We start from the raw sequence: 42,520 nt of genomic DNA, 5'->3' as shown, positions 1-42,520 counted from the left end.
CATCTGTTCCTGCCGCTCCGGCTGCACCTTCTGCTCCGGTTGGGCCTGTTGGACCTGTTGGGCCTGTCGGACCTGTTGCCCCATCTGTTCCTGCCGCTCCGGCTGCACCTTCTGCTCCGGTTGGGCCTGTTGGACCCGTCGGACCTGTTGCTCCATCTGTTCCTGCCGCTCCGGCTGCACCTTCTGCTCCGGTTGGACCTGTTGGACCCGTCGGACCTGTTGCCCCATCTGTTCCTGCAGGGCCTGTAGCTCCGGTTGGGCCTGTTGGACCCGTTGCTCCTGTTGTTCCTGTCGCTGTAACAGTTACCAGATCAAAATCAGGAGATGTTCCCGGTGTTCCCACTGGATCATCAACAGCTGCCTGATAAAGAGCACCGTTATAAAACAACATAGCACCTCTTGGATAAGGTGTTCCCTGCACAAACTCAGCTACAGTATCAATTCCGGCTCCTGCAGGACCTGTTGGGCCCGTAGCTCCGGTTGGGCCTGTTGGACCCGTCGGACCTGTTGGACCTGCTAAACCTGCCAGCCCCTGGGCTCCCGTCGGACCTGTCGCTCCGGTTACTCCAGTTGCCCCGGTTGGACCCTGTGGACCCGGGAATCCGGCAGGGCCTTGCGGACCTGTTGGACCTATTGGCCCTATATCACCGTTCAATCCGGCAGGGCCCTGCGGCCCCATTGGACCGGTTGGACCCGGAAATCCTATAGGGCCTTCCGGGCCCATTGGCCCCTGGGCTCCTCTTGGACCTCTCGGACCGGGACATCCTCTCGGACCTGTCGGTCCTGTCGGTCCTCTGTCACAGCAAGTATTATTAAAATTGTTGCAGCAACAATCATTATTATTTGGATTATTAAAAAGCATACACTTTCCTCCTTATTAGCATTTCTTATGCCTGACAAATATGAATATACTATTATTCATACGTCATCAGCGTCTATTCTAACGCCTATACTCTACCATATGCTTTTTTTCAGATCCGGTTACATTTTTTTCATGATTCTGAGAACAGGCGCTCAAAATATTTTTGATTTTTTAAAACTGCATCTGCTTTAGGTTTTAAAGATGTTGTGCGCAAATGATACTGCCATGCTTTATAATGATCTCCCAGACGGTCATAACATACACACAGTTGAATAAGCGGAATATAGTCATGATATTCTTTTTGTTCAAATCCTCCTTCTTGACTTTTATCAGGAACTGTAAGAGCCTGTTCATACCAATAAACAGCAATCTCAAAAGTCTTCTGTTCCATAAAAAATCTTCCAATTTCGCAGCAAACCTCAGCCCTTGGCGTATCGTATTTAAAACTATTAAGCAAACTGTTGAGACGATGCTCAGAATCACCTATTTTTTCATAACACAACGCTGTTTGCATACACGCATCTATTTTATTTTCTCTCCATCCTTCAGATGATTTCAAAAACTCCTCAAATACCGATAACGCTTCATCATATTTTCCATGATAATAAAGTTCTCTGCCGTAATAAAACTGATGTCGCGGTTCCAGACTCTGCCCTTCCGCTATTATAGACTGATATATCCTGAGATTTCTGTCTGCATCTGCCGAAACCATCTTCCTGTGTTCTATTTCTATATCTGAATGAATTATCTTACCCCTCGGTGTTACTGCTTCATGTACTCTACCCTCCCATAAAAAACCTTTTTTGTTTTTTATCAGCCTTTCTCTGTAATAAGAAAAATTAGCAGCGCCATCTTCTCCAAATCCAGCAAGATATTTCATCATCACCACGTCAATACTTGGGTCCAAAGTCTCCTTAAGCTCTTTTATCTTTTTCTGGTTTTCCGAAGTAACAACGTCATCGGCATCAAGCCACATCCAATAGTCCATAGACGCTTTACTGCAGGCAAAATTTCGCGCCGCTGCGAAATCATCGTGCCACTCATAATCAAAAACTCTTGAAGTATATTTTTGTGCGATATCTTTGGTAGAATCCGATGAACCTGTATCCACAATTATGATCTCATCTGCGATATCTTTCATCTGCTCAAGTATACGTTCCAGAACAGCCTCTTCGTCCTTTACGATCATGCATAAACTAATTCGAATCATATATGCCCTCCTTTGTTTTTAACGTATGATACATACTATTCGAAATGGGCTTACAAGTTTCATATCGGTACTTCCATTATCTAAAAAGTAGATTTATATTTTATCACCTGTTATAATAGTGTAGAATTTTATTTGATACTATCGACGTTACAGAGGAGAGCAATGAAAAAAAAGAAAGAAAAATTCCCCATCAGATTATATGAGGCAATGAAACATGAACTTAGAGAACATAAAAGCTCCTTCATCATATACAATATATTGCGCTTTTTAGTCATATGTATGATGATCTTTGAAATATTAAACAGAAGTTATGAAAGTGCCTTTTTATGTGTACTTACTTTGATTCTTCTCATAATTCCAAGCTTCTTTCAAGTAGCACTTCGTATAGAGGTTCCCACTGTGTTGGAAATCACCATACTTTTTTTCATATTCGCTGCTGAAATTTTAGGGGAAATATGTAATTTTTATAGTATTTTTCCTTTTTGGGATACCGTTCTTCACACTCTTAATGGCTTTCTTACCGCTGCCATAGGACTTTCTCTTGTACAATTATTAAACAAAAGCGATAAATTGCTGTTTCAGCTTTCACCGCTTTTTACTTCTATCGTAGCTTTCTGTTTTTCAATGACAATAGGGGTTATCTGGGAATTTTTTGAATTTGGAATGGATCAGATATTCAACCTGGATATGCAAAAAGATACTGTTATACATACTATATCATCTGTATCTTTAAACTCCTCAGGAGAAAACATTCCTATAATAATCAAGGATATTCAAGACGTTACTGTCTCCGGAAAAGATCTGGCACTTGGCGGATATCTCGATATCGGCCTCATTGATACCATGCAGGATCTTCTTGTAAATTTCATAGGCGCGCTTGTCTTTTCCATATTAGGATTCTTTTATGTAAAAAATAAAGATAAAGACTCGGTCATAGTCAAATTGATTCTTCATAGAAAAGATAAAGACAAAGACTACCTGTCATACTGAATTCTCTTTTCAAGGCATACGAGATTTACTCCTTTAATACCATTAAAAGAACAAGGTACTATGCCAACTTCATTGTATCCGTTCCTTTTATACATGCTGCGCGCCACTGTATTCTTCTCATTAGTGTCAATACGAAGATATCCGCACCCGTTCTTTACGGCATATTCTTCATAAAAATCCAAAAAAGATTTTCCGTAACCCTTTTTTGAACATTGAGGATCCACTACAAGAGTATGCATCACCATTATCTCATTATCAGGAGCATCAAATTCCCAATGACAGTCTGCATATTCACAGACCTGCTCCTGGTCTATCTTAGCTGCCGCTACTATTTCACCGTTTTCCTCATATACAAATAAGGTTCCTTTACGCAAAGCTTCTTCGGCTGTCTGTTCTGTAGGATAAATTCCCCTTACCCATCCTATAAGTTTTTCTTCAGCTTCTTCTTCTCTATCCAATATAGCATCATATATACGTACTATAGAACTTACATCATCTTTAACTGCTTTTCTTATCATCTGTGACATTCCTTTCTGCCGGAACTTTTCTCTGTGAAATATAAATCATCACAAGAACCGCCGCTACCAATATTAAACTTATCCATTGAGATACAGAAAACATCAGAACACTCCCTCTTGCTGCGTCGCCTCTAAAAAACTCCAGGCAAAACCTCATAGGCGCATACATCAATATATAAATATATAAAACCGTTATCCTGTGACGAATACGTCTCGAAATATATACAAGAATAAAAAAAATAATCATTTCACCGACGAACTCAATTCCCTGAACAGGAAATAAACTGACATTATTAGGCGCAATCTGTGAGGAATTATATATGATACTCAAAGGACAGGATATCTCTATGCCATAACAGCAGCCAACCATAAGACATCCAAGTCTGGCTATGCCATGAGCAAGCGCAAATCCAGGCACCAGCACCGGCAAAAAATCAATTATATTTTTTTTATATCTGCCCGCTGTATACCAGCCGGCTGCCAGCGCTCCTAAAAGCCCTCCGTAAAACACCATCCCTCCACTGGCATATTTTATAAAAATCAATGTCAGCGGCATATCTCCCGACGATATATCCTTATATATCTCTCCCGATGAAACCATAAGGTACAAGATTTTCGCTCCTATAACAGCTCCTATCGCTGCGAAAATAAAAATATATACAGTATCATCTCTATCAAGAGCAAATTTTTTGCAAGAAAATAAGGCATATGCCAGTGCTAAGCATACGCCCAATATTCCAATCAAACCATATACAGGGATTTCCCTGCCTAATATCACTATTTCCGATATCACATTCCGGCTCCTATACCCGCGATTCCTAACATGCCTACACATGCAACGCATGCAATAAAGAAAAAGGCTCCGCCTATGGTTCCTATTATGGATAACACAAACCCTGCGGTTCTTAATCCTCCGTCAAATCCCGCTTCCTTGGATTTAGATGCAAGAACCAGCCCTATAACTCCCAATATTACAGAAATTATAGCCGAATAGCCAAAAAACCAGAGAACAACTGATATTATACCTAATACAAGTGATGCCACCGCCTGGTTCTTTCCCGGAATCTCCCCGTTGGGGCCCTGATTGTCATACATGTTCTGATTATTATTCTGTTGCTGCATTTTTACTTCTCCTCCTGTTAAGATATTACTTTTTATTTAGTATACCTTACAATACTTTGAAAGTAAAGATACTGTCTTATTTCATCTGTCTTTGTTCTGAAAACCGTTTGGTTTTCTGACAGACCATGGAAATAAACGGCCGCACCTCGTACAAGAATCCGGCCTCTTAACGCTTTCTGCTTTTGGCCCTCTGGGAACTGATCCATAATAATACCATTTTTTTATCAACTGCCCGCAAGCCGGACAAGAATCCAATAATGAAGAGCCGCATTCACTGCACACTTGCCCCGCTTTTACCCTTCTGAAATCCGTCTTTACATGTCCTTTCTCACATATATGGACATAAAAACTCGTCATATATTGATTTTCCTTTCCTCGCCATTCCTATATGATAAAATGATAGACCACTGAATATCAGCGGTCTATCGTCATTACTTTGCTTTTTAAAATCAATTCTGCATATTAATCCCAGCTTAATGGATTTGCCTTAAGTTTTTCCAGCTCTTCATACATATCGGAACCGAGGAAATACTTGCCAGGCTTAGAAGGTTCTTCTCCTCTGGCGATAGCGTCTATTCCTGCCTTTACTTTCTCAGGAGACGCCGGCAGATCATAAATTCTTACTCCACATGCATTATTAATAGCATTTATTACAGCTACATGATCTGATGACTGGAATGCCTCTGAAGCCCCGGATGAACCGAAAGGTCCTCTTTCATCGTATCCGTCAAGATGTATAGCCGTCATATCATCAGGAATATCCTTGATATAAGGCACTCCTGCTCTCAGCATATTAGTATCTTTTCTGACATCCTCATAGTTTTCGGAAAGAGCAAATCCTATAGAATGAGACATACCGCCGAACGCCTGACCGTTTACAGACTGAATGTTACCTACTTTACCTACCCAGTCAACGCAAGTCATCTTATCAACTGTAGTCTTTCCTGTAGCTGTCTCCACAGAAACTTCTGCCAGATACAGAGCATAAGTATAAGCATAAGTAGGTTCGCCGCTTCCATCATTAGGATCCAGAAAATCGAAGTAATCCCATTCATCTGCCGCTACCCAGTGTCCGTCATATCGTGTAGGAATGCCTTCCGCTATCATTTCATCATAAGTTCTGTAAGTTCCATCTTCCTTACGCATAGCATCTGCCAGGTTTTTAGCCGCTACGATAGATGCTTTACCGTTTGCAAAGTGAGATCTTGAACCTGCTGATTCACCTGTATTAGGGCAATATTTACTGTCTGTCTGTATTACTTTTACATCATCAGGTGTAACTTCCGGGAAGTAAGGTCTGAGCGCTTCCAACGTACATACCAGTGAACCTGCGTCTCCACCCTGTCCCTGATCCTGCCATGTATCATACTTTCTGAATTTGCCGTCTCCTACAAGTTCGATAGCTACAGTAGCTTCATCAACTCCGCCAAGACCTACGTTGTATCCGCCCCATGCGATACCTACACCCTTTCTGATTTCAGGTGTGTCTTCTTCCTTGGCTCTCTTTACAGCTTCATCATAAATAGGTTTGAGAGTATCCATCATTTCTTCCATTGGATACTGTAGGAAGTTTCTCTGGTTGAGGTTTGTATCTCCCGGTCTTGCTATATTCTTATATCTGAATTCAAATGGATCCATTCCCATCTTTTCAGCCATCATATCTATCAAAGCTTCGCCGCATGTATAAGCCTGAGGTGCACCGTATCCTCTGTAAGGAACGCCGAAGTTGTGATTAGTAACGGCACTTCTTGCCAGTCCGACAACATTAGGAACATAGTAAGGGAAGAACATGAATCTCAGAATCTTAGTAAGCTTATCATCACCCATTTCAGGATATGCACCATTGTCAAGTCCTGAATCAAATTCGCCTGCCAGAATCTTACCGTTTTCATCACATGCAAGTCTTGCATTAAAGAATGCAGGAGAACGCTTACCGGAGAATGCCATGAATTCAGCATAAGTCATTGATAATGCCACAGGCATACCCGTAACCTTTGTTGCTGCTCCTGCCAACGCATATGAAGCTGCGTTCATTGCCCATCCGAATGAACCGCCTGTAGGATTCTCTATTACACGAAGATCTTCCACAGGTATTCCGATAGCTTCTGCCATATCATCTCTGTCAAAATACAGAGTCATTGTCTTACAATGTACACAAAGCTTACCATCTTCATCATAGTATGCCTGAACTGTATCTCCTTCTATGGACATATGAGGCTCTCTTGATGAATAGAAGCTTCCTTCAACTGTATACTCAGCATTATCTATCATATTGGCTACATTGTCATAATCGCCTTTGAGTACAGGCTGAGTACTGTATATATTGTCAAATGACGCGTGAATCCTCTGCGCATCCGGTTTAACTGCTTCAAGATAACTCATGTATTCAGGAAGCTGTTCCAGCTCTACCTTTACTTTTCCTGCAGCTTCTCTTGCATGATCTTTAGTATCAGCAACCACCATTGCGACAGGATCTCCCCATCTTACGATCTTTTCGTCCTGGAGAAGTTTATGAGTCTGCTCGAATTCAACTGTTCTCGGCGAGAACTGATATGCCATAAGTTTATTTGCGCCTTCCAGATCCTTCGCCGTGATGACTTTAACAACTCCAGGCATTTTTTCGGCTTCGGAGAAATCAATGTTCAGTATTTTGGCATGGTTAGTCTTCATTGGCATTACCAGAACCGCATGAAGAGTTTCAGCCGGCATCTTAAGCTCTATATCATCACCATAATCACATACTCCGCATGCTTTTGCCATAGCATTAGGTCTTACGAGAGGCTTTCCATAGAAACCTTCTTCGATATCTTTTGACCAATCATATGTAATATCTTCAAAAGTTTTCTCTCCGCGCATGATAGCAGCAGCTTCCATGACAGCATCCACTATCTGCTTGTAACCTGTACATCTGCACACATTCCTGTGCTTCTGGAACCAGTCACGAACTTCTTCTCTCGTAGGATCAGGATTTTCCTGCAGAAGCTGATAAGCTGAAACAATAAATCCCGGAACACAGAAACCACACTGAACCGCACCTAAATTTACCCATGCATACTGAAGCGGATGAGGGTGAAGAGCGGTACCAATACCTTCAATCGTCATAACAGAACTGTATTCTTCTATCCTGCTTATCTTTCTTGTACATGAGCGGACAACTTTTCCGTCTAATATCACAGAACATGCGCCGCACACGCCTGTGCCGCATCCTACCTTTGTTCCCGTCAGTCCCAGACGACGAAGTACGGATGCCAGTGTATCCTTTTCAGGATCACAGATGAACATACGGTCAGCGCCGTTGATGTTCAAGGTCATTTTCTTTAAATTCATAATAATTGCCTCCGATTTCACAACATTACTTTAACTACGCAACAACAAAATACCTGAGCGATACTTCTCGCATAATAAAAACCCTTTTCCGCACAGCGAAAAGGGCCTTTAAAATGCTAAAGACAGATGTCATCGAGCTTATGCTCTGTTAAAAACTATTGCTTCAGGGCATCGAATATGCACTTGTTCAGGTTTTATACAGAGCCGGCACTTTATCCTTTCCAAATGCGGGAGGAATGCGTGTTTCCACGCAGACCCTAACGTTCCTGATTCCATGCTTTGCCAAAGCGAAGGAAATAAGGACTCGGATCTTTATTCATTTATTACGTTGATAATATTTTATCAGTAAATACTGAAAAAAGTCAACTATATATAGTGACTTTTTAATATCCACTTGCTGTATTTGTATAATATATTTGCAATATTAAAATAATGCCGGATATCCTTCTGAATTTATGTTGTTCTGAAAACACTTTTACTGTTATCCGACAAATACTCCATATTTATCAGTAATCACTTTTTCTTTCATACCGTACTGGAGTCGATCCTTCTCTTCTATCTGTATTTTCCCCGAGATTATACTTTTTTCTTGTTTCTGCTGCAATCCTATATGTTCTGTGAATAAGATTCATACATTTTCCAACTGCCCCTATTATCAATATATCATAACAAAAATACAATATTTTATTATAGTATAAGGAAAGTACAGGTCTTGACAAAACATATACAGACAGAACCACAGCAGCCGCCAATATTCCATGATACAAAACATTTCCCTCACCGGCTACCCCTGTGCTTTCTATTATATACCTTATAGGGATATGCAGCAAATACACCGTCATGGTATTCCTCCCTATACAGGAAAGCCAACTTTCTTTTTTTCCCGCAAGATTAATCAATACCATAATCCATCCCAAAGCTGTCACTGCTAAAACCAACCTGGCAAATATACCCTCAAAATTACTCATCCCAAATGCCAAATAGCATTCTTTCATCTGCCATACCTCGGTGTCCCAGACTTCACCATATGCCATAAATAAAGAAAATGCAACCAGAAATATCAGAACAATGATCATGATACCCTTCGGTATATCTCTTATTTTCTCAATGTGTTTTTCTTCGCATTTATACCCTAAAATAAAGAAAAAGAAAAAAGAACATATCCTTCCTAATGCTAATTCTTCACCTAAAAACGGAATACATCCAGAGATCAGCATTAAAAATACACTTATGTGTACAATATATGGAATCTTATAAATCGACTTAAGAAAAAACCTATACACAAACATTACCAGCATAAACCACAAAGCAAAAGATGGTTTAAAAAAATTAAGCTCCGCATTGCCTGAAAGTATATACCTGCTTATAAACATCAATGGCATCATAATTATATACGGTAAAAGAAAATTTTTCACAGCTCCGTCTCTGCATTTCTGCAGATTTTTGGAAAAATATCCGGAAAAGAATAAAAAGCCCTGCATTATGAAAGAGAACGCTGTGATATATACTGTCCCGTCAAAAGACGACAGCTGAAAGCTCCCTCCTACTCTCAAATAATGAGCCGTTATCACGGAAATCATCAATATTCCTTTGATATTATCCATCAGATGATTTCTTGTTTTTGTCTCTTCTGACGATATAACCTGCAAAGATACCTCCTATTAACATTTTTTACACAACAAAAAATCTACTATGTTATTATTCACAAAATAACATAGTAGTCAACATATCTCACATAATTTCCAAGAAACTTTCATAATATCTTAATTTAACAGAATATATTTATTCTTCCCACAGACATTTCTTTATATCTACATGGTTCAGATCCTTCATAGGAACACCTTCCTTCATCAAAAGCCCCCTTTGATCCTCCCATCCGGGAACAAGTCGACCTGCATGATTAACCACCCTATGGCACGGATATTCCCCATATAACTCAGACATTGAAAGAACCCTTCCTACAAGGCGAGCATTTTTTTCACGTCCTATAAGTCTCGCAATCTGTCCGTAAGTCGCAACACAGCCCTCCGGAATCTCCTCAACTACAGATAATATTTCATAAAGGAGATCTTTGTCTAAAAGCATCTTCATTACGATATCTTCCTATTTTCACGGATCTGAGAATAAACAAAATCAAAGAGTTTTACAACATTATCATTTAGAATACTCTCACCTTCTTTATATGTTTCATTTTCGCGGGCGTCCACAATATCCTTAGCTCTTTCTGAAGCTCCTGTCTGTGCCATATCAAGAACAAATGAATCTTGATCCCTTATAGCCGTTACCGCAATAACACAGCATCCTGCCAACTTGAGCTTGAGACCGTACTGGTCTTTCACATCTCCATCTATCTTCTGATATCTCCTCTGTAAATCGTCACACACCGCTATCCATTTATCTGCTACTTCTTCAAAAGTTCTTTCTGCTATACTCTCTCTGTACTCTGCTCGGCATGTTTCATGATCGTGATTAGAAAGGGTTTTCCATGTAAAATACTCAAGAATAGAAAATACACACACCTCATGAACTCCATACTCTATATTATCGAGCCCCTCGAACGGAGGAATCTGAAAAAAGTCTCCAATATCATCATATAATCTTTTGAAGGCATCATCAGCTTTATGATTCTTCATAAAGCTGTCAAAATCAGCTTTTATCGATTCAGTCTCCTCCATAAGCATATCCACATCGTAAAGCTTACGTTCTCCACTGCCTATCATGTTCTCATAATATTCTTCACATTTTTTTACAGTTTCGGGTTTCAGACCCTTTGTCAGGCTTTTAAGATCTATTATTTCACCTGCGATTTGTCCCCTTGTCAATTCTCGTTTTTCACCCGTACATATTCTCTGCATTTCCATAGCAATTTCATAATCCATAGCTTTTCTTTAAGCCTCCTGTTTTTAATATATAACACGTCTATATTATATCCAGTTTGCCAAGTAAAATCAATTATATTACATTCATAAAACCTATGTGCTTACCATGGATAAAATTAAAGGTGCAAAAAAACTAAACTCTGTTAATATGCCTAAACTTTAATTTTACTCCTCCAGTTCAAAAGTATAGCTGAGTTTACAATGACAATAATAGATCCGGCATTATGTACGAGTGCTCCTATCACAGGAGTAAGTATACCTGTAATAGCAAGTATGACAGCAATAAAATTCAATATCATAGAAAAGCTCATATTACACTTTATGGTTGCCATCATTCTTTTTGACAGAGCAAGAAGATGTGGAAGTTCTTTGATTTCATCATCTATAAGTACAATATCTGCCGCATCCACTGCTATATCGCTTCCAACTTCTCCCATTGCAATTCCCACATCGGCTTTCTTCAGGGCTGGAGCATCATTTATACCATCACCTATCATGCAGATCTTTTTTCCTTGTTCTTGATATTGCTCTATCATGCCAAGCTTATCTTCCGGAAAACATTCTGCGTATACTTCTTTGATATTTAAACGTTCCGCTATAGAAACTGCTGCACTTTTATGATCTCCTGTCAAAAGTACAGGTCTGATTTTAAGTGAAATCAGAGATTTTATCATATCAGGACTTTCCGATCTTACGGTGTCAGACAAAGCCAAATAGCCTGCAGGTTCTCCATCTGAAGCTACATATATACTCGTACATCCCCGATTTGAAAACATATTCACAGCAGCTTTCTGTACCTTTGAAAACAGAATATTGTTATCCTTCATCATAGCTTCATTTCCGGCCAACAGTTTTTTCCCTTTAATAACACAGGAAACGCCTCTTCCGGGGATCATTCTGAATTCATCCGGCTGTTCGGGAACCTTTCCCATCTCGTTAATATAGCACCTAACTACAGCTTTGCCCAGAGGATGTTCTGACAGCTTTTCCGCTGAAGCACAAAAACCATATATATCCTCATAGCTATATTGACTCAAAAAACTTCTTACTGCAGTTACTTCAGGTGTTCCATATGTCAAAGTTCCGGTCTTGTCAAAAGTTACTTCAGAAACAGATGCCAATCGCTCCAAAGCATCTCCTTCACGTACAAGAAATCCGTGTTTCGTAGCGTTCCCTATAGCTGCCATAATCGCAGTAGGAGTTGCCAGTACGAGAGCACATGGGCAAAAAACCACGAGAATAGTTACTGCTCTGATAAGCTCTTCTGATACAAGCCATGTAAATCCTGCTGCTGCCAAAGCCACAACAACTATCCACGTAGCCCATCGATCTGCTATGCCAACGATCTCTGCTTTCCCCGCATCCGCTGACTGTACAAGTCTTATCATTCTCTGAATAGAACTGTCTTCTCCTACTTTTACAGCCTTCATCTCAAAAGGGCCAAACTGATTTACAGTACCCGAAGAAACCTCATCACCTTCCGATTTGTCTACTGGTAAAGATTCTCCTGTCATAACAGCCTCATTCACCGACGTCTTCCCTGATAGAACAATCCCATCAACAGGAATAGTCTCTCCGGGCAATACTCTGAGAATATCATCGACAGCTACCTGCTGCGCAGATATAATCTTTTCTGAACCATTTTTTATAACTCTTGCAGTCTGAGGAGTAAGATGAACAAGTTTTTCTATCCCGGCTCTTGCCCGTTCAACGGTAATATCCTCCAAAAGCGCTCCCAGCTGCATAATAAATGCCACTTCTCCTGCAGCAAAATCTTCTCCTATAAACACCGCTGCAATAAGCGCCATTGAAACCAGTACATCTGCTTTTATATCAAATTCAGTGACAAGGCCTATGACAGCTTCAAGAATTATAGGAATTCCGCACAGGATTATAGCTATCCACGCTAAATCAAAAGAAAGGTCAAAAATATGAAAGATACTTAACAAAAGAGATATACCGGAAATTGCAAGCAATATTATCTCTTTTACAGTTCCTCCAACATTTAAAAAAGTTTCCACCTTTTTCATAAAAATCTTCATAATAACTCCTCTCATTATACCTATGCTGGTATAAGTATTATAAGCAAATTATACCTATAGGGGTATTAGTTGTCAAGATGAATTTGTTTTATTATCCTCATACAATTTTCCCCCCAAAAAAAATATGCTTACTAAGAGCACTGTGTGTTGATTACCCTTATAAGCATACTTAAAAGCTTAAATTATCTGCTGACTAAACTCTATTACATATTGGCAAACCGCTCTACAGCTTTAGTAAAGTTTTCAATAGTCTGATCCGCGTCACCATGTTCTATGCCATCACGGACACAATGTTTAATATGTCCCTCAAGAACTACCTGCCCGGCTCTGTGAAGAGCTGATTTCGCAGCATTTATCTGCGCAAGTACATCCTCACAGGGAACATCTTCGTCCACCATTCTATCTATAGCCTGCACTTGGCCTATTATTTTTTTTAATCTTCTGTGCAGATTGTCTGCATCCATACACTGTCTCATATCATTCCTCCATATTATTCCCATCACTATACCTATATAGGTATATGTATTTATTATATGATAAACAAGCAATAAATGTCAATAAAATGCATTTTATTTAAAATCTGATATTACCCATTACAGATAATTCCCCTGTAAATATCATAATCTTCCTCTTTAAAAACATTAAATATAACTTTTTTTATTTCTGTACTTTTCTTTAAAAAATCAGTAACTGTCTTTATGGCTATTTCAGCTGCTTTTGCACGCGGAAATAAAAATTCACCTGTAGAAATACAGCAAAAAGCTACTGATTTCAGCTGATTTTTCGCAGCCAATTCAAGGCAGGAACTATAGCAGGATGAAAGCTGATGGCATTGTTTTTTCGTAAGTTCTCCCGATACGACAGGTCCAACTGTATGCAGTACATATTTACTTGGAAGATTAAAAGCAGAAGTTAATCTCGCACTTCCGACCGGCTCTTTATGTCCCTTCATCATTTCGTTACATGCAAGCCTCAGCTGTACTCCGCTTATGCTGTGAATGATATTGTCCACACACCCGTGACATGGAATAAAACATCCCAGCATGGTAGTATTGGCAGCATTCACGATAGCATCAGCATCAAGTCTTGTGATATCTCCTTTCCACAAACTGATACGATCTGCAGAAGGCAGTATTGACTCAAACTCATCTCTCACAGATAGAATTTTTTCAGCCGAAACAACTCCTTTTAATCTTACCTTTTCAGATAAATACTGATCCTGAATTTTAATAAATTCTGTACTTACAGGTTTTGGCAGGCGCACATTCATCAGTCCTCTTAAAAGCTTGTCCTGAAAATATGCCTCATCAGAAACTTCCATATCAGGATATTTCATTGATTCTGCTAAAAGTGCTTTTATCAGAAATAATCTTTTTTCATCGTGTGTCATATCGTGTTCCTCTCTCAACAACCACAGCCATCATGCTATCTTTTTAAGGATCTTACCTATATCATCATTTATACATGTGGCTCTCTGTACTATGTTTTCCGGGCATACTGCTTCACCTTGGTTAATACAAGCATATGATGCTCTGTGATTTTTTGCTGCCATCTGCCAGAATGGATATTTTATTATACCGGGAGTGTTCATTCCCACTCCAAGCTCTAAAAACAATATTTTGCTTTTCCTGTGATTTCTCAGAAATGTCATATACCTTTCGTAAGCTTCGTGCCAGCTGTTATTTTCCACAAACGTACTGTCTGATCTCAAATTCATAGACATAGGACGGCCGCAAATAGGACATTTCGGTATAAGACGTGAAGGAATCCTCATCTTCAGGCTCTGTTTTTCAGTTATATACAACATGCCTTTTGCATCAAAAGAAAACCCCTGAGCCCTGAGCATGGCTCTTACTTTGTGTTCATTATCATATGTCTCATTATGACAAGGTTTTGAACACTGCCAAAGACCATAATCTCCTTGAGTATAAAAAAGTCTCTTCTTAGCAAATCCTGCCTTTTGAAAGCAATGATCCACATTAGTTGTTATTACAAAATAATCTTTATTCTTAACAGCACTGTACAAATCGTCATATACACTTTTAGGGATTCTCTGATATCTATTGATATAAATATTCCTGCTCCAAAATGCCCATTGCTCTTCAAAAGTTTCAAACGGATAAAATCCCCCCGAATACATATCATGAAATCCGTATTTTTTCTCAAAATCAAAGAAATATCTACCGAAGGTTTCTCCGTCATATTCAAATCCTGCTGATGCAGAAAGACCGGCTCCCGCCCCAATTACAACGGCTTGCGTACTTTCCATGATTTTCTTAAAATGCTTTATAACTTCTGAGGTATTCTTTTCACTCTCATTAAAAACTTTAAAAAACATATTGTTAGCTCCTTCCATATCATGATAAATACCATATGTCAATGCCTGTATCAATATCAGTCATTCTTCTGATTTTTTCATCTGCCGTCTTGATTATAATTTCCCCTGTATAATTTATCCTAGCATCCTGCAAATGTCCTGCCACCACAATTATATTACCTTTTTCACTGAATGACGAAAATACTGCATGGCCATGAAGGAACGGTTCTCCTGAATCTCCTTCAGATATATTCCCCATAAGAGAAACCATTTCCAGCATTCCTTCAATATAAGACACATTAAAATCATTTTTTTCCGGCTCCCACGAAGAAATCTCAGCTTTATCACATGCACCGATTCCCTGAAAATAGCCTGTTAAAATATTTTCTTTTCTGCAGATATCATATATAGATTTTGTTACCGACTCGCCTTTATCTACACGAAGGTAGATTGTATTTTCTATCCTCTTATAATCCATAACTATTCTCCAAAATTATCATTCTACTGATCTGAATAAAAGTTTTTCCACAAATTCGTCAGCCGGATTTTTTCTTACCGCATCAGGACTGTCGTATTGCTTTACGCATCCTCTGTCCATAACAAGAACTTTAGTCCCCAGCCTCATTGCTTCATTAATATCATGAGTAACGAATAAAATTGTTATACCGGTCTGCTCATGTATACGTATTATCTCATCCTGCAGCATCCCTCTTGTTATCTCATCTACCGACCCAAAAGGTTCATCCATAAGAAGAATCTCAGGAGATGCTGCCAGAGAGCGGGCTATACCTACCCTTTGCTGCTGACCTCCCGAAAGCTGATAAGGATATCTTTCTTTCATGGAAAATTCCAGTCCTACTATATTCATCCATTTATCGACTGCCGCATCTATTTTCTTTCTATCTCGTTTATTGAGAAGGTTCGGTACATAGGCAATATTCTTCGCTACCGTCATATGAGGAAACAGTACGCTTCCCTGAACGCAATAACCTATGCTGCGTCTCAAACTTGTAAGATCAGTCTGCCTTGTATTCTTACCATTCACTATCACATTTCCTGATGTGGGAATAATCAGCCCGTTTGCCATTTTCAGGAGAGTAGTCTTGCCACACCCGGATGATCCTATGACAGTAACAAACTCTCCTTTTTTCACTTCAAAATTAATATCACTTATCACCTGACTATCACTATATACCATAGAAATATTTTCATATCTTATTATTTTACTATCTGTCATTTTAAAAGCCCCTTTTCCTGCAAAAAATCTTTTGCCACATCTTCCGGAGACTGTCCATCTATTTCTACTTTATAGTTAAGCCCTGCCATTTCGTCATCAGTTATAAGGTTGTCCATCTTATCAAAGACACTCTGAAGCTCCGGATATTCTCTGATCAAATCATTCCTTACTACAAAACCGCATACATATGACGGGTATAGACCTCTGTCATCTTCTAAAACCACAGCATCTGCGGCTGAAAGCTGACCATCTGTTGTAAAGATATTCATAACATCTATTTTCTTCTGTCTGAGAGCATCATATTTAAGACCTATATCTAAATCCATAGTATCAGCGAACTTCATTCCATACGTTTCATACAGAGCCCTGTATCCATCTTCACGCTCAAAGAAATCATATTCTGCTCCGAATATCAAATCTCCTGATATAGCTGCCAGATCAGAATAAGTCTTAATATTATACTTTTCAACAACTTCCTTTGTCACCGCAATTCCATATGTATTATTAAAACCCGTCATACCACACCATGTCATCCCCAGTTTATCGTAGCCTTTCTGAAGTTCGCTGAACATACTTTCATCATATATGCTTTCCTCTTTCAACACAGCATTCCAGCCGGAACCCGTGTACTCAGGATAAAAATCAAATTCGCCTCTTTCCATAGCAGGCTGTATATTAGATGTACCGCCTCCCACTCCTTCCGTTATATTTACCGTAAGGTCTGTATCCTGCTCAATCAGTATTTTTATCATACTTCCCAAAATATACTGTTCCGTCATAGGTTTAGTAGCCATATTTATAACACCTGTTTTACTACTGCATCCTGTAAAACCTACAATAACCAATAAAATCCCAACTATCAAAACAACTGTCCTCTTCTTCATTTTATCCTCCCTGTTACTCTTTAAATTGCTTTATGCTTATAAGTATATTTCTCTATCTTTCCTATCACAAGGTCTGCCAAGACAGCCAGTAAAGCTATTAAAAAGCTCCCTAAAACAGTCATAGCTTTATTATTTGTAGTTATCCCTCTGTATATAGCAACGCCCAAACCTCCGGCCCCTATAAAAGATGCTATTCCTGCAAGAGCAATAGTCATTACTGCCATATTACGTATCCCCGCTGTTATCACAGGCATCGCCAAAGGTAACTTTACTTTAAAAAGAACCTGAACTTTAGTGCCTCCCATCCCTGAAGCTGCTTCAACTATCAGAGGACTGACATTCGCAATACCTATATAAGTATTGCGCACCATAGGCAAAAGCGCGTACACACTGAGAGCTATAACTGCAGTCGTATCTCCTATCCCTGAAAAAGGGATTAAAAATCCGAGAAGGGATATTGATGGTATAGTATAAATAAAATTGACTATTCCCATAACTATCTTTGAACTTTTTTTAAATTCACTGATCAATATGCCTATTCCCAGACCCGCTGCTATAGATATAAAAATAGATATAAAAGATATTTGTAAATGTTCTGTCAAAAGTCCTGCAAAAAAATCCCATCTTTCCATTAATAAGACTACTGTTTCTTCAATCATGATTTCTCCTTTCTACATACTGCTGCGGACACTTTTCAAAACAAAATCCGCAAAGTAAACAATGCGCCTGCTTCATATAAAAATCCCTTAATATCTTCTTTAAACATCTCCCAATGTGAAACTCTTTCTGTATATCGGCCAAACACCTAAATCAAAGAATCCTTCCTTGTCTGAGGGTATATACAAAACACTTCTAATACTGATGGTCAAACATCATTTCAGAAATATTTCAGAAAAAGGTCTTTTTGTCCTTTTCTTCTCAAGTTTTTTTTGAACACCTCTCTTATAAGTTATCTGTGGATACCCAAATCCGATTATCATCGGCACATAATGATCATGAGGTATTTGCAGAATATCCCTGATATCAGGCATCAGCTCCAGATAATCAAGAGAAAACGTCATCATCACTGCTCCTATCCCTTTCGAAACACATAAAAGTTCAAAATATGTTCCGGCAATCACTGCATCCTGCTGCGGAGTTCCGTTTCCCAAAGGTACATGAGGTATAAGCAAATGAGGAGCTCCGCAAAACAACATATCAGGTCTTACAGTCTTTTCCCACTTTTTCATCTGCTGATAAGATTGTCTGTCGAATCCTTTCGGATATATCCCATCTGCTGCAAGCTTCTCCATCTCTCTATATGCAAGCCTGCGAAAATATTCCATTTTATCTTTATCATCTATAAGAATAAATTCCACTTGTTGCTTATTGCCTCCATTAGGTATATTTGCCAGCAAATCAATCATATGATTGACTATACTTTTATCTACATTACAATTCTTATATCTTCGGCACGAATGTCTGTTTACAACTAAAGAGTCCATAATCTGCCCCGCTTTAGTTATATCAGGAATCATGATACTCTCCTCGGGTTTTAGCCCAAACACTGATATTGCCGCTGTCGGACATACAGCTAAACAATGCTGGCATTTCCAGCAGCCATTCCATCCAAACTCAGCGACTGATTCTATTTCAGGTCTATTGTTCTTATTCATATAAAGTATCCCGCCGGGACAAACCTTTACACATTTTCCGCAACCTATACACTTTTTTACATCTACCTTAAATTCTGCAATATTCATTTTTTCCCTCCCTTGTTTCAGGAGTTATTTTATAAAAAGCCTGTCTTTGCAACAAGTACGCACTTTTTTATAAGAATACGCACCTTTTTGTTACTTTTTCATGATTTCAGACTTTATAGTATAAAGTTTTTTAACAGCATGATATATACGTCAATCTGCCATACAGTCATCATTGCTCCAAACTTTGCCTTATGTTAAAATAAAAACAATATTTTGAAATTCATCACGTTAAATAAAAAAAGAGGGTAATGATATCATGAAAAAGAAAGACGAACTTCCCGCATGTCCTGTTGCAACAACAGTACAACTCATAGGCAGCAAGTGGAAACTTCTCATTATACGGAATCTCCTTGTAAGGCCATGGCGTTTCAACGAACTTCAAAAAGATCTCGAAGGTATAAGCCATAAAGTTCTGACTGACAGTCTCAGATCTATGGAATCTGATGGAATCATTAACCGTACGGTATACCCGGAAGTTCCTCCGCGAGTAGAATATTCTCTCAGCCATCTCGGAGAATCTATGCGTCCTATATTGGACGCCATGGAAAACTGGGGCAACGGATATAAAAAAACTTACAAAAATGAAAAATGATTTTCAGTCTCTTCGGCTTTTATAAAAGCCTTGTTGTACCCATAAGAATAATGCTATACTGTAACCCGTTGAAATTAAAATTCTATATTTATTTGTCGTATTGGAGAAACTCTATGTTTAAAAAAAAGCCACAAAAAAGGTCAATATCAAATATGCGGAGATTCTGGATCATCTCGACGGTGTTCGTCCTTGTGGCAGCCACTGCAGTCTTCGGAATTCTGAGAAACTATCTTGAAAAAATCAATCAAGACTCGGTAAGTAAAATCAATCAGGTTCATATGAAGGAGAGCAGCAGTGAAATACAACATCATTTTGACACTATTATCAATCTGCGTATCTCGCAAGCTCAGTCACTTTTATCAGAAGCTCAAAACGAAGATAATTATGATACCATCATGTACAATCTTTCAGTGGGAGCTGATGCATTTGGTTTTACTTTCATAGGTATGTATCAGGAGGACGGAAATCTTCTCACGATTTATCAAGACAAAGATGAAACCATCAACATCATAAACGAACAGCCGTTCCGCACATCGATAAAAAACGACATCGATAAAGTAGCTCTAGGAGAAACTCAATCAGGCGATTTATTGTTCTTACAGGGAGTACCTGCTGATTTTTCCATTGGAGAAAATAACGGAATAGCATTGGTTACCGGCGGTCCCATGGATTTTTTGAATGAGGAACTGTCCCTGCAGGACAATGGCGATGGATGTCTTTCTCACATCATCAGAAACGACGGCTCTTTTATCATCAAAAACGATGATAATGCAACAGAAAACAATTATTTGGACAGGGTATCAAAACTGGCTGAAGCCAGCGGCATGGACAGTGACAAAACGTTATCTGATATAAAGCAAAAAATGGCAGACAGGGAAAAATTTTCTCTGTATTTTTCTGACGGTACACTAAATCATCACTGTTTCTATTCTCCGCTCACAAATTCAGAATGGTATCTGGTAACCCTTATGCCTGAAGGCGCTACTGACAGTATCATACAATCCAACAGTGACCTGCGTCTCAAAGCTGTAATGATATCCGGTTCTATCATTTTGTGCATTCTTTTGGGAAGTTTTATACTTTATTATCTTTCGGAGAAGCATCAGAGGAGTATCGTTGAAAAAGCCAAAGCCGATGCTGAGGCTGCCAAAGCTGAAGCAGATCATGCCAATAAAGCAAAAAGTGAATTCCTCTCAAATATGAGCCACGACATCCGAACGCCTATTAATGCAATATTGGGCCTTGCTACACTTGCCCAATCCCGAACAGACAATGAAAACGATATGAAAAACTATCTTGAAAAAATAATACTTTCAGGAAAACATCTTTTAGGGCTTATCAATGATATATTGGATATGTCAAAAATCGAAAACGGTAAACTAACACTCAATATCACTCCTACTTCTCTTCGCGAAACAGTTAATACTGCCGCAGAGATAATAAAACCTCAGGCAAACGCAAAAAATCAATTATTTGATTTGTTTATTCATGATATTACTGAAGATATGGTCTTCTGTGACAATGTACGCCTTAATCAGGTCCTCTTGAATCTACTGTCCAATGCAGTTAAATTTACTAAAAAGAACGGAACTGTAAGGTTGACTGTATGGCAGGAAACACCTGAGGAAAACAGCGAATATATACGTACACACGTCATAGTACAAGATAACGGAATAGGAATGTCAGAAGAATTCCAAAAAATAATCTTCGACTCATTCTCACGCGAAAACAAAGAAAATATCATGCGCACAGAAGGTACAGGTCTGGGTATGGCAATTACAAAAAATATTATTGATGCTTTTGGCGGAACCATTACAGTGAAGAGCCACATTGATCAAGGTTCCGAATTTCATATAACACTGGACCTGAAACCATGTGTTCCGAAAAGAGAAGAACACAATCTGCCCGATGAAAACAACACTTTAAAGGAAGAAAAACACGGCCTTCAAGGGAAACATATTTTAGTAGCCGAAGATAATGAACTTAACTGGGAAATAGCATACGAACTTCTGACTGATTTTGGGCTTAAACTATATCATGCAGAAAACGGAAAACGTTGCCTCGAAATGTTCGAGGAATCAGAACTCAATTACTACAGCGCCATTCTGATGGACGTCAGAATGCCGGTAATGGATGGTTATGAAACTACAAGAGCAATCCGATCATTGCTCCGCCCGGATGCTGATCTTCCTATCATCGCCATGACAGCAGATGTTTTTTCAGAGGATATAAAACGTTGTCTGGACAGCGGTATGAACGATCACATTGCAAAGCCAATAGATATACAGCAGGTAATGGCAACTCTGGAGAACACTATAATAAAAAAACAATAAAACCATGATCTCCCATCATCTCCAGATATATGAAGATGATGGGATTCTATTTGCTTTCGTTATTTCGGTATTTACATAATCATCGACATCAGATTTACTGAGAGAAACTATTCCGCAAGACTTAGCACTGATAACAAAACATTTCATTTTCCTCCGAGTTTGTTTTTTGCTTTGAATTTATATCATAATATATAAACCCACTATCTTTAATAAGGTGATTATAACAGCAAAAATAAAAATAAATCAGCCCGGATGTTTAACAAAAACTCTTATTCCATACATTATCAATAGAAGTATCCATGCAAAAGCTTCAGCGTATGCTATAACCATATTCCCAAAAAAAGAAACAAGCCCATAAGACAATATAATACGAACTGCCAGAGAAACTATTCCTGCAACACTGGAGTATACCACATCCCCCAGCCCTTCAATATAGCCCCTCATAGCTGTAGCTATGCCAAACACAAGATAAAAGCTTGCCAAACGGTAAAAGAAATTCCGTCCGATATCTATAGCAGCCTCACTTGCACCAAATAGACTTATCAAAGAACCTCCGGCCAATACGATCAGTGCTGTCAACATAACTGAAACTATCACCATCAAAGCAGTTCCCACAAAAAAAATTTTTCTGGTCTGCCTTATTTTCCCCGCCCCGTAATTCTGAGCCACTATAGTAGAAATTCCGGAACCGAGATTGATAATAGGCAAAAGCGCCATAGTATCTATGCGATAAGCCGTAGTAATAGCCGCAACTGTCTGAGTCCCGAATCCATTCATAAAATTCTGCAATATTATACTTCCAAAAGCTGTTATACTGGACTGTATCATGGGAGGCAGCCCAAAATTAAATCCCTGAACCAAACACCCCTTGTCCACCAACTTTTCCCTGAATGAAAAACGAAGAGACGTATATTTGCTTGACGCATAAATTATTATGAACACAGCCATCGATATTTGTGAAAGAACAGTTGCAGCTGCCGCTCCTCTGACACCCCATCCCCATAAAGCAACAAATATAATATCAAGTACAATATTTACTATAGAAGATACGAGGATCGCGAGAAACGGAGCTTTGCTGTCTCCTGTTCCTCTCATAGCTGCAGAATATACATTATATACTGCCATAAAAGGGATCCCGGCAAATATGATCTGTAAATAATCCGCAGCCATATGTATCGTATCACCGGTAGTATGCAGAAGCTCAAGCAAAGGAACTGTAGTGAGTGCTCCCAGCAGAGACAATATAATAAAACTTGCCCCAAGAATTACTGTAAAAGTAGACAATACCTTCGGAATATAATCCAGCTCACCGCTTCCGAATTTTTGTCCAAAAAGAATAGCCAACCCCAGAGTAAATCCGGTAATGGCCATAATATAAAAATTGATAACTGTTCCTGTTGCACCTACTGCCGCCAGTGCCAGCTCTCCTTCTACATTTCCTACTATAAAAGCATCCACCCAATTATAAAGCTGCTGCAAAATACCACTTAAAATAAGCGGCAGGCTGAACCTTACCAGCGTATTAACTATATTCTTGAAATCATCGCCAAATATATGTTCAATCATAAAAGCTCCTTTCTCTCTCAAAAATAAAACCGTATGCAACAGCCTTGCATACGGTAGGTGCTCACCCGTTTCAACTCTTAATTTTTAATAAGTCTGAGATAGTTTTTATACTCATTTTCCGTAAAACTGCACAGATACACATTCATTACAACATCAGGATGTGCCTCAAACCATTCTACTACTGTTATCAGTGCAGTCAACGCTGATTTGCCTATAGGATATCCCTGCGCTCCTGCAGATATACATGGAAAAGCCACGCTGTCACAGCCCTTTTCTGACGCCAGATCAAGCGCTTTGTTATAGCATGATGCCAATAGTCTGCGGCTCTCTTCTTCAGTTTCATCACCCATATATATAGGTCCGACAGCGTGGATTATATATTCTGCATTGGATAATCCGTAGGCTCCCGTCATCTTCGCATCTCCCACGTTACATCCGCCCAAGGATCTGCATTCGTCAAAAAGAGCGCGCCCTGCAGCTTCATGCACCGCACCGTTGAGCCCTCCTCCGCACAGGAATGCTTCATGAATATTTTCATCCTCTGCAAGCAATATCTCATCTACTGCCTTACCTCCCAGAAGCGTTTTATTCGCTGAATTCACAACAGCCGATACATTTAGATCAAGAACACTTCCCTTCACGAAAGCCACATGGGATTTAGGTGAAAAAGTTATTATTTTTTCCCTGATATTGCGATCTATAAGAATTTTATTTGAATAAGGATTTACCACAAGACCTATGCAATCCGGCCACTGATCCAATGATTCCATCAAAATATTTATCGGCTGATTCATAGCCGGACTTTCCTCTCCCATTTTAAGCTGCTCTTCACTTGTAAAGACCGGTATAAGATAATGACCGTCTTCATCTACAGGAATATGTCCGAAACGTATCGGCAACTCTTCATTTATGGAAAAAGTCGTCCCCTCTTGCAAGCTTTCGGCATTCATCAGCTGCTGTAAAAGAGCTTCAGGTATTTCAATGGGAACAAGAAGCTGCATTCCATTTTTGCTACCCTCACTGAGAGCATTAAAAACAGGCTCTGACGGAGCATTATCTCCTGTATAATACCAATTAAATAAAGCCCGCTCAAGAGCTTTAGCATATCTATCATTCATCTTAACTTCTCCTTTAATCATGCTTATTTATTATATCACAGCAAATATAACTCTTCAATTAACCCAAAAAAATCTCTCTCATCCAAATCATCCATAACAAAATATGACTTAGCTCCATCATAAGGAGGCGCCGTTTTAAGCTCAGCTTTAAAACACTTTCCAAAACTCGTGATTTTTACAAAAAACTGATTATCACATACCAAAGCAAATATTTTCCCATCGCAGTACAGTCCGTATTCTCCGAACATTTTCCTATACGTAATATTTCCTACTTTAGAACACTGCTCCGATACATGCCAAACAAAATCCTCACTGCTGGCCATCTCAATACACCCTCATCAAATACAGCAATTATTATTTACTGTTAAAAGTATACTATAGACAAAACAAAGACACAAGTTCACCTTGACTCCTGCTTTATTTGCCAAAAATCTTTTTGGCTTTCTTCATATTTTCTATTATGTTCACTTCAAAAGGACACCTTTTTTCGCAGGCTCCGCATTCTATACACTCCCCTGCATAATGCCCCAGCAATTCATAATGTTCTCTTACCGTCTCAGGAATTCTTCCCTGCGCTACAGTGAGATTTAAAAATTTAGTAATGGAAGCCACATCAAGTTTTTTTGGACATGGAGCACAATGACTGCAGTACATACAATGGCCCTTCCAGCTTATATTCGGAAACGATGCCAGAGCAGAAGCATAATCCTTGTCCTCGTCTGAGGCCTCCTCATATGATGCACTTCGCCTCAGTTCACCGGCAGAACGAGCCCCCGCCAAAACTGTCGACACAGCCGGCCTTGTCATAGCATAATGAATACATTGATTAACGGTAAGAGCCCTGCCTGCCGGGGAAAGTTTCTCATCCAGCAAATCACCGCCTCCAAATGCTTTCATCACAGTAATTCCTACTCCAAGTCTCTGACATGTCTCATAAAGTTCTTGTCTCTGTGGATCCATATTTATAAGCGGCTTCTCATAATTTCTTTCATTCCACAGCTCCTCCACGTCTTCATCGGCAGGCATAAGATCATAGCAAGGATTTATACTGAACATCAGCACTTCTATATTTCCTTCTCTGACAGCCTTTAAAGCTACCTGTGGATTATGGCTGCTGAGACCTATATGATGTATAGTTCCGGCTTTCTTTAACTCCCTGGCAAAATCCATAACAGGCCCATTTGATATGTTGTCCCAATCTTTCATAGAATCACAATAGTGGATCATCCCCACATCAAGGTAGTCAGTCTCTATAAGCCTCATAAGCTCCATGAAACTTGATTTTACTTCTTCTATATCTCTGGATCTCTCATACTGCCCGTTTTTCCAGACAGAGCATATATGTCCCTGGATGATGAATTTTTTTCTTCTGCCTTTTATAGCTTTTCCTACGCTTTCACGCAGCTTCGGGTCAGATGAATAAAGATCAAAATAATTTATCCCCAGCTCTTCCGCCGCATCAAAAATTCTTCCGGCTTCTCTGTACTCATCTCCTGCAAAACCTTCGCATCCCATTCCGATCTCGCTGACATTAAGCCCTGTATTTCCCAAATTTCTGTATCTCATATTATTCTCCTTTTACTATTTATATTTTCATTGCCTGCTTATTCTTCAAGGCGAAAAAGTCTGAATCTGTTTTTTCTGAATTCCAGTATCCCTTCATCTCTCATTTTTCCCAGTTCTTTTGATAATGCACTGCGTTCAAGATTAAGATAATCAGCCATCTGCTGTCTATTGAAGGGAATAACAATATCCATACTGCCGCTCTTGACAGCCTCAGAAGAAAGATATGTCATCACCCGGCTTCTGATATTTTTAGAAGAAGTGCAGAAAATCCGATTTGACAGCCCCAGATTTTTATTTGTAGACATCAACAGCATATTATGGAGAAATTTCGGATACCACGATTTATCGAGATTACTCCAATCAAGAAGTTTATCCATATTGAGAAAAAGAACGCTGCAGTCTTCTCCTGCCACCGCATCTACCATCATAGGCATTTTACATATAGCATAGGTTTCAGCGAAAACCTGCCCCTGTGGAATATGATTCAGTATATTTCTGTTTCCCCACAGATCTATATTCTCAATATTTATACTCCCTGACGTTATTATACCGAATTCATTTACCACTTCTCCTGTATGAAATATTACAGCATCTTTATCATATTCCATCCTCCGTATACATCCAATATTTGTTATCTCGTTCATTTCTGATTCACTTATCCCTCTGAAAATAGGAAATTTATTTTTTTTCACTTTTGCCTCTTTTCCGTGGTTATAACCACCGAATTCTTTTAACTATTGTACTATACTCACATCATAAAAACAAGAAATGAGGTATTGACTATGATAAGAAAGATAATTAATATAGATGAAGAAAAGTGCAACGGTTGCGGAGCATGTGCAGAGGCCTGTCATGAGGGCGCCATCGGTATGGTAAACGGAAAAGCAAAACTTTTGAGAGATGACTATTGTGACGGTCTGGGCGACTGCCTGCCTTCATGCCCTACCAATGCTATCACTTTTATCGAAAGAGAAGCTGCCCCGTATGATGAAGCTGCTGTTTTGGAAAATCAAAGAAAAAAAACAAGCAAAGATGCCTTCCGCGGATGTCCGGGAAGTCAAGCACATAGATTAGACACAAAAAATGAAACCGCAGACCATTCTCCTGCCGAACCTTCTGTTTCACAGCTGGGACAATGGCCGTGTCAGATAAAGCTAGTTCCTGTCAATGCACCATATTTTGACGGAGCTAAACTTCTTATCGCTGCTGACTGTACCGCCTATGCATATGCTAATATGCATCAGGAATTCATGAAAGGCAAAATCACACTTATAGGATGTCCTAAACTTGATTCTGTAGAATATAGTGAAAAACTTACGGAAATAATAAAAAACAACGATATAAAGAGCGTTACCATAGTACGAATGGAAGTCCCATGCTGCGGCGGGCTGGAATTTGCCGCCAAGCAAGCTCTGCAGGCCAGTGGTAAATTTATTCCATGGCAGATCGTTACAATATCCAGATGGTAAATAAAAGAATAACGGAGAATCCGCCAAAGAAATCATGAAAAACATCAAAAATCAGAAGTCCTTACACTGAAAGATCTCGTATCTTATCAGGAAGGCCAAGTAGTCAGCAAAACGCTGGCCCAAAACGATGCCGTCAGTGTGACCCTCTTTGCTTTTGCAGAAAAAGAAGAAATAAGTACTCATCAGTCAAATGGAGATGCCTTTGTAACATGCCTTGACGGAGTAGGAAAAATTACGATCGATGATGTGGATTATTCTCTTCACGAAGGGGAATCTATAGTTATGCCGGCAGGACATCCTCATGCAGTATCAGGCGAAGAAAACTTTAAAATGCTGCTTGTAGTTATATTTTAAGTAAGTTATGAAATAATAAAAATAGTTTAAAAATAAGATTGTACGGGCTTAAGGCTTTGAGCTGCAGCCGGACAGGAGGAAAGTTATGAAAAAATATGTTTGTAAAGTTTGCGGTTATGTATACGACGAATCAGTAGGCGAACCGGATAACGGAATCACCGCAGGTACAAAATTTGAAAATCTGCCTGATGATTATGAATGCCCTTTATGCGGTGTGGGAAAAGACGAATTCGAAGAACAGAAATAAAAACACTCATGAAACCATAAGCTGCCGATATTTACGGCAGCTTATTCATTGTTCGGATTTATATTATGTATACGGAACATTTTAAACTACTCAGATGAGATACTATAATAATCGCAGCCAAAGAACATACATGATTCTTCGGTTATTTACTTAAATACTATCTGCCCAGTCCAATAATTCTTTCTGAGAAAGCTTGCCGCTGAACATTCTTCCATTTTGTATATAAGCCCCCGGGCATATTGCCTGCAGTTCTTTATCTGTTTTTCCCAGTCCGCTTCCTCCCGACGTAGCAAATAAAATGATTTTTTTGCCGCTTAAATCATAACTTTCAAGAAATGTTTTTATTATTGCCGGAGCAGTATACCACCATATCGGAAAACCCAAAAATATAACAGAATATTCATTTATCTTATCATATTTTTCTAAAATTTTAGGTCTCGAATCCGGATCTCTCATTTCCAAAGTACTTCTGCTCTTTCTGTCATTCCAGTTAAGATCTGCTGCTGTGTATGGAATTTCCGGCTTTATTTCATACAGATCTGCTCCTGCAGCTTCAGCGAGCGCTTCTGCAACTCCTCTTGTCACTCCGCTTGCTGAAAAATAGGCAACTAATTTCTTATCCATAATTTCACCTCCGAAATATATTTACTATAATCTTTGATTCTATTATACTTTTCAAGCAAATTAATAGCAAATAGTTATATTGAATAGTTTATTATAATTATTAGGAATATCATAAAGGATAAAATATTGATAATGCGTGTTTTTTACATAATCATAACAACAATAAAAAATCCAGGAACCAAAACTGCTGCTCAAACAGTCCAAACTCCCGGAAATTTTTTGTTTCCTGCATTTTTTCAAGCTCTCATTTATCTTCTCGCAGCATCAATGCCACCGCCTCAATATTCCCTGTCCACGGAAACATGTCTACAGGTGTGACTTCTTTAAACTCATATCCAAGCTCCAAAAGAAACTTTATATCTCTTGCCAATGTAGCCGGATCGCAAGATACGTAGACAATCCGCTCTACGCCTGCCGCAGCTACCGCCTCGAGCAGCTGTGGCTTGCATCCCGCCCTCGGAGGGTCAAGAATTGCGATATCAGCTTTCCTTACGGTTTCTGCTATTTCAGAATCATATGTTCCTTCTTCTTCTTTTCCACCAATATATGCCGGCAATACTTCTTCTGCCTTGCCGCATATGTATCTCGCATTCACTATGCCATTTATAACAGCATTCCTGTTGGCATCCACGACTGCCTCCTTTACAGCTTCTATGCCTATAATCATTTCTGCGCTATCAGCACAGTAAAGACCTATGGATCCTACGCCGCAGTAAAGGTCTAATATAACATGCCTTTCTGCCGGTCCTTCTGAACAGACATCAAAATTTTCATGTTTTTTCAGACCGCAATACTCCCTTACTTTATCATAAAGTCGTTTTGTCTGTACCGGATTCACCTGATAAAAACTTGCAGGAGAGATTTCAAACTCAAGAGGTCCTAAAATATCTTTTATAACCGGCCGGCCGGCCACTATTATATTCTTATCTCCCATTATATCGTTAACGGCCTGTAATTGTCTGCCTGATTTATCGGCTTTTTTTACACTTATAACAAAACTTTCCATGTAATACCCTGCATCGTAGACAGCCTCATCCATCATTGAGACAAGTTTTTGTACATTAGGTATTCCGTTTCCGTTTATAATGACTATAGCCATCACCTCTTTGGTAGCAAATCCGGTCTTTACAACGAGATCGCGGATAAGCCCCTTCTCCCATTTAGGATCCCATGCTGTTATATTATCTTCCTCCATGAACCTGCGAAGAGCATTTGCAGCAGCCATTGCAGCAGGAGACTGAAGACAACATTCCTCGCAGTCTACTACATGATGGCTTTTAAATCTAAAAAATCCTACTGTCGGCTCCCCCAGGTTTTCCACAACCCCACCTTTTCGTGTTATCACACCGCCTGTACTTACATGAAACTGCGCTTTATTTCTATATCTAAAAGTCCCGTTTCCTTCGTTGTCACTTTCTTTCATGCCTATGATATCTTTTACCTGCGGATCTTGTATATAAGCTATGCGCTGCAGCTTTTCTCTCACCTGTTTTTCTCTAAGCCTGAGCTGGGCATCATAACTTAATCTCCCATACTGACATCCACCGCAGCCTTTACTTAAATATTCACAGTCAAAATCATAAAACCTGTAAGGTGACGGCTTTATTATCTCCACCAATCTTGAAAAACCGTAACTTTTCTTTACTTTCGTCATTTCCGCTCTGACCAAATCCCCCACAACAGCTCCAGGCACGAAAACCACAAAGCCGTCGGCTTTGCCGATTCCCTGTCCTTGGCTGCTCATATCTTCAATTCTTATTTCAACGATCATACCTTTTTTCATTAAGATACTCCTCTAAAACCATTTTTTTCTTTTAAAAAATATTATTTCTATTATTACAGTAACAGCCGCCAATATCCCTACCGCCAGATATCCATAAGGGAGTTTAAGCTCAGGCATATTCCTAAAATTCATTCCATACCATCCCGCTATGAGTGTCAGAGGCATAAATATCGTCGTAACGATAGTAAGAAGCTGCATTACTTTATTCTGCTGAGAACTTATTCTGGACTGATGTATATCTCTTATCTGAAGCACATACTCAGACATAGCCATCGAGTCATGATACAGCCTGTCCGCTTTGTTTCCGAGAAAAGAAAAAAACTGCCGCGTTCTTTCATCATTTTCCTTTGCCAAAAATGCTTCCAATACATCTGTCACATCAGCAAGCAGCTTATAATAACTGATAAGCGTTCTGAGATTCTTTCTGTGCCGAGACATAAATCCGCTGAAATCTTCGGGTATCTCCGCCCCTTCATCTGTGACAAGATCCTCTATAATATCAAGCTTCTTTTCATATTCTTCAAGATAAAGAAGATCATCTCGCAAAAGATATTCGATGAATCCAAAAAGCATAAACGGGGGATTGCCGATTTCAAAGCTTTCCTCTTTGGCCATTTCTTCAAAAACTTTACTGCTCCTGCCTTCATCATCTATTATAATAAGCCTGTCCGCATTCATATAAAACCCGCATTTCAGTCTTTGCTTTTCCAGATCATTCTTATCCGGCACCAGGAGAGTTCCCATTACACATTTTCCAAACATATTGGCGCTGCAATGTTTTACTGAAGCCATATGTCTGGTGAGAAGCTCATGTCCCGGCAGCTGTCTGTATTTCTCAAAAAAATCATCAGCTGATATCAATTCGAGATTTTTCATAAAACTACAACTCCTTTGCAATCTCTTCTATACGTCGCAGCCTGTTGTTGACTCCTGACTTGGAAAGGGGAGGAGACATCATTCTCCCCAGTTCTTCGATACCTGCATCGGGATTTTCAAGTCTGATACGTGCGGTTTCTTTAAGCTTCGCTGAAAGAAAATCCAAGCCTTTTTTTTCTATTATAGTATTTATACATTTTATTTGCTTTTCAGCTGCCTTTATAGACTTATCTATATTGGCGTTATCCAGATTATTCAACCTATACGTCTGTGATTTAAGGCCCTTCATCATCATAATCTCATCAAATTTAAAAAACTGATTTGATGCGCCCATGATTCCTATAACATCTCTTACCTGTTCTCCCGCTTTAAGATAAACGCCATAGCCCTTTTTTCTTTTAGTGATCTTGGCATGTATATCAACAAAGCTATTTAAAAGCTTTCTTATATCCTTTGCCAGCACCTCCCTTTCGGCACCTATTTCAAAATGATATTCTTTTTCCGGGTTGTTCACCTTGCCGGTACCCAAAAATACTCCTCTCAAATATGACTTTCTGCAACATTTTGTTCTTACAAGACCGTCGTATATGCCGTCACTGATAGCATTCAGCCCTTCTTTTACCATAAGTATGCCAGTCTCTCTCAATATCTCTTCACTCCGGTTCTCGGGCCCTATATAAAGTATGTAAGAATTTCCTCCTTTTATGGAATTGTCCTGCCCCATTCCCACAGCAGTATCTATGGAAAAATAATTCTTTATCATCGTCTTATAATGTCTAGCAACTGCCGGGTTTGAGGTTGTCATAACTATTTTGAACTTTCCCCCTCCTGCAAGCTGAACGCTTCCGGCAGTACGCATAAACCCTGCGATTTCGGCCAGCATGCAACATTTCTTTTCCGGTACTATATGTGCCAGTTCATTTTTTGTATCAGATGCAAACGACATTTTATTCCTCCGACTGTATATTATCTATTATGAAAAACCTCCCCGATAATTCAGGGAGGCTTAATTTCCCGGCTTTTAAAATCTGCCTACAGATCTCTGTGTTCAAGAGTTGTTCTCTTACCACTGTCCTGAAGACGTCTGTGAAGTTCATTGGCTACAGCTACAGATCTATGATGTCCTCCCGTACAGCCTATACAAACATTGAGACTGTATTTCCCCTCTTTTATATAAAAAGGTATCAGCATTTCTATCATATCCATGGCTTTCTGCAGAAATTCATCGGTTATCTTATGTTTCAGCACATATTTACTGACTTTAGCATTATTGCCCGTAAGAGGTCTTAGAGATTTTACATAATATGGATTAGGTATGAACCTCATATCAAAAACCATATCTGCCGCCATCGGCGTTCCTCTCTTATATCCGAAAGACATAATATTTATTATAAAAGATTTGTTATTCTCACCTGATGTCAGCAAATGCTTTATCTCTGACCAGAGCTGAGCAGACTTCATATTAGATGTATCAATGACATAATCCGCTTCTTTTCTGAGGACTTCCAGCCTCTCACGTTCTCTGGCAAGACCTGCAGCCACAGGGCCTCCTTCAGAAAGCGGATGATTTCTTCTCGTTTCATTATATCGTCTCAGCAATGTCCTGTCTGAGGCTTCAAGGAACAATATCTTGTAATCTACAGCTTCTCTTTTGAGCTCCTCCAGAGAATCCTTAAGATCATCAAAAAGCCTTCCCCCTCTCACATCTATAACAAAAGCGGCCTTGTCTATCCCCTTTCCTTTTCCTGTAAGATCTATAAAGCTTTTTATAAGCGCCGGAGGCATATTATCTATACAGTAATAGCCCATATCTTCAAGGCAGTCTATTGCCTGAGTCTTTCCGGCTCCCGATAATCCTGTTACTATTATAGCTTTCATTTTACTTCCTCTGTTTTTTCTATGTTAACTATCCTGGAAAGATCAAGCCCCGCTTCCTCGGCTCTTTCAATACCCGCTTTAAAATCACCCACCCGGTCAGGAGTATGCGCATCACTGCTTATTATAAAATTAACACCTTCTATCTGCGCAGCAGTCTTTATCTCTTCCACCGTCATATGTCCATGCCATGTATTTATCTCCATTAAGGTATCAGTCTCAGCACATACTTCGGCTATGGCCTTTATATCAAAAGGCCCTTTATCTCCCGGATGAGTCAATATGGAGATATCGTTTTCCCGAAGAGCCTTTATTACCATCTCAGTATTGATTTTTCTGAGCTTTTCCTCGCCTTTCCTGAATCCCTTACTCCAGAGCCAGTTTCTTATACAGTAACAGCCAAACAAGCCATAATGATATCCTGCAATGACAAAATCAAATTCATCAAATTCATCAGGAGTTATGTCAAGGCCATTTCCGCCATTTATGATATTGGCTTCAACGCTCATTTTGACACTGAGCTTAGGATACTTAACATTCATCCGCTCTATATCATTTCTCATATTCACCAGTTCATTTCTGTTTATACCGTAAAACAAATGCCCCGGACCGTGATCTGAAATAGCTATAAATTCCAGTTTCTTGTTGAATGCTTCTCTTACATTGTCCTCTACTGATCCTTTACCGTGAGAATACGTCGTATGAGTATGTAAATCGTAGACAAGTCTGTACTTGTCTGCTGTTTTTTCTTTGTTATCCAATTATCCTTACCTCCGTCTCCAGTTTTACCCCAAACTCATCAAATACCCTGGCCTGTATGATCTCCATAAGTTGGAGGATATCAGACGCAGTGGCACCTCCCCTATTTATTATGAACCCACTATGAAGTTCTGATACCTGTGCTCCGCCTACTGTAAGACCTTTCAGACCGGCATCCTGTATCAGCTTACCTGCAAAATATCCCTCAGGCCTCTTGAAAAAACTTCCTGCGCTTGGAAAATTGACAGGCTGTTTAGAATTTCTCCTGTCCATCAGCTCCGCTATTTGACTTTTTATCTTCTGTTGTTCTCCTTTTTTCAAAGCCAGCTCAACTTCAACTACAACATCCCCTGTTTCATGAAGGACTGTATGCCTGTATCCCATCTGAAGTTCATCTGAAGTCATCTGATATTCATTTCTGCCGTCCTTCGAAATGATATGCGCCTTCTTAAGTATGTCCTTTATCTCGCCGCCATATGCTCCGGCATTCATAAACACAGCCCCTCCTATGGAACCGGGAATTCCGGAAGCAAATTCAAAACCGGCTAATGAAGCTGAAACAGCCGCTTTTGCCACTACAGACATCAGCGAACCGCTTCCGCAGACAAGACAGTCTTCTTCCTGTCTCACATAATCAAATCCACTGCCAATCTTTACTATAATACCGTCATATCCACTGTCACGAACAAGTACATTGGAGCCATTTCCAAGTACCATATGCCGGCATGATTCACTGCCGAGCACACTGAGAACTGTTTTCAGATCATCGATACTTTGAGGCATCACCATCATTCGGGCACTCCCTCCTGCCCGAAAAGACGTATACTTTGACATAGGAACATTTTCTTCTATAATTATATTATCTATCTCATTTTTCAGGATCTTCTTTATCCCATCAAAACTCATTATTATTTACCGCCTTTTTTCATTTTACGAACATCCCTGTTCTTCACACTGTAGCTGTCTACCCTATATTCATCCAACGCTGTAGAAAGCCCGCGTTTCCTCAGCTTTCCATTTACAGCTCTTGATACATAAGCATATATAACCGCAAATATAGGTATCCCGACCACCATACCGATAAAGCCGAACAAACCTCCCCCGATCAGAACCGCAAACAGCACCCAGAAACTGGCAAGACCTGTACTGTCTCCCAATATCTTAGGTCCCAGGATATTACCGTCAAACTGCTGCAATATGAATATAAAAATTACAAAGTATACGCATTGTCTGTAATCCACCATTAGCAGCAGAAGTGCTGAAGGTATAGCGCCGATAAACGGTCCAAAGAAAGGAATTATATTAGTTATACCTATTATACAACTTATAAGCAGAGTATATTCCCAGCCGAATATACTCATAACTATAAAGCATATTATTCCTATAATGAGAGAATCTATCAGTTTGCCGTTTATAAATCCTCCAAAAGTCTTATTGGTAAAAGCTGCCCCCTGCAGGATCTCATCTGCCGTATTTTTTTTAAATACAGACAGGATTATTTTCTTTATCTGAGCTGCAAAAGTATCCTTACTGTTAAGAAAATATACGCATATTATTATAGCTATGAAAAAATTCTTGATGACGTTCAGTACTCCGATAACTCCTTCGGATATCTTCGTAGCTATGGAACTGTATTCCGGCAAAACCGTCTGTGTCACAAAATCTATAGCGTTTTTTGTAAAATTATTTATCCATCCGTCCAGTACATTCTTTACTTCCGGCATATTGGTAAGTTTGACATCCAGCCATGCTTTCAGCTCTTCCATACTCGAAGGAAGAATCTTTATTATCTTCGTTATACTTTCCACAAGGCCGGGTATTATCATCCATAAAATTCCGGTAATAATCACCAGCATCACAGTTATCGATACAAAAGTACCTACAGCTTTTGAAAAAGACAGAGACCTTGAAAACACCCGTTTTCTTCTGTTCAGCAAAGAGTAAACACCTCTTACTGTAAAGTTGTATACAGGACACAACAGATATGCCATAACCAGTCCGTATATAAAAGGAGTAAGAATTGAAACACATATTCCGAGAACTTTATTTACGCTGTCTATTCTGTATATTGCAAAAAATACAATAATACTGCATAAAACCACCAGGAATGCCGTAAGTCCCCATTTAATGTGTTTTTCGTCGAAACTCACTTTCATTTTACCACCTCTACAGCTCTATTCTACAATAATTTATATACAAAGTCTCCATATTTTTTATTTATATTATAATTTTTATATTTTTTTCATTATTAGGGTTGAATTTACCAATTTCTAATGTATAATAATAACAAGTTGTAAATTTTTATTCATAATTAGAGTGATAATATACAAATAGAATAAAATCGTTTAGGAGGAATAAAAAATGGCTAAGGAAAAAGTGATACTTGCCTATTCAGGTGGTCTTGATACATCTGTACTGGCTTGTTGGCTTAAAGAAACTTATGATTACGATGTTATAGCAGTATGCTGCAACGCCGGACAGCAGGAGGATTTCGATGCAATCGAAGAAAAAGCTATCGCAACAGGCGCAGTGAAAGCGATAACATTGGATATAAGAGAAGAATTCATTACTGATTACATATACCCTACTCTCAAGGCCGGGGCTATCTACGAAAACGAATACATGCTGGGAACTTCAATGGCAAGGCCGCTCATGGCAAAAAAACTTGTAGAAGTAGCAGAAGAAGAAGGTGCTTACATAATTGCTCACGGATGTACAGGAAAGGGCAATGATCAGGTTCGTTTCGAAACTACGATAAAAGCTCTGAATCCCGCCATCAAAATCATCGCCCCATGGAGATTCTGGGACTTCGAATCACGTGAAGATCTTATTGAATATGCTGCCGCTCACAATATCCCCATCAGCCAGACTACGAAAAAAATTTATTCCAGAGATGAAAACATATGGCATATAAGTCATGAAGGCGGAGAACTGGAGAATCCGTGGAACGAACACTTTGACACTATTCATGTACTGAGCGTGCCTCCCGAAAAGGCTCCGGATGAACCGACATATATAGATATAGATTTTGAAAAAGGTATACCTGTGGGACTCAACGGAAAAAAAATGGACCCCATCAACATCCTTACAAAACTCAATGAACTGGGAAGCAAAAACGGAGTAGGCACTATCGATATTATAGAAAATCGTCTCGTTGGCATGAAGTCAAGAGGAGTATATGAAACACCGGGAGGAACCATATTATTTACGGCACATTCGGGGCTTGAACAGCTCATTCTTGACAGAGACACAACACAGTACAAGGCTATAGTGGCTCAGAAATTCGCCCAGCTGGTATATGACGGACTGTGGTTCACACCTCTGCGCGAAGCAATCAGCGCTTTCGTGGACGTAACTCAGTCACAGGTTACCGGTACCGTAAAAATGAAGCTCTACAAAGGATGTGCAAGAGTAGCAGCCAAAAAATCACCTTACTCTCTTTACAACGAAGAGTTCGCTACATTCAGTAAAGACGAAGTATATAATCAGCAAGATGCGGAAGGATTCATAAACCTGTTCTCACTTCCGCTCAAAATACGTGCTATTCAGAAAGAAACAGTTGAAGGAGGATCCAAGAAACATGAAACTTTGGAAAGGAAGGTTCTCAAAGGCGGCGACTTCATCCGCTGATGAATTCAATGCTTCCATAGAGTTTGACCAGCGTCTTTACAAAGAAGATATAGCCGGCAGCATAGCTCATGCAAAAATGTTAGGCAAACAGGGTATAATCACTCAAGATGAATCTGAACTCATAATAAAAACATTAGGAGAGATACTCTCAGATATCGAAACAGGCAATGTGGAATTCACCATTGAATCAGAAGATATCCATATGAATATAGAATCTATTCTCACCGACAGGATCGGAGCCATAGGAAAAAAACTTCATACGGCCAGAAGCAGAAATGATCAGATCGCTGTGGATATAAGACTCTATCTGAAAAAAGAAACAGATGCCATAACTACTGCCATAAAAATTCTTCTTGATGCTCTGGAAAAGTTGGCGCGTCAGCACACCGATACGGTAATGCCCGGCTATACTCACCTGCAGAGAGCCCAGCCTGTAACACTATCCTATCATCTTCTTGCCTATTATCAAATGTTTTCAAGAGATCAGGAAAGATTCAGCGACTGTCTGGGAAGAATAGACAGACTTCCTCTGGGGAGCGGAGCGCTTGCCGGAACTACATATGACACGGACAGAGATTTCCTTGCTAAAGAACTGGGCTTTGCCTCAGTTCTTCCCAACGGCATGGATGCAGTAGCCGACAGAGACTTTGCCATAGAATTTATAAACTGCTGTGCAGTTACCATGATGCATCTGTCAAGATTCTGCGAAGAACTTATATTATGGAGTTCCGTTGAATTCAGCTTCGTGGAAATAGATGACTCCTTTTCTACAGGCAGCAGCATAATGCCTCAGAAAAAGAATCCTGATATGGCAGAGCTGATAAGAGGCAAGACAGGTCGCGTATACGGAGACCTTATGAGCCTTCTCACCATGTGTAAAGGACTCCCTCTGGCATACAATAAGGATCTTCAGGAAGACAAGATCCCTGTATTTGATGCAGCAGATACTTTAAAATCTTCCATCGGCATATTCACTGAAATGATCCTTACAATGAAGGTCAGAGAAGACAAAATGGAAAACGCCGCTAAATATGGATATATGAACGCTACTGATGCAGCTGATTATCTTGTTTCAAAAGGTATTCCATTCAGGGACTGCCACGAGATAATAGGTAAAATAGTTCTTTACTGCATCAATAAAGGCATCGCAATTGAAGAAATGACAATGGATGAATTCAAATCATTTTCTGATAAATTCGAAGATGATATATATGATAAAATAGCAATCCGAAGCTGTATAAAAGCAAAACTTTCAAAGGGTTCCACTTCATTTGAAAGTGTTGACGAACAGCTGGCGGATATAGCAAATAAGAAACAGGCTCGCTAAAATGAAAACAATTGCTATAATAGATGATGACATTCACATAGGAAATATGCTTGAAGAAGTTCTTAGGCGTGAAGGTTACAACTGCCTTCGTGCCTACTCCGGAACGGAGGCTTTATACCTTCTTTCTGAAAATAAACCTGATCTTATTCTTCTTGATTTAATGCTGCCGGGGCTTGCCGGTGAAGAGGTTCTTCCTCAAATCACCGGCATCCCGGTGATTGTTGTGAGCGCCAAAGTAGGAATCGACGATAAAGTTCATCTTCTCATGAACGGCGCCTGCGACTATATAACAAAGCCTTTTGACATAAAAGAGCTGCTAGCCAGAATAGCTGTTCAGCTTCGTATGAGCTCCGGCGCATCTTTATCCTCTAAGGCAAAAAATTCGGATTCAGCACAAAACATCATATCTTTTAATGATCTTACGCTTAACACTTCTTTGCGGTCGGTCTCTGTATCGGAAGATGAAGTTAAACTTACCCAAACTGAATATGCCATTTTAAAATTACTTATGCAAAACCCATCTCAAATTATAACGAAATCCTTTATACTTGATCAGATAAGCACAGATACTCCGGACTGCACAGAAAACTCTCTAAAGGTGCATATCAGTAACCTGCGCCGAAAACTTAAAAATATAGGAGGCAAAGATTATATAGAAGCCGTGTGGGGCATAGGTTTCAAAATGAGAGAAAACAAATCTTAACTCTTTTTTTACTATTTTCTTTACTGCCCTCTTAACCTTTTCCTGATAGAATAACGTCCGTAACAGAAAAAATACCGGTATCAAACCGGCTATACAGGAGGTTTCATATGGACTATATTCTTACAGCTGAATCACTCAGCAAACATTACAAACATTTTAAAGCTCTGGATGGATTCTCCATCCATGTTCCGAGAGGCGCCATCTACGGTTTCGTAGGGAAAAACGGCGCCGGCAAAACCACTCTTATACGTCTTATCTGCGGCCTTCAGGAGCCAACATCAGGAAACTATACATTATACGGAACAAAAAATACACAACCCGAGATCACAAAATGCCGCCGCAAAATGGGAGCCGTAGTAGAAACACCATCTATTTATCTTAATATGACGGCAGAGGACAACTTGAAAGAGCAATACCGCATTATTGGTCTGCCTTCATTTGATGATATCCCTAATCTGCTTCAACTCGTAGGCTTAGAAAATACAGGAAGGAAAAAAGTAAAGCACTTCTCTTTAGGTATGAAGCAGCGCCTTGGTATTGCCATCGCTCTGGCAGGAAATCCTGACCTTCTGATACTTGACGAGCCTGTGAATGGTCTCGACCCTCAAGGAATCATCGAAATGAGAGAGCTTATTCTCAAACTCAACCAAAAACGACAGATCACATTCCTAATCTCCAGCCACATTTTGGATGAACTGTCCCGTCTGGCTACCCATTATGGCTTTATTGACAGCGGCCATATGGTAAAAGAAATAAGTGCAGAGGAGTTGGAAGCGGCATGCCGCAAATGCTTACGCATACAAGTCTCCGATACTAACATACTGAGTCTGGTTTTGGATGAAATGGATATACAATACAATATATTATCCGAAAATACAGCCGATATTTTTGCTAAAATAAATATATCCAATCTAACTCTTACTCTGATGAATAAAGGCTGTGAAATCATATCTCTTACTGAACGTGGAGAAAGTCTGGAAAGCTTTTATCTCAACTTAATCGGAGGAGGAAAAACAAATGAATAAATTATTATCAGCAGATTTTGCTAAACTCAAAATGAATAAATTTTTCTGGCTCTGTACAATAGGAATGTTTCTGTTTGGTATTTTCATGATGACAACACATTATATTGCAATGAATCAATACCATGAAAACGCCTATATCACAAATGTACTGTTCATCTACGCTACAGCGATAGCCATAATCATTCCTGCTTTTGTAAGTCTTTTCACAGGAACAGAATACAGTGACGGAACAATGAGAAACAAGCTTGTGATAGGTCACACGCGAAATCATATTTATACGTCAAACCTGATCTGCTGCTGCGCGGCAGGCTTAATTTTCTGTTTTTCCTATATAGTCGGAACTCTTATTATCGGCATCCCTCTATGCGGCATTCAAGACGGAACGCTCCAAGGAATAGTCATATTGATCCTATGCAGTTTTGCCATGTCTATAGCATTTACAGCATTCCACACCATAATATCAATGACATGCCAAAACAAAGCCCTCGCTGCAGTTGTTAATATCCTGATATCAGTTTTCATGTTAGTCATATCAATATATATTCTCAACAAATTAGCGCAGCCGGAAACTTATGAAAGTTTAAATCATGATCCTGACACAGGCCAAATAATGTCATCCGGAATAGTATCAAATCCCGATTATCTTGAAGGAACGATACGAAGCATCTATCAATTTTTCAACGACTTTCTGCCTACCGGACAGGCGGTTAATATAACTCAAAACGGAGGTCTTATTCAGGAGCCTTATCTATTGACTATATACTCAGGTATAATTATTCTTGCCTCTATAGTAATCGGCATGTTAATATTCCGAAAGAGAGATATAAAATAAAAAACAATTTACCAATAATCAAAGGAGCGTATCACAGTGTTTTGGTTATCCTGCCTCATAAGTATTTTCATCATCATAATAGTATGCCTGTTATTAAAAATCCATCTTCTGAGAAAAACAGCAGATGAAATCAGAGAAGCTTTTGCAGACCGGATATCTTCAGATACCAATACACTGATAGATATCAGCAGCCGGGATTCGCATATGATGAACCTGGCTGCTGATTTAAACGGGGAACTAAAAAAGCTTCAAAAAGACAGATTAAATTATCAACAAGGAGATCTTGAACTGAAAAATGCCGTCACAAACATTTCTCATGATCTTCGTACACCTCTGACAGCTATGTACGGATATCTGGATTTGATGAAAACAGAAAACAAATCAAAAAATATGGCACGATATATTGCTCAGGTTGAAAACAGAGCAGATGCTTTAAAAAAACTCATGGAAGAACTATTCAGATATTCTATAGCAGTTTCCATACAAGAATTTTCCAACGAAAAGACTGATATACGCAGCCTCCTGGAGGAAAGCCTTGTATCCTTTTATGCATCTATACAGCAAAAAGGGATTGTTCCTGATATTCGTCTTCCTGATAGACCAATTTACAGAATTCTTGACCCTTCAGCTGTTACACGTATTTTTAATAATATAATAAGTAATGCGCTGAAATACAGCGCTGATGATTTTAATATCCGTATGAATGAAGAC

The 42,520-nt window shown here is 39.4% G+C and carries 44 protein-coding genes, 1 pseudogene and 1 riboswitch; of the genes and pseudogenes, 12 read left to right on the top strand and 33 right to left on the bottom strand.

Annotated elements, in window-relative coordinates:
- Both ACLR96_RS02500 and ACLR96_RS02495 read right to left on the bottom strand, forming a co-directional pair.
- Positions 1 to 862 (bottom strand): annotated as a pseudogene (locus ACLR96_RS02500) (hypothetical protein); the annotation flags it as partial.
- Between the two features lie 130 nt (positions 863 to 992).
- The gene (locus tag ACLR96_RS02495) at positions 993 to 2,072 is read right to left on the bottom strand and encodes a glycosyltransferase (RefSeq protein ID WP_177268821.1); all 1,080 of its coding nucleotides are present in this window, start codon (positions 2,070 to 2,072) and stop codon (positions 993 to 995) included.
- A 162-nt stretch (positions 2,073 to 2,234) separates the two neighbouring features.
- On the opposite strand from ACLR96_RS02495, the gene ACLR96_RS02490 reads away from it, so the two are divergent.
- A complete protein-coding gene (locus ACLR96_RS02490) occupies positions 2,235 to 3,062 on the top strand; it encodes a hypothetical protein (RefSeq protein ID WP_177268823.1) in 828 nt (275 codons plus the stop codon).
- Here ACLR96_RS02490 and ACLR96_RS02485 read toward each other — a convergent pair.
- The 17 genes from ACLR96_RS02485 to ACLR96_RS02405 form a co-directional block, all read right to left on the bottom strand.
- Positions 3,047 to 3,580, bottom strand: a complete 534-nt coding sequence (locus ACLR96_RS02485; RefSeq protein ID WP_412265104.1) for an N-acetyltransferase family protein — start codon at positions 3,578 to 3,580, stop codon at positions 3,047 to 3,049. The genes ACLR96_RS02490 and ACLR96_RS02485 overlap by 16 nt on opposite strands.
- Positions 3,561 to 4,373: a prolipoprotein diacylglyceryl transferase family protein gene (locus ACLR96_RS02480; protein ID WP_177268827.1), complete on the bottom strand. Its 813-nt coding sequence runs from the start codon at positions 4,371 to 4,373 to the stop codon at positions 3,561 to 3,563. Before ACLR96_RS02480 ends, ACLR96_RS02485 begins: the two co-directional genes overlap by 20 nt.
- A complete protein-coding gene (locus ACLR96_RS02475) occupies positions 4,370 to 4,702 on the bottom strand; it encodes a hypothetical protein (protein WP_412265103.1) in 333 nt (110 codons plus the stop codon). The genes ACLR96_RS02480 and ACLR96_RS02475 overlap by 4 nt, the downstream gene beginning before the upstream one ends.
- An 81-nt stretch (positions 4,703 to 4,783) precedes the next feature.
- Entirely contained in the window at positions 4,784 to 5,059 is a 276-nt protein-coding gene (locus tag ACLR96_RS02470) for a DUF2321 domain-containing protein (RefSeq protein ID WP_177268829.1), read from the bottom strand.
- Between the two features lie 105 nt (positions 5,060 to 5,164).
- Positions 5,165 to 8,029 (bottom strand): molybdopterin-dependent oxidoreductase, encoded by a 2,865-nt coding sequence (locus ACLR96_RS02465; RefSeq protein WP_177268831.1) that lies wholly within the window; start codon positions 8,027 to 8,029, stop codon positions 5,165 to 5,167.
- Between the two features lie 198 nt (positions 8,030 to 8,227).
- A riboswitch (molybdenum cofactor riboswitch) is annotated at positions 8,228 to 8,351 on the bottom strand.
- A gap of 184 nt (positions 8,352 to 8,535) precedes the next feature.
- On the bottom strand, positions 8,536 to 9,678 hold the full coding sequence (locus ACLR96_RS02460; RefSeq protein WP_177268833.1) for an acyltransferase family protein: 1,143 nt from the start codon (positions 9,676 to 9,678) through the stop codon (positions 8,536 to 8,538).
- A 133-nt stretch (positions 9,679 to 9,811) separates the two neighbouring features.
- On the bottom strand, positions 9,812 to 10,120 hold the full coding sequence (locus tag ACLR96_RS02455) for an MGMT family protein (RefSeq protein ID WP_177268835.1): 309 nt from the start codon (positions 10,118 to 10,120) through the stop codon (positions 9,812 to 9,814).
- Positions 10,120 to 10,908 (bottom strand): hypothetical protein, encoded by a 789-nt coding sequence (locus ACLR96_RS02450; RefSeq protein WP_177268837.1) that lies wholly within the window; start codon positions 10,906 to 10,908, stop codon positions 10,120 to 10,122. Before ACLR96_RS02450 ends, ACLR96_RS02455 begins: the two co-directional genes overlap by 1 nt.
- A 152-nt stretch (positions 10,909 to 11,060) precedes the next feature.
- Positions 11,061 to 12,950 (bottom strand): heavy metal translocating P-type ATPase, encoded by a 1,890-nt coding sequence (locus ACLR96_RS02445; RefSeq protein ID WP_177268839.1) that lies wholly within the window; start codon positions 12,948 to 12,950, stop codon positions 11,061 to 11,063.
- A gap of 203 nt (positions 12,951 to 13,153) precedes the next feature.
- Positions 13,154 to 13,426 (bottom strand): metal-sensing transcriptional repressor, encoded by a 273-nt coding sequence (locus ACLR96_RS02440; RefSeq protein ID WP_177268847.1) that lies wholly within the window; start codon positions 13,424 to 13,426, stop codon positions 13,154 to 13,156.
- A gap of 110 nt (positions 13,427 to 13,536) precedes the next feature.
- A complete protein-coding gene (locus tag ACLR96_RS02435) occupies positions 13,537 to 14,340 on the bottom strand; it encodes a protein-ADP-ribose hydrolase (RefSeq protein ID WP_177268849.1) in 804 nt (267 codons plus the stop codon).
- A 30-nt stretch (positions 14,341 to 14,370) separates the two neighbouring features.
- Entirely contained in the window at positions 14,371 to 15,288 is a 918-nt protein-coding gene (locus ACLR96_RS02430; RefSeq protein WP_177268851.1) for a Sir2 silent information regulator family NAD-dependent deacetylase, read from the bottom strand.
- A 19-nt stretch (positions 15,289 to 15,307) separates the two neighbouring features.
- Positions 15,308 to 15,745, bottom strand: a complete 438-nt coding sequence (locus tag ACLR96_RS02425) for a PCC domain-containing protein (protein WP_177268853.1) — start codon at positions 15,743 to 15,745, stop codon at positions 15,308 to 15,310.
- A gap of 18 nt (positions 15,746 to 15,763) precedes the next feature.
- The gene (locus ACLR96_RS02420) at positions 15,764 to 16,504 is read right to left on the bottom strand and encodes an ATP-binding cassette domain-containing protein (RefSeq protein ID WP_177268855.1); all 741 of its coding nucleotides are present in this window, start codon (positions 16,502 to 16,504) and stop codon (positions 15,764 to 15,766) included.
- Entirely contained in the window at positions 16,501 to 17,388 is an 888-nt protein-coding gene (locus tag ACLR96_RS02415; RefSeq protein ID WP_177268857.1) for a glycine betaine ABC transporter substrate-binding protein, read from the bottom strand. The genes ACLR96_RS02420 and ACLR96_RS02415 overlap by 4 nt, the downstream gene beginning before the upstream one ends.
- 20 nt (positions 17,389 to 17,408) lie before the next feature.
- A complete protein-coding gene (locus ACLR96_RS02410; protein ID WP_177268859.1) occupies positions 17,409 to 18,047 on the bottom strand; it encodes an ABC transporter permease subunit in 639 nt (212 codons plus the stop codon).
- A 213-nt stretch (positions 18,048 to 18,260) separates the two neighbouring features.
- A complete protein-coding gene (locus tag ACLR96_RS02405) occupies positions 18,261 to 19,130 on the bottom strand; it encodes a nitroreductase family protein (RefSeq protein WP_177268861.1) in 870 nt (289 codons plus the stop codon).
- Between the two features lie 256 nt (positions 19,131 to 19,386).
- On the opposite strand from ACLR96_RS02405, the gene ACLR96_RS02400 reads away from it, so the two are divergent.
- Both ACLR96_RS02400 and ACLR96_RS02395 read left to right on the top strand, forming a co-directional pair.
- Positions 19,387 to 19,722: a winged helix-turn-helix transcriptional regulator gene (locus ACLR96_RS02400; protein WP_177268863.1), complete on the top strand. Its 336-nt coding sequence runs from the start codon at positions 19,387 to 19,389 to the stop codon at positions 19,720 to 19,722.
- A gap of 113 nt (positions 19,723 to 19,835) precedes the next feature.
- Positions 19,836 to 22,055 (top strand): ATP-binding protein, encoded by a 2,220-nt coding sequence (locus tag ACLR96_RS02395; protein WP_177268865.1) that lies wholly within the window; start codon positions 19,836 to 19,838, stop codon positions 22,053 to 22,055.
- 15 nt (positions 22,056 to 22,070) lie between these two features.
- On the opposite strand, the gene ACLR96_RS02390 is transcribed toward ACLR96_RS02395, so the two are convergent.
- The 6 genes from ACLR96_RS02390 to ACLR96_RS02365 form a co-directional block, all read right to left on the bottom strand.
- A complete protein-coding gene (locus tag ACLR96_RS02390; RefSeq protein ID WP_283242299.1) occupies positions 22,071 to 22,202 on the bottom strand; it encodes a hypothetical protein in 132 nt (43 codons plus the stop codon).
- Between the two features lie 96 nt (positions 22,203 to 22,298).
- A complete protein-coding gene (locus ACLR96_RS02385) occupies positions 22,299 to 23,621 on the bottom strand; it encodes an MATE family efflux transporter (RefSeq protein ID WP_177268867.1) in 1,323 nt (440 codons plus the stop codon).
- 77 nt (positions 23,622 to 23,698) lie between these two features.
- Positions 23,699 to 24,739: a macro domain-containing protein gene (locus ACLR96_RS02380; protein WP_412265102.1), complete on the bottom strand. Its 1,041-nt coding sequence runs from the start codon at positions 24,737 to 24,739 to the stop codon at positions 23,699 to 23,701.
- Positions 24,740 to 24,774: 35 nt separating this feature from the next.
- Complete coding sequence (locus ACLR96_RS02375) at positions 24,775 to 25,062, bottom strand: TfoX/Sxy family protein (RefSeq protein WP_177268869.1); 288 nt, start codon at positions 25,060 to 25,062, stop codon at positions 24,775 to 24,777.
- 94 nt (positions 25,063 to 25,156) lie between these two features.
- A complete protein-coding gene (locus tag ACLR96_RS02370; RefSeq protein ID WP_177268871.1) occupies positions 25,157 to 26,305 on the bottom strand; it encodes an aldo/keto reductase in 1,149 nt (382 codons plus the stop codon).
- A 38-nt stretch (positions 26,306 to 26,343) separates the two neighbouring features.
- Positions 26,344 to 26,997 (bottom strand): cyclic nucleotide-binding domain-containing protein, encoded by a 654-nt coding sequence (locus tag ACLR96_RS02365; protein WP_177268873.1) that lies wholly within the window; start codon positions 26,995 to 26,997, stop codon positions 26,344 to 26,346.
- A gap of 90 nt (positions 26,998 to 27,087) precedes the next feature.
- Here ACLR96_RS02365 and ACLR96_RS02360 point away from each other — a divergent pair, with 90 nt between their 5' ends.
- The 3 genes from ACLR96_RS02360 (at position 27,088) to rd (ending at position 28,375) form a co-directional block, all read left to right on the top strand.
- Positions 27,088 to 27,774 (top strand): 4Fe-4S binding protein, encoded by a 687-nt coding sequence (locus ACLR96_RS02360; protein WP_412265101.1) that lies wholly within the window; start codon positions 27,088 to 27,090, stop codon positions 27,772 to 27,774.
- A 138-nt stretch (positions 27,775 to 27,912) separates the two neighbouring features.
- Positions 27,913 to 28,128: a cupin domain-containing protein gene (locus tag ACLR96_RS02355; RefSeq protein WP_412265100.1), complete on the top strand. Its 216-nt coding sequence runs from the start codon at positions 27,913 to 27,915 to the stop codon at positions 28,126 to 28,128.
- A gap of 85 nt (positions 28,129 to 28,213) precedes the next feature.
- Positions 28,214 to 28,375 (top strand): rubredoxin, encoded by a 162-nt coding sequence (gene rd, locus ACLR96_RS02350; RefSeq protein WP_177268879.1) that lies wholly within the window; start codon positions 28,214 to 28,216, stop codon positions 28,373 to 28,375.
- A gap of 150 nt (positions 28,376 to 28,525) precedes the next feature.
- Here the strand turns inward: rd and ACLR96_RS02345 are convergent, their stop codons facing one another.
- The 8 genes from ACLR96_RS02345 to ACLR96_RS02310 form a co-directional block, all read right to left on the bottom strand.
- Positions 28,526 to 28,999, bottom strand: coding sequence for a flavodoxin (locus ACLR96_RS02345; protein WP_177268881.1), 474 nt, complete (start codon positions 28,997 to 28,999; stop codon positions 28,526 to 28,528).
- A 244-nt stretch (positions 29,000 to 29,243) separates the two neighbouring features.
- Positions 29,244 to 30,782 (bottom strand): 23S rRNA (uracil(1939)-C(5))-methyltransferase RlmD, encoded by a 1,539-nt coding sequence (gene rlmD, locus ACLR96_RS02340; RefSeq protein WP_177268883.1) that lies wholly within the window; start codon positions 30,780 to 30,782, stop codon positions 29,244 to 29,246.
- 12 nt (positions 30,783 to 30,794) lie between these two features.
- On the bottom strand, positions 30,795 to 31,658 hold the full coding sequence (locus ACLR96_RS02335; RefSeq protein WP_177268885.1) for a CorA family divalent cation transporter: 864 nt from the start codon (positions 31,656 to 31,658) through the stop codon (positions 30,795 to 30,797).
- A gap of 4 nt (positions 31,659 to 31,662) precedes the next feature.
- Positions 31,663 to 32,604 carry a DNA-binding protein WhiA gene (whiA, locus tag ACLR96_RS02330; protein WP_177268887.1) on the bottom strand — a complete coding sequence of 314 codons (942 nt, stop codon included), beginning with the start codon at positions 32,602 to 32,604 and terminating at the stop codon, positions 31,663 to 31,665.
- 86 nt (positions 32,605 to 32,690) lie between these two features.
- Positions 32,691 to 33,536 (bottom strand): RNase adapter RapZ, encoded by an 846-nt coding sequence (rapZ, locus tag ACLR96_RS02325; RefSeq protein ID WP_177268889.1) that lies wholly within the window; start codon positions 33,534 to 33,536, stop codon positions 32,691 to 32,693.
- Positions 33,533 to 34,294 carry a PHP domain-containing protein gene (locus tag ACLR96_RS02320; protein ID WP_177268891.1) on the bottom strand — a complete coding sequence of 254 codons (762 nt, stop codon included), beginning with the start codon at positions 34,292 to 34,294 and terminating at the stop codon, positions 33,533 to 33,535. The genes rapZ and ACLR96_RS02320 overlap by 4 nt, the downstream gene beginning before the upstream one ends.
- Positions 34,287 to 35,198 carry a UDP-N-acetylmuramate dehydrogenase gene (murB, locus tag ACLR96_RS02315; protein WP_177268893.1) on the bottom strand — a complete coding sequence of 304 codons (912 nt, stop codon included), beginning with the start codon at positions 35,196 to 35,198 and terminating at the stop codon, positions 34,287 to 34,289. Before murB ends, ACLR96_RS02320 begins: the two co-directional genes overlap by 8 nt.
- Before the next feature lie 2 nt (positions 35,199 to 35,200).
- Complete coding sequence (locus ACLR96_RS02310) at positions 35,201 to 36,448, bottom strand: AI-2E family transporter (RefSeq protein ID WP_177268895.1); 1,248 nt, start codon at positions 36,446 to 36,448, stop codon at positions 35,201 to 35,203.
- Between the two features lie 205 nt (positions 36,449 to 36,653).
- On the opposite strand from ACLR96_RS02310, the gene ACLR96_RS02305 reads away from it, so the two are divergent.
- The 6 genes from ACLR96_RS02305 to ACLR96_RS02280 all read left to right on the top strand — a co-directional run.
- Positions 36,654 to 37,922 carry an argininosuccinate synthase gene (locus ACLR96_RS02305; RefSeq protein WP_177268897.1) on the top strand — a complete coding sequence of 423 codons (1,269 nt, stop codon included), beginning with the start codon at positions 36,654 to 36,656 and terminating at the stop codon, positions 37,920 to 37,922.
- Positions 37,873 to 39,249: an argininosuccinate lyase gene (gene argH, locus ACLR96_RS02300; RefSeq protein WP_177268899.1), complete on the top strand. Its 1,377-nt coding sequence runs from the start codon at positions 37,873 to 37,875 to the stop codon at positions 39,247 to 39,249. Before ACLR96_RS02305 ends, argH begins: the two co-directional genes overlap by 50 nt.
- 1 nt (position 39,250) lies before the next feature.
- Positions 39,251 to 39,952, top strand: a complete 702-nt coding sequence (locus tag ACLR96_RS02295; protein WP_177268901.1) for a response regulator — start codon at positions 39,251 to 39,253, stop codon at positions 39,950 to 39,952.
- 107 nt (positions 39,953 to 40,059) lie between these two features.
- Entirely contained in the window at positions 40,060 to 40,977 is a 918-nt protein-coding gene (locus tag ACLR96_RS02290; protein ID WP_177268903.1) for an ABC transporter ATP-binding protein, read from the top strand.
- Positions 40,970 to 41,809 (top strand): ABC transporter permease subunit, encoded by an 840-nt coding sequence (locus tag ACLR96_RS02285; protein WP_412265099.1) that lies wholly within the window; start codon positions 40,970 to 40,972, stop codon positions 41,807 to 41,809. The genes ACLR96_RS02290 and ACLR96_RS02285 overlap by 8 nt, the downstream gene beginning before the upstream one ends.
- 36 nt (positions 41,810 to 41,845) lie before the next feature.
- On the top strand, positions 41,846 to 42,520 hold a 675-nt coding region (locus ACLR96_RS02280), incomplete at its 3' end, for a sensor histidine kinase (RefSeq protein ID WP_412265098.1).

Origin of the sequence: Lentihominibacter sp., from assembly GCF_046951855.1 — a bacterium.
Classification (GTDB): Bacteria; Bacillota; Clostridia; order Peptostreptococcales; family Anaerovoracaceae; genus Lentihominibacter; species Lentihominibacter hominis.
Note: the sequence above shows the minus strand (reverse complement) of the source record. Positions and strands in the feature narration are given on the sequence as shown.

Excerpts from the sequence above, each read along its gene's own strand:
- rd (WP_177268879.1), top strand. The coding sequence starts at position 28,214 with ATGAAAAAATATGTTTGTAAAGTTTGCGGTTATGTATACGACGAATCA.
- ACLR96_RS02455 (WP_177268835.1), bottom strand. The coding sequence starts at position 10,120 with ATGAAGATGCTTTTAGACAAAGATCTCCTTTATGAAATATTATCTGTA.
- ACLR96_RS02400 (WP_177268863.1), top strand. The coding sequence starts at position 19,387 with ATGAAAAAGAAAGACGAACTTCCCGCATGTCCTGTTGCAACAACAGTA.
- argH (WP_177268899.1), top strand. The coding sequence starts at position 37,873 with ATGAAACTTTGGAAAGGAAGGTTCTCAAAGGCGGCGACTTCATCCGCT.
- ACLR96_RS02445 (WP_177268839.1), bottom strand. The coding sequence starts at position 12,950 with ATGAAGATTTTTATGAAAAAGGTGGAAACTTTTTTAAATGTTGGAGGA.
- ACLR96_RS02310 (WP_177268895.1), bottom strand. The coding sequence starts at position 36,448 with ATGAAAGTGAGTTTCGACGAAAAACACATTAAATGGGGACTTACGGCA.
- ACLR96_RS02425 (WP_177268853.1), bottom strand. The coding sequence starts at position 15,745 with ATGGATTATAAGAGGATAGAAAATACAATCTACCTTCGTGTAGATAAA.
- ACLR96_RS02385 (WP_177268867.1), bottom strand. The coding sequence starts at position 23,621 with ATGATTGAACATATATTTGGCGATGATTTCAAGAATATAGTTAATACG.
- ACLR96_RS02390 (WP_283242299.1), bottom strand. The coding sequence starts at position 22,202 with ATGAAATGTTTTGTTATCAGTGCTAAGTCTTGCGGAATAGTTTCTCTC.
- ACLR96_RS02435 (WP_177268849.1), bottom strand. The coding sequence starts at position 14,340 with ATGACACACGATGAAAAAAGATTATTTCTGATAAAAGCACTTTTAGCA.
- ACLR96_RS02395 (WP_177268865.1), top strand. The coding sequence starts at position 19,836 with ATGTTTAAAAAAAAGCCACAAAAAAGGTCAATATCAAATATGCGGAGA.
- ACLR96_RS02475 (WP_412265103.1), bottom strand. The coding sequence starts at position 4,702 with ATGCAGCAACAGAATAATAATCAGAACATGTATGACAATCAGGGCCCC.
- ACLR96_RS02420 (WP_177268855.1), bottom strand. The coding sequence starts at position 16,504 with ATGACAGATAGTAAAATAATAAGATATGAAAATATTTCTATGGTATAT.
- ACLR96_RS02485 (WP_412265104.1), bottom strand. The coding sequence starts at position 3,580 with ATGATAAGAAAAGCAGTTAAAGATGATGTAAGTTCTATAGTACGTATA.
- ACLR96_RS02370 (WP_177268871.1), bottom strand. The coding sequence starts at position 26,305 with ATGAGATACAGAAATTTGGGAAATACAGGGCTTAATGTCAGCGAGATC.
- ACLR96_RS02490 (WP_177268823.1), top strand. The coding sequence starts at position 2,235 with ATGAAAAAAAAGAAAGAAAAATTCCCCATCAGATTATATGAGGCAATG.
- ACLR96_RS02360 (WP_412265101.1), top strand. The coding sequence starts at position 27,088 with ATGATAAGAAAGATAATTAATATAGATGAAGAAAAGTGCAACGGTTGC.
- ACLR96_RS02345 (WP_177268881.1), bottom strand. The coding sequence starts at position 28,999 with ATGGATAAGAAATTAGTTGCCTATTTTTCAGCAAGCGGAGTGACAAGA.
- ACLR96_RS02410 (WP_177268859.1), bottom strand. The coding sequence starts at position 18,047 with ATGATTGAAGAAACAGTAGTCTTATTAATGGAAAGATGGGATTTTTTT.
- rapZ (WP_177268889.1), bottom strand. The coding sequence starts at position 33,536 with ATGAAAGCTATAATAGTAACAGGATTATCGGGAGCCGGAAAGACTCAG.
- ACLR96_RS02380 (WP_412265102.1), bottom strand. The coding sequence starts at position 24,739 with ATGAATGATAGATATGCTAAAGCTCTTGAGCGGGCTTTATTTAATTGG.
- ACLR96_RS02305 (WP_177268897.1), top strand. The coding sequence starts at position 36,654 with ATGGCTAAGGAAAAAGTGATACTTGCCTATTCAGGTGGTCTTGATACA.
- ACLR96_RS02335 (WP_177268885.1), bottom strand. The coding sequence starts at position 31,658 with ATGAAAAATCTCGAATTGATATCAGCTGATGATTTTTTTGAGAAATAC.
- ACLR96_RS02465 (WP_177268831.1), bottom strand. The coding sequence starts at position 8,029 with ATGAATTTAAAGAAAATGACCTTGAACATCAACGGCGCTGACCGTATG.
- ACLR96_RS02405 (WP_177268861.1), bottom strand. The coding sequence starts at position 19,130 with ATGAATATTGCAGAATTTAAGGTAGATGTAAAAAAGTGTATAGGTTGC.
- ACLR96_RS02440 (WP_177268847.1), bottom strand. The coding sequence starts at position 13,426 with ATGAGACAGTGTATGGATGCAGACAATCTGCACAGAAGATTAAAAAAA.
- ACLR96_RS02290 (WP_177268903.1), top strand. The coding sequence starts at position 40,060 with ATGGACTATATTCTTACAGCTGAATCACTCAGCAAACATTACAAACAT.
- ACLR96_RS02450 (WP_177268837.1), bottom strand. The coding sequence starts at position 10,908 with ATGGATTATGAAATTGCTATGGAAATGCAGAGAATATGTACGGGTGAA.
- rlmD (WP_177268883.1), bottom strand. The coding sequence starts at position 30,782 with ATGAAAAAAGGTATGATCGTTGAAATAAGAATTGAAGATATGAGCAGC.
- ACLR96_RS02295 (WP_177268901.1), top strand. The coding sequence starts at position 39,251 with ATGAAAACAATTGCTATAATAGATGATGACATTCACATAGGAAATATG.
- ACLR96_RS02415 (WP_177268857.1), bottom strand. The coding sequence starts at position 17,388 with ATGAAGAAGAGGACAGTTGTTTTGATAGTTGGGATTTTATTGGTTATT.
- ACLR96_RS02375 (WP_177268869.1), bottom strand. The coding sequence starts at position 25,062 with ATGGCCAGCAGTGAGGATTTTGTTTGGCATGTATCGGAGCAGTGTTCT.
- whiA (WP_177268887.1), bottom strand. The coding sequence starts at position 32,604 with ATGTCGTTTGCATCTGATACAAAAAATGAACTGGCACATATAGTACCG.
- ACLR96_RS02470 (WP_177268829.1), bottom strand. The coding sequence starts at position 5,059 with ATGACGAGTTTTTATGTCCATATATGTGAGAAAGGACATGTAAAGACG.
- ACLR96_RS02430 (WP_177268851.1), bottom strand. The coding sequence starts at position 15,288 with ATGTTTTTTAAAGTTTTTAATGAGAGTGAAAAGAATACCTCAGAAGTT.
- murB (WP_177268893.1), bottom strand. The coding sequence starts at position 35,198 with ATGAGTTTTGATGGGATAAAGAAGATCCTGAAAAATGAGATAGATAAT.
- ACLR96_RS02495 (WP_177268821.1), bottom strand. The coding sequence starts at position 2,072 with ATGATTCGAATTAGTTTATGCATGATCGTAAAGGACGAAGAGGCTGTT.
- ACLR96_RS02285 (WP_412265099.1), top strand. The coding sequence starts at position 40,970 with ATGAATAAATTATTATCAGCAGATTTTGCTAAACTCAAAATGAATAAA.